Annotated in this window: 48 protein-coding genes and 5 pseudogenes (1 of these 53 cut by a window edge); 33 read left to right on the forward strand and 20 right to left on the reverse strand. The window is 61.8% G+C overall.

The window, feature by feature from the left end; translation table 11 throughout:
• A protein-coding gene (putA, locus tag AC07XZ_RS10520) for a trifunctional transcriptional regulator/proline dehydrogenase/L-glutamate gamma-semialdehyde dehydrogenase (RefSeq protein WP_102686824.1) crosses the window boundary here: on the forward strand, window positions 1-979 show its 3' end. Its footprint begins 2,975 nt before the window's first position; the window shows 979 of its 3,954 coding nt (coding positions 2,976-3,954); the start codon falls outside the window, past its left edge; the stop codon is at window positions 977-979.
• 165 nt (window positions 980-1,144) lie between these two features.
• Complete coding sequence (locus tag AC07XZ_RS10525; protein WP_102686825.1) at window positions 1,145-2,947, forward strand: acyl-CoA dehydrogenase; 1,803 nt, start codon at window positions 1,145-1,147, stop codon at window positions 2,945-2,947.
• A gap of 223 nt (window positions 2,948-3,170) precedes the next feature.
• Here the strand turns inward: AC07XZ_RS10525 and AC07XZ_RS10530 are convergent, their stop codons facing one another.
• The 4 genes and pseudogenes from AC07XZ_RS10530 to AC07XZ_RS10545 form a co-directional block, all read right to left on the reverse strand.
• Window positions 3,171-4,016, reverse strand: a complete 846-nt coding sequence (locus AC07XZ_RS10530) for a methyl-accepting chemotaxis protein (RefSeq protein WP_494990242.1) — start codon at window positions 4,014-4,016, stop codon at window positions 3,171-3,173.
• A 21-nt stretch (window positions 4,017-4,037) separates the two neighbouring features.
• A pseudogene (locus AC07XZ_RS10535) lies at window positions 4,038-5,108 on the reverse strand (cache domain-containing protein); the annotation flags it as partial.
• 100 nt (window positions 5,109-5,208) lie between these two features.
• Window positions 5,209-5,511, reverse strand: coding sequence for a cell division protein ZapA (locus AC07XZ_RS10540; RefSeq protein ID WP_007952314.1), 303 nt, complete (start codon window positions 5,509-5,511; stop codon window positions 5,209-5,211).
• Window positions 5,508-5,738: a hypothetical protein gene (locus AC07XZ_RS10545; RefSeq protein WP_007952320.1), complete on the reverse strand. Its 231-nt coding sequence runs from the start codon at window positions 5,736-5,738 to the stop codon at window positions 5,508-5,510. The genes AC07XZ_RS10540 and AC07XZ_RS10545 overlap by 4 nt, the downstream gene beginning before the upstream one ends.
• A 344-nt stretch (window positions 5,739-6,082) precedes the next feature.
• Between AC07XZ_RS10545 and AC07XZ_RS10550 the strand changes: the two are divergent.
• From AC07XZ_RS10550 to selO, 5 genes and pseudogenes are all read left to right on the forward strand, one after another.
• Window positions 6,083-6,739, forward strand: a pseudogene (locus AC07XZ_RS10550) (MCP four helix bundle domain-containing protein); the annotation flags it as partial.
• A 303-nt stretch (window positions 6,740-7,042) separates the two neighbouring features.
• Window positions 7,043-7,642: pseudogene (locus AC07XZ_RS10555) on the forward strand (methyl-accepting chemotaxis protein); the annotation flags it as partial.
• Between the two features lie 335 nt (window positions 7,643-7,977).
• The gene (locus AC07XZ_RS10560; RefSeq protein WP_085667701.1) at window positions 7,978-9,720 is read left to right on the forward strand and encodes a potassium/proton antiporter; all 1,743 of its coding nucleotides are present in this window, start codon (window positions 7,978-7,980) and stop codon (window positions 9,718-9,720) included.
• 34 nt (window positions 9,721-9,754) lie between these two features.
• Complete coding sequence (gene mscK / locus AC07XZ_RS10565; protein WP_085746445.1) at window positions 9,755-13,108, forward strand: mechanosensitive channel MscK; 3,354 nt, start codon at window positions 9,755-9,757, stop codon at window positions 13,106-13,108.
• A gap of 48 nt (window positions 13,109-13,156) precedes the next feature.
• Entirely contained in the window at window positions 13,157-14,620 is a 1,464-nt protein-coding gene (gene selO / locus AC07XZ_RS10570; protein ID WP_064382865.1) for a protein adenylyltransferase SelO, read from the forward strand.
• Window positions 14,621-14,752: 132 nt separating this feature from the next.
• On the opposite strand, the gene AC07XZ_RS10575 is transcribed toward selO, so the two are convergent.
• On the reverse strand, window positions 14,753-15,154 hold the full coding sequence (locus AC07XZ_RS10575; protein ID WP_039766491.1) for a helix-turn-helix domain-containing protein: 402 nt from the start codon (window positions 15,152-15,154) through the stop codon (window positions 14,753-14,755).
• Window positions 15,151-15,447, reverse strand: a pseudogene (locus AC07XZ_RS10580) (type II toxin-antitoxin system HigB family toxin). The gene AC07XZ_RS10575 and the pseudogene AC07XZ_RS10580 overlap by 4 nt, the downstream one beginning before the upstream one ends.
• A 194-nt stretch (window positions 15,448-15,641) precedes the next feature.
• On the opposite strand from AC07XZ_RS10580, the gene trxC reads away from it, so the two are divergent.
• The gene (gene trxC / locus AC07XZ_RS10585; protein ID WP_102686828.1) at window positions 15,642-16,076 is read left to right on the forward strand and encodes a thioredoxin TrxC; all 435 of its coding nucleotides are present in this window, start codon (window positions 15,642-15,644) and stop codon (window positions 16,074-16,076) included.
• 7 nt (window positions 16,077-16,083) lie between these two features.
• Here the strand turns inward: trxC and AC07XZ_RS10590 are convergent, their stop codons facing one another.
• Window positions 16,084-16,854, reverse strand: a complete 771-nt coding sequence (locus tag AC07XZ_RS10590; protein WP_007952339.1) for a ParA family protein — start codon at window positions 16,852-16,854, stop codon at window positions 16,084-16,086.
• Between the two features lie 369 nt (window positions 16,855-17,223).
• Between AC07XZ_RS10590 and AC07XZ_RS10595 the strand changes: the two genes are divergently transcribed.
• From AC07XZ_RS10595 to AC07XZ_RS10695, 21 genes are read left to right on the forward strand one after another with little or no spacing between them, the layout of a single operon-like run.
• Complete coding sequence (locus AC07XZ_RS10595; protein ID WP_085746442.1) at window positions 17,224-17,949, forward strand: beta-ketoacyl synthase chain length factor; 726 nt, start codon at window positions 17,224-17,226, stop codon at window positions 17,947-17,949.
• Window positions 17,925-18,734, forward strand: a complete 810-nt coding sequence (locus AC07XZ_RS10600) for a lysophospholipid acyltransferase family protein (RefSeq protein WP_085746441.1) — start codon at window positions 17,925-17,927, stop codon at window positions 18,732-18,734. The genes AC07XZ_RS10595 and AC07XZ_RS10600 overlap by 25 nt, the downstream gene beginning before the upstream one ends.
• Window positions 18,715-18,975 (forward strand): phosphopantetheine-binding protein, encoded by a 261-nt coding sequence (locus AC07XZ_RS10605; RefSeq protein WP_007952344.1) that lies wholly within the window; start codon window positions 18,715-18,717, stop codon window positions 18,973-18,975. Before AC07XZ_RS10600 ends, AC07XZ_RS10605 begins: the two co-directional genes overlap by 20 nt.
• Before the next feature lie 9 nt (window positions 18,976-18,984).
• The gene (locus tag AC07XZ_RS10610) at window positions 18,985-19,239 is read left to right on the forward strand and encodes an acyl carrier protein (protein WP_007947135.1); all 255 of its coding nucleotides are present in this window, start codon (window positions 18,985-18,987) and stop codon (window positions 19,237-19,239) included.
• Window positions 19,236-19,781, forward strand: coding sequence for a COG4648 family protein (locus AC07XZ_RS10615; protein ID WP_085746440.1), 546 nt, complete (start codon window positions 19,236-19,238; stop codon window positions 19,779-19,781). The genes AC07XZ_RS10610 and AC07XZ_RS10615 overlap by 4 nt, the downstream gene beginning before the upstream one ends.
• On the forward strand, window positions 19,778-21,457 hold the full coding sequence (locus tag AC07XZ_RS10620) for an acyl-CoA synthetase family protein (protein WP_102686829.1): 1,680 nt from the start codon (window positions 19,778-19,780) through the stop codon (window positions 21,455-21,457). The genes AC07XZ_RS10615 and AC07XZ_RS10620 overlap by 4 nt, the downstream gene beginning before the upstream one ends.
• Window positions 21,450-22,184 carry a glycosyltransferase family 2 protein gene (locus AC07XZ_RS10625; RefSeq protein ID WP_102686830.1) on the forward strand — a complete coding sequence of 245 codons (735 nt, stop codon included), beginning with the start codon at window positions 21,450-21,452 and terminating at the stop codon, window positions 22,182-22,184. The genes AC07XZ_RS10620 and AC07XZ_RS10625 overlap by 8 nt, the downstream gene beginning before the upstream one ends.
• A complete protein-coding gene (locus tag AC07XZ_RS10630) occupies window positions 22,181-23,128 on the forward strand; it encodes a lysophospholipid acyltransferase family protein (RefSeq protein WP_102686831.1) in 948 nt (315 codons plus the stop codon). Before AC07XZ_RS10625 ends, AC07XZ_RS10630 begins: the two co-directional genes overlap by 4 nt.
• Entirely contained in the window at window positions 23,109-24,653 is a 1,545-nt protein-coding gene (locus AC07XZ_RS10635; RefSeq protein ID WP_074689588.1) for an HAL/PAL/TAL family ammonia-lyase, read from the forward strand. The genes AC07XZ_RS10630 and AC07XZ_RS10635 overlap by 20 nt, the downstream gene beginning before the upstream one ends.
• A complete protein-coding gene (locus AC07XZ_RS10640) occupies window positions 24,646-25,071 on the forward strand; it encodes an acyl-CoA thioesterase (protein WP_085746436.1) in 426 nt (141 codons plus the stop codon). The genes AC07XZ_RS10635 and AC07XZ_RS10640 overlap by 8 nt, the downstream gene beginning before the upstream one ends.
• Window positions 25,068-25,670 carry an outer membrane lipoprotein carrier protein LolA gene (locus AC07XZ_RS10645; protein ID WP_102686832.1) on the forward strand — a complete coding sequence of 201 codons (603 nt, stop codon included), beginning with the start codon at window positions 25,068-25,070 and terminating at the stop codon, window positions 25,668-25,670. The genes AC07XZ_RS10640 and AC07XZ_RS10645 overlap by 4 nt, the downstream gene beginning before the upstream one ends.
• Complete coding sequence (locus tag AC07XZ_RS10650; protein ID WP_102686833.1) at window positions 25,654-27,993, forward strand: MMPL family transporter; 2,340 nt, start codon at window positions 25,654-25,656, stop codon at window positions 27,991-27,993. Before AC07XZ_RS10645 ends, AC07XZ_RS10650 begins: the two co-directional genes overlap by 17 nt.
• Entirely contained in the window at window positions 27,990-29,150 is a 1,161-nt protein-coding gene (locus AC07XZ_RS10655) for a cation:proton antiporter (RefSeq protein WP_102686834.1), read from the forward strand. Before AC07XZ_RS10650 ends, AC07XZ_RS10655 begins: the two co-directional genes overlap by 4 nt.
• On the forward strand, window positions 29,137-30,384 hold the full coding sequence (locus AC07XZ_RS10660) for an NAD(P)/FAD-dependent oxidoreductase (protein WP_102686835.1): 1,248 nt from the start codon (window positions 29,137-29,139) through the stop codon (window positions 30,382-30,384). The genes AC07XZ_RS10655 and AC07XZ_RS10660 overlap by 14 nt, the downstream gene beginning before the upstream one ends.
• Entirely contained in the window at window positions 30,381-31,106 is a 726-nt protein-coding gene (locus tag AC07XZ_RS10665; protein WP_102686836.1) for a class I SAM-dependent methyltransferase, read from the forward strand. Before AC07XZ_RS10660 ends, AC07XZ_RS10665 begins: the two co-directional genes overlap by 4 nt.
• A complete protein-coding gene (locus AC07XZ_RS10670) occupies window positions 31,106-31,588 on the forward strand; it encodes a hypothetical protein (protein ID WP_102686837.1) in 483 nt (160 codons plus the stop codon). The genes AC07XZ_RS10665 and AC07XZ_RS10670 overlap by 1 nt, the downstream gene beginning before the upstream one ends.
• On the forward strand, window positions 31,585-32,781 hold the full coding sequence (locus tag AC07XZ_RS10675; protein ID WP_102686838.1) for a beta-ketoacyl-[acyl-carrier-protein] synthase family protein: 1,197 nt from the start codon (window positions 31,585-31,587) through the stop codon (window positions 32,779-32,781). The genes AC07XZ_RS10670 and AC07XZ_RS10675 overlap by 4 nt, the downstream gene beginning before the upstream one ends.
• The gene (locus tag AC07XZ_RS10680) at window positions 32,778-33,242 is read left to right on the forward strand and encodes a hotdog family protein (RefSeq protein WP_085746429.1); all 465 of its coding nucleotides are present in this window, start codon (window positions 32,778-32,780) and stop codon (window positions 33,240-33,242) included. Before AC07XZ_RS10675 ends, AC07XZ_RS10680 begins: the two co-directional genes overlap by 4 nt.
• Window positions 33,235-33,963, forward strand: coding sequence for a 3-ketoacyl-ACP reductase FabG2 (locus AC07XZ_RS10685; RefSeq protein WP_085746428.1), 729 nt, complete (start codon window positions 33,235-33,237; stop codon window positions 33,961-33,963). The genes AC07XZ_RS10680 and AC07XZ_RS10685 overlap by 8 nt, the downstream gene beginning before the upstream one ends.
• Window positions 33,963-35,198: a beta-ketoacyl-ACP synthase gene (locus AC07XZ_RS10690; RefSeq protein WP_085611127.1), complete on the forward strand. Its 1,236-nt coding sequence runs from the start codon at window positions 33,963-33,965 to the stop codon at window positions 35,196-35,198. Before AC07XZ_RS10685 ends, AC07XZ_RS10690 begins: the two co-directional genes overlap by 1 nt.
• Before the next feature lie 20 nt (window positions 35,199-35,218).
• Complete coding sequence (locus tag AC07XZ_RS10695) at window positions 35,219-35,659, forward strand: excinuclease (RefSeq protein WP_102686839.1); 441 nt, start codon at window positions 35,219-35,221, stop codon at window positions 35,657-35,659.
• Window positions 35,660-35,868: 209 nt separating this feature from the next.
• Here the strand turns inward: AC07XZ_RS10695 and AC07XZ_RS10700 are convergent, their stop codons facing one another.
• The gene (locus tag AC07XZ_RS10700) at window positions 35,869-36,300 is read right to left on the reverse strand and encodes a type II toxin-antitoxin system PemK/MazF family toxin (RefSeq protein WP_256584382.1); all 432 of its coding nucleotides are present in this window, start codon (window positions 36,298-36,300) and stop codon (window positions 35,869-35,871) included.
• A gap of 165 nt (window positions 36,301-36,465) precedes the next feature.
• On the opposite strand from AC07XZ_RS10700, the gene AC07XZ_RS10705 reads away from it, so the two are divergent.
• On the forward strand, window positions 36,466-36,903 hold the full coding sequence (locus AC07XZ_RS10705) for an excinuclease (RefSeq protein ID WP_102686841.1): 438 nt from the start codon (window positions 36,466-36,468) through the stop codon (window positions 36,901-36,903).
• Here AC07XZ_RS10705 and AC07XZ_RS10710 read toward each other — a convergent pair whose 3' ends face one another.
• Window positions 36,904-37,800, reverse strand: coding sequence for a LysR family transcriptional regulator (locus tag AC07XZ_RS10710; RefSeq protein WP_085746425.1), 897 nt, complete (start codon window positions 37,798-37,800; stop codon window positions 36,904-36,906).
• A 118-nt stretch (window positions 37,801-37,918) separates the two neighbouring features.
• Between AC07XZ_RS10710 and AC07XZ_RS10715 the strand changes: the two genes are divergently transcribed.
• The 3 genes and pseudogenes from AC07XZ_RS10715 to AC07XZ_RS10725 all read left to right on the forward strand — a co-directional run bounded on the left by AC07XZ_RS10715 (window position 37,919) and on the right by AC07XZ_RS10725 (window position 41,182).
• The gene (locus AC07XZ_RS10715; RefSeq protein WP_102686842.1) at window positions 37,919-39,196 is read left to right on the forward strand and encodes an MFS transporter; all 1,278 of its coding nucleotides are present in this window, start codon (window positions 37,919-37,921) and stop codon (window positions 39,194-39,196) included.
• Between the two features lie 77 nt (window positions 39,197-39,273).
• A complete protein-coding gene (locus AC07XZ_RS10720; RefSeq protein WP_102686843.1) occupies window positions 39,274-40,542 on the forward strand; it encodes an AAA family ATPase in 1,269 nt (422 codons plus the stop codon).
• A pseudogene (locus AC07XZ_RS10725) lies at window positions 40,539-41,182 on the forward strand (retron system putative HNH endonuclease). Before AC07XZ_RS10720 ends, AC07XZ_RS10725 begins: the two are co-directional and overlap by 4 nt.
• Window positions 41,183-41,253: 71 nt before the next feature.
• Here AC07XZ_RS10725 and hemE read toward each other — a convergent pair.
• The 11 genes from hemE to AC07XZ_RS10780 all read right to left on the reverse strand — a co-directional run bounded on the left by hemE (window position 41,254) and on the right by AC07XZ_RS10780 (window position 57,079).
• On the reverse strand, window positions 41,254-42,321 hold the full coding sequence (hemE, locus tag AC07XZ_RS10730) for a uroporphyrinogen decarboxylase (protein WP_102686844.1): 1,068 nt from the start codon (window positions 42,319-42,321) through the stop codon (window positions 41,254-41,256).
• Window positions 42,322-42,574: 253 nt separating this feature from the next.
• Window positions 42,575-43,993, reverse strand: a complete 1,419-nt coding sequence (locus AC07XZ_RS10735) for an FAD-dependent oxidoreductase (RefSeq protein WP_007909438.1) — start codon at window positions 43,991-43,993, stop codon at window positions 42,575-42,577.
• A gap of 33 nt (window positions 43,994-44,026) precedes the next feature.
• Window positions 44,027-48,472: a glutamate synthase large subunit gene (gltB, locus tag AC07XZ_RS10740; RefSeq protein WP_102686846.1), complete on the reverse strand. Its 4,446-nt coding sequence runs from the start codon at window positions 48,470-48,472 to the stop codon at window positions 44,027-44,029.
• A gap of 350 nt (window positions 48,473-48,822) precedes the next feature.
• Entirely contained in the window at window positions 48,823-50,430 is a 1,608-nt protein-coding gene (locus AC07XZ_RS10745) for an AAA family ATPase (protein ID WP_102686847.1), read from the reverse strand.
• A 10-nt stretch (window positions 50,431-50,440) separates the two neighbouring features.
• Window positions 50,441-51,541 carry a 3-dehydroquinate synthase gene (gene aroB, locus AC07XZ_RS10750; protein WP_102686848.1) on the reverse strand — a complete coding sequence of 367 codons (1,101 nt, stop codon included), beginning with the start codon at window positions 51,539-51,541 and terminating at the stop codon, window positions 50,441-50,443.
• Window positions 51,542-51,691: 150 nt separating this feature from the next.
• The gene (gene aroK / locus AC07XZ_RS10755; RefSeq protein WP_045121685.1) at window positions 51,692-52,210 is read right to left on the reverse strand and encodes a shikimate kinase AroK; all 519 of its coding nucleotides are present in this window, start codon (window positions 52,208-52,210) and stop codon (window positions 51,692-51,694) included.
• A 4-nt stretch (window positions 52,211-52,214) separates the two neighbouring features.
• Window positions 52,215-54,293, reverse strand: coding sequence for a type IV pilus secretin PilQ (locus AC07XZ_RS10760; protein WP_102686849.1), 2,079 nt, complete (start codon window positions 54,291-54,293; stop codon window positions 52,215-52,217).
• A gap of 14 nt (window positions 54,294-54,307) precedes the next feature.
• A complete protein-coding gene (locus AC07XZ_RS10765; protein ID WP_007952383.1) occupies window positions 54,308-54,832 on the reverse strand; it encodes a pilus assembly protein PilP in 525 nt (174 codons plus the stop codon).
• Entirely contained in the window at window positions 54,829-55,452 is a 624-nt protein-coding gene (pilO, locus tag AC07XZ_RS10770) for a type 4a pilus biogenesis protein PilO (RefSeq protein ID WP_085746418.1), read from the reverse strand. Before pilO ends, AC07XZ_RS10765 begins: the two co-directional genes overlap by 4 nt.
• On the reverse strand, window positions 55,449-56,015 hold the full coding sequence (locus AC07XZ_RS10775; protein ID WP_007952387.1) for a PilN domain-containing protein: 567 nt from the start codon (window positions 56,013-56,015) through the stop codon (window positions 55,449-55,451). Before AC07XZ_RS10775 ends, pilO begins: the two co-directional genes overlap by 4 nt.
• On the reverse strand, window positions 56,015-57,079 hold the full coding sequence (locus AC07XZ_RS10780; protein ID WP_085746416.1) for a pilus assembly protein PilM: 1,065 nt from the start codon (window positions 57,077-57,079) through the stop codon (window positions 56,015-56,017). The genes AC07XZ_RS10775 and AC07XZ_RS10780 overlap by 1 nt, the downstream gene beginning before the upstream one ends.
• Window positions 57,080-57,193: the final 114 nt, after the last annotated feature.

The following is a 57,193-nucleotide window of genomic DNA, read 5'->3' on the forward strand; positions in this document are numbered from 1 at the left end:
ACGCGGCACTTTCGTCATGCCGACCCTGATCGAACTGGAAAGCTTCGATGAGCTGCAACGCGAGATCTTCGGTCCGGTGCTGCACGTGGTGCGCTACAAGCGTAAAGAGATCGACCAGTTGATCGCCCAGATCAACGCCTCCGGTTACGGCCTGACCCTCGGCGTGCACACCCGCATCGACGAGACCATCGCCAAGGTGATCGACAACGTCAACGCCGGTAACGTCTACGTCAACCGCAACATCGTCGGTGCCGTGGTCGGCGTCCAGCCGTTCGGTGGCGAAGGCCTGTCGGGTACCGGTCCGAAGGCCGGTGGCCCGCTGTACCTGTACCGTCTGCTGTCGACGCGTCCTACCGATGCCATCGAACAATCCTTCGCTCGCGGTGATGCTGCCGTGGCACCAGACGTTCGTCTGCGCGACGCCATGAGCAAACCGCTGACCGCCCTGAAAGGCTGGGCCGACAGCAACAAGTTCGCCGACCTGAGCACCCTGTGCGTGCAGTACGCGGCCCAGTCGCAAAGCGGTATCACCCGCGTACTGGCCGGCCCGACCGGCGAGAAGAACAGCTACGCGATCCTGCCGCGCGAGCACGTGCTGTGCCTGGCGGACATCGAAGGTGATCTGCTGACCCAACTCGCGGCGGTACTGGCGGTGGGCGGTTCGGCGGTCTGGCCGGAATCCGACACCAGCAAGGCATTGTTCGCACGCCTGCCGAAGGAAATTCAGGCGCGGATCAAACTGGTTTCCGACTGGAGCAAGGACGACTTGGTGTTCGATGCGGTTCTGCATCACGGCCATTCCGACCAGTTGCGTGCGGTCTGCCAGCAGATCGCCAAACGTGCTGGCGCCATTGTTGGAGTCCAGGGTCTGTCCCAGGGCGAGACCAACATTGCGCTGGAGCGTCTGGTGATCGAGCGCGCGTTGAGCGTCAACACCGCGGCAGCGGGCGGTAACGCCAGCCTGATGACCATCGGATAAAAGCAGCTGCAAGCTTCGAGCGACAAGCTGCAAGTAAAAGCAAACTGCTCTTACTTGCGGCTTGAAGCTTGTAACTTGTGCCGCCCCATCACCCTTATCTATCTTCCTTTCCCCTTTTTATAAGCCTCCCTAGACTGCGGCATACTTTATTTAAGGTAGGCCGCCATGTCCGAGACGCTGCTCAGTTCCCGCAATCTGGCTTTCGAGCTGTACGAAGTCCTCGATGCCGAGGGCCTGACCCGGCGCGAGCGGTTTGCCGAGCACAACCGCGAAACCTTCGATGCCGCCATCGGCACCGCGCGCAACATTGCCGAAAAGTACTTCGCACCGCACAACCGCAAGGGCGACGAAAACGAGCCACGCTACGAGAACGGTCAGGCGATTCTGATTCCCGAGGTGAAACCGGCGGTGGATGCCTTCCTCGAGGCTGGATTCCTCAACGCGGCGCGCAGTTTCGACGCTGGCGGCATGCAACTTCCTACACTGTTGTCCCAGGCCTGCTTTGCCCACTTCCAGTCGGCCAACGCGGCTTCTACTTCCTATCCGTTCCTGACCATGGGCGCGGCCAACCTGATCGAAAGCTTCGGCACCGAAGAACAGAAGCAACGTTTCCTGCAACCGATGATCGACGGCCGCTTCTTCGGCACCATGGCCCTGACCGAACCTCATGCCGGGTCGTCGCTGTCGGATATTCGTACACGTGCAGAGCCTGCGTCCGACGGCACCTATCGCCTCAAGGGCAACAAGATCTTCATTTCCGGCGGCGATCACCCACTCTCGGAAAACATCGTGCACATGGTGCTGGCCAAACTGCCGGACGCGCCGGCCGGCGTGAAGGGTATTTCGCTGTTCATCGTGCCCAAATTCCTGGTCAACGATGACGGCAGTCTCGGCAAACGCAACGACGTGTTGCTGGCCGGGCTGTTCCACAAGATGGGCTGGCGCGGCACGACGTCCACGGCGCTGAACTTCGGCGATAACGGCGAGTGTGTCGGTTATCTGGTAGGCAAGCCTCATCACGGCTTGAGCTACATGTTCCAGATGATGAACGAAGCGCGGATCGGCGTCGGCATGGGCGCGGTGATGCTTGGTTATGCCGGTTACCTGTACTCGCTGGAGTACGCCCGCGAACGCCCGCAGGGCCGGGTGCCGGACAGCAAGGATCCGACGACGGCGCCGGTGGCGATCATTCAGCACGCCGATGTCAGACGCATGCTGCTGATGCAGAAATCCTACGTTGAAGGTGCGTTCGATCTCGGCCTGTATGCGGCGCGACTGTTCGATGACACCACCACACTGGAAACCGAGGCCGAGCGCAAACAGGCTCATGAGCTACTGGATTTGCTGACACCGATCGTCAAATCCTGGCCGTCCGAGTTCTGCCTGAAAGCCAACGAACTGGCGATCCAGATTCTCGGCGGCCACGGTTACACCCGCGAATACCCGGTGGAGCAGTACTACCGCGACAACCGCCTGAACCCGATCCACGAAGGCACTCACGGCATTCAGTCGCTGGACTTGCTCGGGCGCAAACTGGCGCAGAACGGTGGTGCCGGGCTCAAGCAGCTGATTCGACTGATCGCCGACACCGCCGAGCGCGCAGTCGCGTACGAATCGTTGACCGCACTGCGTGAGCCGTTGGAGAAACTGGTCGCGCGCCTGCAGACGGTGACCATCGGTCTGCTGACCGACCTGGCTCAGGGCAAGGTCAACAGCAGTCTGGCGAATTCGGCGCTGTACCTGAAGGTATTCGGGCACGCGGTGATTGGCTGGCGCTGGCTGGAGCAGGCGATTCGGGCTGAGGAAGGGTTGTCCAAGGGGAATGCGGCGGATGTCGACTTCTATAAGGGCAAGTTGCAGGCGGCGCGTTATTTTCTGACGTGGGAAGTGCCGGGGTGCCAGCATGAATTGGCGTTGCTGGAGGCGCGGGATGATACGTGTCTGGAGATGCAGGATGCGTGGTTCTGATCATTGACCGAGTGAAACCCGGCCCTCACCCCAGCCCTCTCCCGGAGGGAGAGGGGGCCGAATGGGGGATGCTTAAGAAGTACATCGACCTGAAAGTGCTATGCCGAATCCATAATCGACTCGGTTTTTCAGGTCGATGTAGAGAGCAAGACAACTCGGTCAGTCCCCTCTCCCTCCGGGAGAGGGTTAGGGTGAGGGTGAGGGGCTCTTTGGCTCTTGGCACTCAAACCAACTTGAACCCACCCATCTGCCGCGCCAGATCATCCGCCAACCGCTGCAACATCTGACAATCCTCGCGACACGCCCGAACCTCCCCCGCCGTCGCCCGGGCCAGATCGGAAATCCCCTGCACGTTACGGTTGATCTCCTCAGTCACAGCCGACTGCTCCTCAGTCGCCGTCGCCACCTGATGGTTCATGTCGCTGATGCGCTCGACCTGCCCGGTAATCGCAGTCAAAGAAGCCCCGGTACGCTGGCTCGATTCAACCCCGGTGCCAGTCGCAGCCTGCCCGGTACGCATTGAAGACACAGCATTCTCCGCCCCCTGCTTGAGGCTGCCGATCATCTGCTGAATCTCGTCGGTAGACGCCTGAGTCCGACGCGCCAGCGTCCGCACCTCGTCTGCCACCACCGCAAAACCACGCCCCATATCGCCGGCTCGAGCAGCCTCGATGGCAGCGTTTAACGCCAGCAGGTTGGTCTGCTCGGACACCCCGCGAATCACCGCCAGCACCTGATCGATCGACGCCACCTGATGCGCCAGCTCACCCACCGCGCCCGCCGCGACGCCAATTTCATCGGACATACTTTCTATATGGCGAATCGAGCCGCCGACCACTTCCCGCGCCTGCATCGCTTCATCGCGGGCGGTTTGCGAGGCGAGCGCGGCGCTGCCGGCGTTCTGGGCGATCTCCTGCACGGTCAGGCCCATTTCGTGGACGGCGGTGGCGACCATGTCGGTCATTTCCTGCTGGCGGCCGGAGCGCTCGGCGGTGTTATCCACAACCCTGGCCACCTGGCCCACGGCAACGCGCAGACGCTCGCTGGTGGTCAGCACTTCGCCGATCATCCCGCGCTGACTGTCGAGGAAACGGTTGAAGCCCCGCGCAAGGTCGCCCAGCTCATCGGCGCGGCTGGAATCTAACCGGTGAGTCAAATCTCCACCACCGCTACCGATTGCTACCAATGCAGCTGTTACCTGACGAATCGGTCGCACCAACCCCTGGGCCAGCCAGATCACCAGCGCCAGGCAAACCAGCGCCACCACCAGGCCGATGCCGCTGCTCATCCACATCGCCCGGCGGGCTTCGGCGTAGATCTGCGACCGTGGCACTTCGGCCACCAGGGTCCAGCCGAGGTCGCGCAAAGGCAGGCTGAAGGCGAGGAAATCTTCGCCGTCGCGCTGAAAGCTGCTGTTGGCGGCGACTTTATGGCCCATGACCGCTTGTGCTGCCGAGACCCCGATCTGCTCGCTCAAGGTGCGCTTGCCGCTGAACTGTGCCTCGGGATGGACCTGGATAAGACCGTCGGAACGCACGAGATAGACCTTCCCGCGCTCGCCGAAGCTGAAGTTGTGAATCAGCTCCGACAGCTCTTTCATACTCAGACCAAGGCCCGCGACACCGACCACTTTGCCGGCCTCCTCCACCTTCAAATCGATGAACAGCGCCAGCTCTCCGGTGGCTCCGTCGTTGTCGATGTTCAGGGTTCGGGGCTGATTGCTGTCGAGGAAGGAGTAGAACCATGCATCGGCCGGTTTGTCGCGACTCAGGGTGCGATCCAGGCCTTTTTCGGTGATGTAGTGATTGGATTCGGTGCCGATGATCAGCGCGGTAAACGCCTTGTGTTCGGCGCGGATGCCTTCCAGATACTGCGCGAAGCCCGCCGTTTTGCCGGAGTCTTCACCGTTGGCCAGCCAGTCGCGGACCATGGTGTTGCTGGCGATGTCCTTGGCGGCGGTAAGGGGCTGAACGAGGATTCGTTCGATGTCGTTGCGCGTCGCTTCGATGCTCGACGGCAGCGCCTGTTCGACCAGATAGCTCTGGGCGAGGCGGTTGACCACCAGGGTATAAATGCCAACCACGATCAGAATGCTGACCAGCAGGGCGGTGCCCATACCGAGGATCAACTGCCATTGAATACTGCGACGCCAGAACTGCATGGAGCACCCCCAAAGAATAAGAGGCTGAAACACTGCAACAGCCGTGCCGATTGTATACAAACCAATCGACAATCTTATTCTTTGGTTGTGCGCAACCCCATCAACCCTGATTGATGGTCTTGGCGATGGTCTCGACCGTGGCGCTGACTTGCTCTTGGTAACGCTCGAGTTCTTCCTGATGCTGCTTCTTCATTTCAATCTGCTGCGAGCACAGATTCATCGCCGCCAATACCAGCAGGCGATCGCCGATCAGCGTCGGGTATTTGCGCTTGGTGTCGGCCAGTGCGGCCTTGAGCATCAATGCGGCGTCCAGCAGGGTCTGTTCTTCCCCGGCCGGTGCCTTGATCGAATAGTCCTCCCCCATGATGGAGATGACTTTTACCCCTGCTGTGCCGTGGTTCATGCGCTGACAGGACCTGCGTTGACGCGATCAACCAGGGCCTGGATGCGCGCGGCGGTGGCGCCGTGCTTTTCTTCCTGTTCCATCAGGCTCAGTTGCAGGCTTTCGTTTTCATCCTTGGCCTGGGCCAGTTCCGTGGACAGGGTCTGGTTGGTTTCCGACAGGGTCTGGTTCTGTTGCACCAGGTCGCTGACGAGCTGTTCCAATTGGCTGAGGGATGCTTCCAACATTTTGATCTTCCAGGGCTTTTTCAAAGGGCGCGTACGATAAAGAAAAGTCGTCGTTGACGCCAGGGTTAAACCGGCGCAAGGCCTTGATTTTCCTGGCGGCTCGACCGTTCTTGCGAGTCTTAGAGACTGTCATCTGCCAATCTGGTTCCTGCACTTCGTCGCTTGCGTGCGGATGCGACAAATACGCGCACCGACTCAAGACTTTAGTCGTATGACCGATAAGTCACCCAACAGCAGTCTCAGCCCGCATGGATGCGGCCCTTCCTGGTATACGCCCCATGTCCCTTCGCAATATGAATATCGCCCCCCGGGCGTTCACCGGCTTCGCCCTGATCGGCGGCCTGATGCTGATTCTCGGTGTGTTCGCCCTGAACCAGATGAGCAAGATCCGCGGCGCCGCCGAGGACATTTCCTCCAGCAGCGTGCCGAGCATCAAGAACCTCGACGAATTCACTCAGCTGACCCTGCGCCTGCGGGTGCTGTCGTACCGATTGCTGGTGAACCGCGAGCCGGACGTCCAGCAGAAAACCATGGATCTGCTCGATATGCGCAACCAGCAGATCCGCAAGGCCCAGACCGATTACGAGCCGTTGATCGGCAGCCCCGAAGAGCGTGCGGCCTACGATCAGTACGTGCAGTTGCTGGGTCAGTACCGCCAGATCGAAGACCGGATGAAAACCCTGTCGCGCAACAACCAGGTGGATGAGCTGCGCAACCTGCTGAACACCCAGTTGCTCGACAACTCCGAAGCGATGAACACCGTGCTCAACCGCCTGATGCAGATCAACGGTGAGCAGATCAGCGAAACCAACCAGCAGGCCGCCGACCAGTATTCCTCGGCCTTCAATCTGGTGGTGACGCTGCTGGTGATCGCCACTGGCCTGACTTTCCTGTTCGCCTGGTTGCTGACCGTCAGCATCACCAAACCGATCGCCAAGGCACTCGATGCGGCGGAAACCATCGCCGAAGGCAACCTGACCCAGCCGATCCACGTTGACGGCACCGACGAAGCCGGTCGCCTGCTGGCAGCCATGGCCAAGATGCAATCGAAGCTGCGCGACACCCTGCAGCGGATTTCCGGTTCGGCCACCCAACTGGCCTCCGCCGCCGAAGAGCTGAACAGCGTCACCGACGAAAGCGCCCGTGGCCTGACCCAACAGAACAATGAAATCGAACAGGCCGCCACCGCAGTCAACGAGATGACCAGCGCCGTGGAAGAAGTTGCACGCAACGCGGTCAGCACTTCGGAAGCCTCGAAGAACGCCACCACTTCTGCCGGCGACGGCCGCGATCTGGTGCAGGAAACCGTCAGCGCCATCGAACGCATGAGCGCCGATGTGCAGAGCACCGCGACCCTGATCGGCGACCTGGCCAACGAATCCCGCGACATCGGCAAGGTGCTGGACGTGATCCGTGGCCTGGCTGACCAGACCAACCTGCTCGCGCTCAACGCCGCCATCGAAGCCGCCCGTGCCGGTGAAGCCGGTCGTGGTTTTGCCGTGGTGGCTGACGAAGTCCGTGCCCTGGCGCACCGCACCCAGCAGTCGACCAGCGAAATCGAGCGCATGATCGGCAGCATCCAGAGCGGCACCGAACACGCCGTGGATTCGATGCGCAACAGCACCGAGCGCGCCGAGTCGACCCTGAACATCGCCCGTGGCGCCGGTCTGTCGCTGGACACCATCAACACGGCCATCGTCGAAATCAACGAGCGCAACCTGGTGATCGCCAGCGCCGCCGAAGAGCAGGCGCAAGTGGCGCGGGAAGTGGATCGCAACCTGGTGAACATCCGCGATCTGTCGGTGCAATCGGCGACCGGCGCGAATCAGACCAGTGCGGCGAGTAATGAGCTGTCGCGATTGGCGCTGGATCTGAACAATATGGTTGGGCGGTTTAGCCTTTGATTTGTTAGATCAAGGTCAAGATCAAAAGCTACCCCCTCTCCCCAACCCTCTCCCCCTAAAGGGGGCGAGGGGGAGGGAGCAGATCTTCGTGCGTTTCAAGACCTGAGTTCGACTCGCTATTTCAGGTCGATGTAACTCGAGAGAGCCACTCGGTCAGTCCCCTCTCCCTCCGGGAGAGGGCTAGGGTGAGGGCAGCAATCGCAAGCCGAACCCAAATCCCGAATCCCCCGCTGAAAAACCTTTTTGACAGCATCACATTTCAACAGGTTAGAATCGCTGGCACGCAGACTGCATGGTCAGTTTGTGCCCGTCTTTCCGCTTCTGGAGTACTGCCTTTGAATGCGACGACCATCAACAGCCTGTTCTTGATCGGCGCGTTGCTGGTAGGCGCAAGCATTCTTGTCAGCTCCCTTTCTTCCCGTCTCGGCATCCCGATTCTGGTGATCATCCTCGCGGTCGGCATGACTGCCGGGGTCGATGGCGGCGGCATCATTTTCGATAACTACCCGACGGCCTATCTGGTCGGCAACCTCGCGCTGGCGGTGATCCTGCTCGACGGCGGCTTGCGCACCCGGGTGTCCAGTTTCCGCGTGGCCCTATGGCCGGCTTTGTCGCTGGCGACGGTCGGGGTACTCATCACCACCGGCCTCACCGGCATGGCCGCCGCGTGGTTGTTCGATCTCAACCTGATTCAAGGCCTGCTGATCGGCGCCATCGTCGGTTCCACGGATGCCGCGGCGGTGTTCTCGCTGCTCGGCGGCAAAGGCCTGAACGAACGGGTGACCGCCAGCCTGGAAATCGAATCCGGCAGCAACGACCCGATGGCGGTGTTCCTCACCGTGACCCTGATCGACATGCTCGCCAGCGGCCAGACCGGCCTGCACTGGAGCCTGCTGACCCACCTGATCCGCGAGTTCGGCATCGGTGGTGTGATCGGTCTGGGCGGTGGCTGGCTGATGCTGCAACTGGTCAACCGGATCAATCTGGCCGCCGGCCTGTATCCGATTCTGGTGATCGCCGGCGGTCTGGTGGTGTTCGCCCTGACCAACGCCCTGCACGGCAGCGGCTTCCTCGCCGTGTACCTGTGCGGCCTGGTGATCGGCAACCGCCCGGTGCGCAGTCGTCACGGCATTCTGCACATGCTCGACGGCATGGCGTGGCTGGCGCAGATCGGCATGTTCCTGGTGCTGGGGCTGCTGGTCACTCCGCATGATCTGCTGCCGATCGCCTTGCCGGCGCTGGGTCTGGCGCTGTGGATGATTCTGTTCGCTCGGCCGCTGTCGGTGCTGGTCGGGTTGCTGCCGTTCAAGGCCTTCCACGGTCGCGAGAAAGCCTTCATTTCCTGGGTCGGCCTGCGTGGCGCGGTACCGATCATTCTGGCGGTATTCCCGCTGATGGCCGGGCTGCCGAATGCGCAGCTGTACTTCAACCTCGCGTTCTTCATCGTGCTGGTGTCGCTCCTGGTGCAGGGCACGAGCCTGCCGTGGGTGGCCAAGCTGCTCAAGGTGACGGTACCGCCGGAGCCGGCGCCGATTTCCCGCGCCGCCCTCGAAGTGCACGTCACCAGCGAGTGGGAACTGTTCGTTTACAAGCTCGGCGCGGAAAAATGGTGCATCGGTTCGCCCCTGCGCGAACTGAAAATGCCCGAAGGCACCCGTATCGCCGCCCTGTTTCGTGGTCAGCAACTGCTCCATCCGTCGGGTAGTACGGTGCTGGAAGTCGATGATTTGCTGTGTGTTATCGGCCATGAACACAACCTTCCGGCCCTCGGAAAACTGTTCAGCCAGGCGCCGCAACGCGGCCTCGATCTGCGCTTCTTCGGCGACTTCGTGCTCGAAGGAGATGCCCAGCTCAAAGCGGTTGCCGCCCTGTACGGCCTGCCCGCCGAAGGCATCGATCCGGACATGACCCTGGGCCACTTCATTGCCCAGAAAGTCGGCGGTGCACCGATCGTTGGCGACCAGGTGGAATGGAACAACACCCACTGGACGGTTGCGGTCATGGACGGGAACAAGATCGCCAAAGTGGGCGTCAGATTCCCCGAAGGAAGTCGCCCGGGCCCCGGGCTCTTCCTCTAAACTGCGTCCACTCTCACTTGCTTGACCGGTCTCTATGCCTACCCTGCGCTCCTTTTTCCTCGCGGCCCTGCTGGGCCTGAGTCTTACTGTCGGCCCGCTGCAGGCCGCAGAACCGCCGTCCAGCGACGCCGTGCAGGCCAGCCTGGACAAGCTCACCGACAGCAAACTGCCCGAGGCCGACAAGAAGGCCCTGCAGACGGTCCTGCAAAACACGCTGAACCAGCTCAATAACCGGCGTGACTACGAACAGAAGCTGATTGACCTCAAGCAGCAACTGGCCACTGCGCCGAAGCAGACCATCGAGAATTCGCGCGAACTGACCCGCCTCAAGGCCAGCGCCGTAGTGCCGGTGGCGCAGCGCTTCCCGAAGGAAAACATCCAGCAGCTGGAGCAGATGCTCACCGAGCGCTCGACCCAGCAAAGCGATCTGCAAAAGGCCCTGGCCGACGCCAACAGCCTGATCATCACCGCCCAGACCCGCCCCGAGCGTGCCCAGGCCGAGATTTCCAGCAGCCAGACGCGCATCCAGCAGATCAATAACATCCTCAAGACCGGCAAGGACGCCGGCAAAACCGTCAGCGCCGAGCAGCGCGACCTGCTCAACGCCGAGCTGGCCGCCCTGAACGCGCTGATCCCGCTGCGCCGTCAGGAACTGGCCGGCAACAACCAATTGCAGGATCTGGGCAACAGCCAGCATGACCTGCTTTCGGAAAAGTCCGACCGTCTGGACCGCGAGATCCAGGAACTGCAAACCCTGATCAACCAGAAACGTCTGACCCTGTCGCAGGAAACCGTGACGCAGCAGTCGATCGAGGCCCAGAAGTCCGGCAGCAGCGCCCTGCTCGCCACGGAAAGCGCGGCCAACCTCAAGCTCTCCGACTACCTGCTCAAAAGCACCGACCGCCTCAACGAACTGACCCAACAGAACCTGCAGACCAAGCAGCAGCTGGACAGCGTGACCCAGAGCGATTCGGCCCTCGACGAGCAGATCAACGTGCTCAAGGGCAGCCTTCTGCTGTCGAAGATTCTCTATAAACAGAAACAGGCGCTGCCGCGCCTCAAGGTCGACCGCGATCTGGCGGACCAGATCGCCGACATTCGCCTGTACCAGTTCGAAATCAACCAACAGCGCGAACAGCTGAGCAATCCGGCGACCTACGTCGACAACCTGCTGTCCACCCAGCCGCCGGAACAAGTCACGCCACAACTGCGCAAGAGCCTGCTCGAGCTGGCCAACACTCGCGTCGATCTGCTGGAACGGCTGAGTCGCGAACTGAGCGCGATGCTCAACGAATCGATCACCCTGCAACTGAACCAGAAACAACTGCTGAGCACCGCGCAAAGCCTGCGCGCGACCCTCGACGAGCAGATGTTCTGGATTCCGAGCAACAAGCCGCTGGACACCGAATGGATGCGCGGCGTGCCGGAGCGCCTCAAGCGTCAGATCGACACTTTGCCGCTGGCCTCGAGCTTCAGCGAACTGACCGACGGCCTGACCCAGCGACCGCTGTTGTTCCTGCCGCTGGCGCTGCTGATCGGCGCGCTGCTGTGGCGCCGCAAGCAGTTGTACTCGCGCTTGAACAAGGTTCATCAGGACATCGGTCACTTCAAGCGTGACAGCCAGTGGCATACGCCACAGGCGATCCTGATCAATATTCTGCTGGCGATGCCGGTGGCGCTGGGCCTGGCCCTCTGCGGGCTGGCGTTGCAGATCGACGCCCGCGGGCAGAACGCCAACATGGGCGCGGCGCTGCTGCAAATGGCCCAGGCGTGGCTGGTGTTCTACACCGCTTACCGGATCCTCGCGCCGGGCGGCGTGGCGGAACTGCACTTCCGCTGGGAAAAGCCGCAGGTCGAATTCCTGCAAGGCTGGGTGCGTCGCCTCGGACTGGTGGTCATGGCGCTGGTGGCGGTGGTGGCGGTCGCCGAGCTGCAACCGGCGGCGCTGGCCGACGATGTGCTGGGCATGCCGGTTGTGCTGACCTGCTACGCCCTGATGGCGTGGCTGCTCAGCCGTCTGCTGATCAGCAGCCCGACCCACGAAAACGCCTCGCTGTTCCGCAAGGCTGTGGGCGTGATGTTCACTCTGCTGCCTATCGCGCTGTTCGTCGCCGTGTGCTTCGGCTACTACTACACCGCGCTGAAGCTCAGCGACCGCTTGATCAACACGTTGTACCTGCTGATGTTCTGGCTGGTGATCGAAGCCACGTTCGTCCGTGGCCTCGCGGTTGCGGCACGCCGTCTGGCCTACCAGCGCGCCCTGGCCAAACGTCAGGCCGCGAAAGAAGCCGGCGACGGCGAAGCGGTGATCGAAGAGCCGACCCTGGACATCGAAAAGGTCAACGAACAGTCTCTGCGCCTGATCCGTCTGGCACTGCTCGGCGGTTTCATCGCCGCGCTGTACTGGGTCTGGGCCGACCTGATCACGGTGTTCTCGTACCTCGACAACATCACCCTCTACGAATACACCAGCGGCACCGGCGCCAACATGAGCATGGTGCCGATCAGCATCGGCGACATGCTCGGCGCGCTGATCATCATCGGCATCACCTTCGCGCTCGCCCGCAACTTGCCGGGCCTGCTTGAAGTGTTCGTTTTGTCGAAACTCAATCTGGCTCAAGGCAGTGCGTACGCGACCACGACGCTGCTGTCGTACGTGATCGCCGGGGTCGGTTTCGTCTCGACCCTGTCGACCCTCGGCGTCAGCTGGGACAAGTTGCAATGGCTGGTGGCGGCGCTGTCGGTCGGCCTCGGTTTCGGCATGCAGGAGATCTTCGCGAACTTCATCTCCGGCATCATGATCCTGTTCGAACGCCCGGTGCGGATCGGCGACACCATTACCATCGGCAACCTCTCGGGTACGGTGAGCAAGATCCGCATCCGCGCCACGACCATCACCGACTTCGACCGCAAGGACATCATTGTCCCGAACAAGACGTTCATCACCGGGCAACTGATCAACTGGTCGCTGACCGACACCATCACCCGGGTGACCCTGAAACTGGGCGTCGATTACGGTTCGGATCTGGATCTGGTCAAGGAACTGCTGCTCAAGGCCGCCCGGGAAAACCCGCGTGTGCTCAAGGAACCCGAGCCGCACGTGTACTTCCTCAACTTCGGCGAAAGCACTCTCGACCACGAATTGCGCATGCATGTGCGCGATCTCGGCGACCGCAACCCGGTACTCGATGAGGTCAACCGCTTCATCAACCGCGAGTTCAAGAAGCAGCACATCAACATTTCGTTCCGCCAGATGGAGGTTTACCTGAAGAACCTCCACGGTCAGGAATACAAGATGGTGCCGATCGAGCCGGAAACCAAAACCATCGTGCCGGTCAGCGATGACCAGAAACCCTTGCAGGAACCGCCGCCGGCCAAACTCGACTAACCCGGCTAATCCCAGCAGAATGCTCGGACATTCTGCTGGAGCCGGCCCTTGAAAGCCCTCGACGAACTGACCTTCGACAACCGCTTCGCCCGCCTGGGCGATGCGTTCTCGGCCCACGTGCTGCCCGAACCGATCGACAATCCGCGACTGGTCGTGGCCAGCCCTGCGGCCCTGGCGCTGCTGGATCTGGACCCGGCAGTGGCCGACACCCAGGAATTTGCCGAGCTGTTCGGCGGCCACAAGTTGTGGGCCGATGCCGAGCCACGGGCGATGGTCTATTCCGGACATCAGTTCGGCGGCTACACCCCGCAATTGGGCGATGGGCGCGGATTGTTGCTGGGCGAGGTCTACAACGCCGCCGGTGAGCACTGGGACCTGCATCTGAAGGGCGCCGGGCAGACGCCGTTCTCGCGCATGGGCGACGGCCGCGCGGTGCTGCGCTCGTCGATCCGCGAGTTTCTCGCTTCCGAAGCGCTGCACGCGCTGAACATCCCGTCTTCACGCGCCGCCTGCGTGATCGGCTCCGACACCCCGGTCTGGCGTGAGAAACAGGAACGCGCCGCGATGGTGCTGCGCCTGGCGCCGAGCCACATCCGTTTCGGCCATTTCGAATATTTCTATTACACCAAACGTCCCGAGCAGCAGAAGCTGCTCGGCGAACACGTGTTGGCGATGCACTACCCCGAATGCCTGGAACAGCCGGAGCCGTATCTGGCGATGTTCCGCGAGATCGTCGAGCGCAACGCCGAACTGATCGCCAAATGGCAGGCCTACGGTTTCTGCCACGGCGTGATGAACACCGACAACATGTCGATCCTCGGCATCACCTTCGACTTCGGCCCGTTCGCCTTCCTCGACGATTTCGATGCGAACTTCATCTGCAACCACTCCGACGACCAGGGCCGCTACTCCTTCAGCAATCAGGTGCCGGTCGGCCAGTGGAATCTCAGCGCCCTGGCCCAGGCCCTGACGCCGTTCATCAGCGTTGAAGCCCTGCGCGAAACCCTCGGTTTGTACCTGCCGCTGTTCCAGGCGCACTACCTCGACCTGATGCGCCGCCGCTTCGGCTTCACCACCGCCGAGGACGACGACCAGCAACTGCTGGAACAACTGCTGCAACTGATGCAGAACAGCGGCGTCGATTACACGCTGTTCTTCCGCCGCCTGGGCGAAGAGTCAGCCGAACAGGCCGTCGCTCGCCTGCGCGATGACTTCGTCGATATCAAGGGTTTCGATGCCTGGGGCGAGCGCTATGTCGCACGCGTCGCACGCGATGGCGCGACCGATCAGGAACAGCGCCGTGCGCGCATGCATGCGGTGAATCCGCTGTACATCCTGCGCAACTATCTGGCGCAGAAGGCGATTGATGCTGCCGAGCAGGGTGACTATTCCGAAGTGCGCCGATTGCACGCGGTGTTGAGCAATCCATTCGAGGAACAACCTGGAATGGAGAGTTACGCGGAACGGCCGCCGGAGTGGGGCAAGCATTTGGAGATCAGTTGTTCCTCATGAAGCGCACGGTCTCCTGTCTTGGAGCCGTGCACCCTCCCGTCAGGCAACCTGCTAGATGACAGCGCCGGCTGAAAAAGCCGCGCGACATGCTCAGAGTGCAAAGGCCACGACTCTGAACACACTGGTTTCCTTTCAGATAAACACGTCCACAGGTAGCTTGAAGTGCTCGGCCAGCCAGCGGACCTGCCGCAGATTCAACTGGCGCTTTCCACTGAGGATTTCCGAAACAACAGACTGAGTCCCCACACCCGGCAAATCGCTCTGGGTCAAACCATGCTCACGCATCAAATACCCCAGTACTTCAAAACCGGGCGGTTTAGGCGTCGGGTGATGCACGCGATCCCATTCTTCAATCCAGTCACCGATGATATCCACCAGACTCATTAAAGGATGAGACTCATCATCACCCGTCATTTCGAGCAGCTCGTCAAGGGCTTGAACGAGCCTGTCGTAGTCGTCTTCGCTTTTCGGCTTGCGCAGCAAGGGCGAAACGAACTCCCAGTGCTCAGCGGCTTTTTTGATCAGAACACTCATGCCTTAGCCTCCTTCCATTTACCGCGGTCATATTCGCGATGATCCAACACATGTCTGATGTACAACTTTTGAGGTCGAAATCTGACATAGGCGATCAACCTGAGCTTGTTACCGCCAATATCGAAAACATGAAAATCACCCACTTTGTCGACAGCTGGAAACAAGGCCTTCAGCGCCGCAAAATCTGGCGATTTGCTCCCTTTCGCCACTTCCAGCCAGTGGTCCAGTGCTGTAGCTGCGTTAGGCTATTTGGCCTTCGCTTCTCGTATTCGTTTTCCGGTGATGACATGCATGCAACATCCTTATCGCATTCTGCTATGGGGAGTTAATCACAGATCAAAATTATCGCAAGTTGCGATACGGCCGAGCAGACCAACGGACTAAGCCGGTTCATTTCAGCCTAGGCTCACAGCCAAACACTGCACGATTGAAAATATGAGCAAACGTCTCCAACTAGTAGTTATCAGCTCTCCACCGGATTCCGATCATGACCGACCCACTCCTCATCCCCTGCCCCTCCTGCAACGGCCTCAACCGCATTCCCGCCGAGCGCCTCAACGATCACCCGAAGTGCGGGCGCTGCAAGTCCGAGGTGCTGTTGAACAAGCCGTTCGAGCTCAAGCAAGGCGATTACGCCAGTCAGATCAAGGGTGATCTGCCGTTGCTGGTGGACGTGTGGGCGGAGTGGTGCGGGCCGTGCAAGTCGTTTGCGCCGGTGTTCGAGCAGGCGGCTGCGCAGCTGGCGGGCAAATGCCGGCTGGCCAAGCTGGACAGCGAGGCCAATCAGCAGTTGTCGGCGCAGCTGGGGATTCGTTCGATTCCGAGCCTGATTCTGTTCCGCAACGGCCGGGAAGTCGCCCGTCAGAGCGGGGCTTTCCCGTTGCCGCAGTTGATGGCCTGGCTGCGCAGCCAGGGCATCTGACAAGGCTTCAGGCGTCTTCGAGCAGGTTATGCAGTTCGACGAACTGTTGCGTCAGCTTGTGCCGTGGGTCGAGGTGGATCAGCGGCGTGTTGGCTTGATGCGATTCGCGCATGCGCACTGAACTGGCGAGGTAGACCGGCAGCACCGGCAGGCCCTCGGCGATCAGTTCGTCGAGGATCTGCTGCGGCAGGCTGGCCCGGGCCTGGAACTGGTTGACCACAATACCTTCGACTTCCAGGCCTTCGTTGTGGTCTTCCTTCAACTCGTCGATCTCGGCGATCAGACCGTACAGGGCCTGACGCGAGAAGCTGTCGCAGTCAAAGGGAATCAAAACCCGATCGGCGGCAATCAGTGCCGAGACCGCGTAGAAATTCAGCGCCGGTGGCGTATCCAGATAGATCCGGTCGTAATCTTCCGACAACTCGTCGAGCAGCTTTCGCAGCTTGTTGATCTTGTGCTTGGCCTCAAGCTTGGGCTGCAGGTCAGCCAGTTCGGCAGTGGCGGTGATGATGTGCAGGTTGTCGAAGGGCGTTTCGTAGATATCCGCCTGATTCTTTTTCGAGAACGGCCCGGAAGACAGGGTCTGCTTGAAGAAATCGGCAATGCCCATCGGAATGTCATCACCCGTGAGCCCGGTCAGATACTGAGTGGAATTGGCCTGGGCATCGAGGTCGACCAACAGCGTGCGATAACCCTCGCTGGCGCTTACCGCCGCCAGATTGCAGGCAATGCTGGATTTGCCCACGCCACCTTTCTGATTGAACACCACGCGCCGCATGACAAAACCTCCGTGTATCAAAGAATGACCGAGTGTAGTGGTGCCCGGTGCCGGTTCGCTACCTCGATGGGCACGGACTACAGAGTCGGGCGCCAATATCCCAATGAATACGGCGCAAAAACACCCGATGATCGCCGATTCGCCTGACAGACAGACACCCGACAATCTGGATAATGGCCAAGTGATAGCTCTTGCCGCGTACCATTCGGTTCATTTCGTCGTTCAAAATGTAACCAGCATTTGCTACACACTCGTCGCACCGGGATAATGCGCGCCACCCGGCGCCACGCGCCATGCCATTTCAGGCTAAATCAGCTCAGCGGCGACGTTGGCGAAACCGCGTCAACTCAGCCCGCAGGGGCGGGATAAATGTCCGTGATCAACTTCAACATCGCCCAATGGCGCGCCTGGGCTCCCGGGCTCGACAGTGTGGAAGCCTGGCAAGCCTGGAGCCGACAACCGGTCGTGCTCGAAAGCAGCGATGCCGCACCCGATGTTTCGTTTCTGCCGGCCATGCAGCGCCGTCGTCTCAGCCGTCTGGCGCGGATGGCGTTCAGTGTCGGCTGGCCGCTGGCCGACGGTCGGGAAAACCTGCCGCTGGTGTTCGTCTCCCGGCACGGCGAAACCCCGCGCACCTTTGAAATCCTCAGCGATCTGGCCAACGAACAGCCGCTGTCGCCGACCCAGTTCAGCCTGTCGGTGCACAACGCGATCATCGGCCTGTGGTCGATCATGCGCGGCGAAACCAGCGAAATGACCGCGCTCGCCGCGGCCGGCGACGGCCTCGAACACGGCATGCTCGAAGCGGCGACGTTGTTGAACGAAGGGGCCCCCGCCGTGCTGCTGGTGATCACCGAGGAACAACCGCCCGAAGCCTATTCGACGTGGATCGACGACGTACCGTTTCCCTACGCGGTCGGGCTGTTGCTCACCCCCGGTACCGACTGGCGGCTGACCCTGAACAGCGCCCCCGAAGCACGGTCAAAAACGCAGTGGCCCCACGCACTGAATCTGCTGCGAACCCTGCTCGGTCAGCAACCCCATTGCCAACATGCCTGGAAGACTCGTCTATGGACCTGGCAACGCAACCCGTGATCGGAAAAAACCGCGACGCCTATTACTGGCGTCTGCTGGCCACTGCCACCAGCTTCGCCCTGTTCGGGCTCGGTGGTCTGTGCCTGCGCCTGCTGGTATTTCCATTGCTCGGTTGTCTGCCGGGCGATGCCATTACGCATCGCGAACGGGCACGCCAGACCGTCAGCCGGCTGTTCTGGTTTTTTGTCCGGTTCATGGCCCGTACCGGCGTGCTGACCTACGACATTCAGGGCGCCGAACGCCTCGGCCGTCCGGGGCAGATGATCATCGCCAACCACCCTTCACTGATCGACGTAGTGTTTCTCATCGGTCTGGTGCGCGGTGCCAACTGCGTGGTGAAGAAAAGCCTGTGGGAAAACCCCTTCACTCGCGGCCCGCTGCGCAGCACCGAATACATCAGCAACGACGGCAGCATGGACATGCTCGACGCCGCCGCCGGTGCCTTGCAGAGCGGGCAGACCCTGATCATTTTTCCCGAAGGCACCCGCACCCAGCCAGGTCAGGCGCCAGCCTTTCATCGGGGCGCGGCGGCCATCGCGCTGCGCGGTGCGAAAATCCTCACCCCGGTGGTCATCAAGGTCAGTCCGACCACCCTGACCAAGGCCGAGCCCTGGTATCGCATTCCCAGTCGCCGCGTGCACTTCAGTTTTCACGTCGGGGCCGATATAGACCCACAGACTTTCGCCGCGCAGGGGCCAGCGCCCCAGGCTTCGCGCAAGCTCAACGACTATTTGCACCAATTCTTTATCAAGGAGCTCGCCGAAGATGAGCGATCTAAACCGTGACATCAAAGAGCTGATCATCGACGCCCTGGGCCTCGAAGACATCAGCGCAGAGGACATCGGCGACGACCAGACGCTGTTCGGCGAAGGCCTGGGCCTGGATTCCGTCGACGCCCTGGAGCTCGGCCTGGCGATCCAGAAAAAGTACGGCATCAAGATCGACGCCGACGCCAAGGACACCCGCAACCATTTCTCCAACGTGGCGAGCCTTGCGGCGTTCGTCACGGCAAAACAGGCAGCTTGAGACCGGACCATGCAAACTCGTGACGACATCTTCAACACCCTGCGCGATGCCCTGGTCGAGCTGTTCGAACTGGACCCGGCTCGCGTGAGCCTGGAATCCAACCTGTATCAGGATCTGGAAATCGACAGCATCGACGCCGTCGACCTGATCGATCACATCAAACGCCAGACCGGCAAGAAAATCGCCGCCGAGGAATTCAAGTCGGTGCGCACCGTCAGCGACGTGGTCGAGGCGGTCTACCGTCTGGTTCAACCGGCCGCATGAGCCGACTGATCGGCCTCGGCCTGCTGCTGGCAGGCTTGCTGTATCCCTTTGCGGTGTATTTCGGCATGGAGCATTTCGCGCCATGGCAGTTCGGCCTGCTGCTGGGCGGCCTGTGGCTGGCCCGGGCGCTGACCGGCGAACGCAAGCCCGGCAGTTTGTGGATGGCCGGCGTGGCGATCGTGTTCTGCCTGCTGCTGGCGGTGTTCGACAGCCCTTTGCTGTTGCGCTGGTACCCGGTGCTGATCAGCGGCTTCATGCTGGTGCTGTTCAGCCTGAGCCTGAAATACGGCCCGCCGATGGTCGAGCGTCTGGCTCGCCTGCGTGAACCGCAACTGCCGCCCAAGGCGATTCGTTACACCCGCCAGGTCACCGTGGCCTGGAGCGTGTTTTTCTTTTGCAACGGTTTGTGCGCCGCCCTGCTGACACTGTGGGCGCCGCTGAACTGGTGGATGTTGTACACCGGCCTGATCTCCTACGGATTGATCGGCCTGATGTTTGCCATTGAATGGCTGATACGACAACGGGTAAGAGGTCGCCCATGAACTGGATAAAACTTGAGCAGCTGTTGCTCAAGGCCCTGCCGGCGCGCACGGTAACGAGCGCACCGGCATTCGATCATGCACAACTGTGCGAACAGGCCCTGAGCCTGGCGGCAGGTCTGCAAGCGCGCGGCGTGCAACGTCTGGCGGTACATCTGGAAGATGCCGCCGACCTGGCCGTCGCCCTGCTCGGCGCCTGGCGTGCCGGCGTCAGCGTGTTGCTGCCGTCTGATCTGCAAGCGCAGACCCGCCAGCGCTGGTCGAACGACGTCGATCTGTGGCTGACCGATCAGGCCGGTGACGCTCGTCTGAGCGATTTGCTGCAACCTCCCCTGCCCGCTGCCGAACTGGATCTCGACCAGTGCCGCCTGAGCCTGTGCACCTCCGGCTCCAGCGGCGAGCCCAAGCGCATCGACAAATCCCTGCGCCAACTGGCCAACGAAGTCGAAGCCCTTGAGCAACTATGGGGCGCGGACCTGGGTGAAGCCTGCATCCTCGGCAGCGTCGCCACCCAGCACATCTACGGCTTGCTGTTTCGTGTGCTGTGGCCGCTGTGCGCCGGGCGTCCGTTCCTGCGCAAGCAACTGGCCTTCCCGGAAGACCTGCAACGCGCCAGCCGCGAGCACCCGGCCTTCGTCTGGGTCGCCAGTCCGGCGCTGCTCAAACGCATGGGCGACAACCTCGATTGGCCAGCCCTGAGCGTCGTGCGCCGGGTGTTTTCGTCCGGTGGCGCACTGCCGGCTGACGCCGCACAAAGCCTGCATCAACGCTTGGGACAGTGGCCGACGGAAATCCTCGGCAGCTCGGAAACCGGCGGCATTGCCTGGCGTCAGGGCGAACCGTTGTGGCAGCCGTTTGCCGGCGTCGAGTTGAGCCAGGACAGCGACGGCGCCTTGCTGATCGCTTCGCCCTACCTGCCCGCCGGGCATGTCGAACACACCGCCGATGCGGCGCGTATTCAGGCCGATGGCCGCTTTGAATTGCTCGGGCGGCTCGACCGGATCGTCAAACTCGAAGAAAAACGTATTTCCCTGCCGATGCTTGAACAGGCGCTGGTAGCCCACGACTGGGTCGCCGAAGCGCGTCTGGGCGTGGTGCAGGAAAACCGCGCGTCCCTCGGCGCCCTGCTGGTGCTCAGCGAATCCGGCCTGTTTGCCTTGCGCGAACATGGTCGACGCAGCCTGACCGAAACCTTGCGCCGTCATCTCGGCGACCATTGCGAAGCCCTGGCCCTGCCCCGCCGCTGGCGTCTGCTACGACAACTGCCGCTGACCTCACAGGGCAAATTGCCTCAAGCCGACGTCGAAGCCTTGCTGTTGGCGCCACGGCCAAAAACACCGGAAATCCTGGAGCAGGCCGAAACCGAGGGCGAATGGAACCTGCAATTGAGCGTTCCGCCGGATCTGGCCTACTTCAGCGGCCACTTCCCCAAGGCCCCGGTACTGCCGGGCGTGGTGCAGGTCGAATGGGCGCTGAACCTGGGTCGGCAACTGCTGAACCTGCCCGGCGCGTTCGCCGGCATGGAAGTCCTGAAATTCCAGCAACTGGTGCGCCCCGGCGATGAAATCCAGTTGCACCTGCGCTTCGACCCGGAGCGCGGCAAGTTGTATTTCGCCTATCGCAACGACACCGCCACCTGCTCCAGCGGGCGGATTCTGCTGGGGACTGGCGATGCATAATCCTTGCGCAGTGATCCCGGTCTACAACCACGAAACCGCCATCGGCACGGTGGTCGACGCCCTGCTCGCCGAGGATCTGCCGTGCATTCTGGTGGACGACGCCAGCAGCAAATCCTGCGCGGCGGTGCTGGACGCGCTGGCCGAGCGCGAGCGGGTTCATCTGGTGCGCCTCACTGCCAATCAGGGCAAGGGCGGCGCGGTGATGACCGGTCTGCGTGAAGCCGCGCGGCTCGGCTTCAGCCATGCCTTGCAGGTCGACGCCGACGGTCAGCATGACTTGCAGGATGTCGCGCGTTTCATCGAAGAATCCCGCGCTCACCCCAAGTCGCTGATCTGCGGTTATCCGCTGTACGACGCCAGCGTGCCCAAGGGCCGTTTGTATGCGCGCTACCTGACCCACGTGATGGTGTGGATCAACACCCTGTCGCTGCAGATTCGCGACTCGATGTGCGGCTTCCGCGTGTATCCGCTGGAACCGACGCTGGGCGTGATCGACTCGGCGCGGATCGGCAAGCGCATGGATTTCGACTCGGACATTCTGGTGCGCCTGGCGTGGCGCAATCAGCCGATGCGCTGGTTGCAGACCAGCGTGCATTACCCGCTGGACGGCGTGTCGCACTTTCGCCTGTTCTACGACAACGTGCTGATCTCGAGCATGCACACGCGCCTGTTCTTCGGCATGTTGCTGCGCTTGCCCGTGATCCTCTGGCGACGGTGGCGCGCATGACCGTCGAGACCGACAAGAAGCACTGGGCCGACCGCGAAGAGCGCGGCAGTTTCCTGCTGATGAAATTCACCGCGTTCGCCGCCAAGGTCCTTGGTCGACGCCTGCTGAGTCCGTTGCTGTACGGCATCGTCCTGTACTTTTTCCTGTTCGGCCGCACTGCGCGGCGCAGTGCCTGGCAGTATCAGCAGCGCCTCGCCGACTGGAGCGGTCGCCACGAACTGCGCCCGACCCGGTGGCGAGTATTCCGCCAGTTCATGGCATTCGCCGATTCGCTGCTCGACAAGCTCGACGTGTGGAACGGCAAGCTGAAGATCGAGCAGATCGAAATCATCGACCCGGCGCTGTTGCGCAATCAGTTGCGCGGCAGTCGCGGGCAAATGCTGGTGGGCGCGCATCTGGGCAACCTCGAAGTGTGCCGGGCGCTGGCGGAGCTGGGCGAAAAGGTCACGATGAACGTGCTGGTGCACACCAAGCACGCCGAGCAATTCAATCGTCTGCTGGGCGAGGCCGGGGCGACCAACCTGCGACTGATCCAGGTCAGCGAGCTGGACCCGGTGATCATGCTGCAACTGCACGAACGGCTGGAGCGCGGCGAGTGGCTGGCGATTGCCGGCGACCGCGTGCCGCTGCCTGGCGGGCGCAGCGTGACCGTGGACTTTCTCGGCCACCCGGCGCCATTTCCGCAAGGGCCGTGGCTGCTGGCCGGCCTGCTGAAATGTCCGGTCAACCTGCTGATGTGCCTCAAGCAACCAGACGGACACTACCGCCTGACTCTCGAGCCGTTCGCCGACGCCGTGGTGTGGTCACGCCGCGAGCGCGAACAGGTCATTCATCAGTGGGCCACCCGCTATGCGCAACGCCTGAGTCACTATTGCCTCGAAGCACCGTGCCAATGGTTCAACTTTTACCCATTCTGGAAAACCGATGACAACGCCAACTCCTGAGCCGGTCACCTTCGGCGAACGCCCTTTGCGCATCGAAGACGTGCTGGCCCTGGCCAACCGTCAGGCGCCCGTGCAGTTGCAGAGCGACGCGCCTTATCGCGAACGCATCGCCAAGGGCGCGCGGTTCCTCGATTCGCTGCTGGACAAGGAAGGCGTGATCTACGGCGTGACCACCGGTTACGGCGACTCCTGCGTGGTCGCGGTGCCGTTGCATCACGTCGAGGCGCTGCCGCGTCATCTCTACACGTTCCACGGTTGCGGACTGGGCAAACTGCTCGACGCCCAGGCCACCCGTGCGGTGCTGGCGGCGCGGTTGCAGTCGCTGTGCCACGGCGTGTCCGGGGTGCGCATCGAGTTGCTGGAGCGCCTGCATGCGTTTCTTGAACACGACATTTTACCGCTGATTCCTGAAGAGGGTTCGGTGGGCGCCAGCGGCGACCTGACGCCGCTGTCCTACGTCGCCGCGACCCTGTCCGGCGAGCGTGAAGTGATGTTCCGTGGCGAACGCCGCCAGGCTGCCGATGTGCACCGCGAACTGGGCTGGACACCGTTGGTGCTGCGCCCGAAAGAAGCGCTGGCATTGATGAACGGCACCGCCGTGATGACCGGTCTGGCCTGCCTGGCTTACGCCCGCGCCGATTACCTGCTGCAACTGGCCACCCGCATCACCGCGCTGAACGTGGTGGCGCTGCAAGGCAATCCTGAACACTTCGACGAGCGCCTGTTCGCCGCCAAGCCGCATCCGGGGCAGATGCAGGTCGCCGCGTGGCTGCGCAAGGATCTGGCGATCGACGCACCGACCGCTCCGCTGCACCGTTTGCAGGATCGTTACTCACTGCGCTGTGCACCGCATGTGTTGGGCGTGTTGGCTGACAGCCTGAACTGGCTGCGTTCGTTCATCGAGACCGAACTCAACAGCGCCAACGACAACCCGATCATCGACGCCGAAGCCGAGCGCGTGCTACACGGCGGGCACTTCTACGGCGGACATATCGCGTTCGCCATGGACAGCCTGAAAAACCTCGTGGCCAACGTCGCCGACCTGCTCGACCGACAACTCGCGCTGCTGGTGGACGAGCGTTACAACCACGGTTTGCCGAGCAACCTGTCCGGCGCCAGCGCCGACCGCGCGATGCTCAACCACGGCTTCAAGGCCGTGCAGATCGGCGCCAGTGCCTGGACCGCCGAAGCGTTGAAAAACACCATGCCGGCCAGCGTATTCTCGCGCTCCACCGAGTGCCACAACCAGGACAAGGTGAGCATGGGCACCATCGCCGCCCGCGACGCCATTCGTGTGCTGGAGCTGACCGAACAGGTCGCCGCCGCCACGTTGCTGGCGGCCAATCAAGGCGTATGGCTGCGCGGCCGCGATGAAGATGCACGACCACTGCCGCCATCGCTGGCCGCCATGCACGAGCAACTGGCCCGGGACTTCCCGCCGGTGATCGAAGACCGTGCCCTGGAAGGTGAATTGCGCCTGTGCCTGCAACGCATCGCCGAGCAACACTGGAGGCTGCATGCGTAGTGCCGGAGTGCTTCACGCCGATACGGAAATCCTCGTGCCGTTCTTTGACGTCGACACCATGCACGTCGTCTGGCACGGCCATTACGTGAAATACCTGGAAGTGGCGCGCTGTGCACTGCTCGACAAGATCGGCCACAACTACAACCAGATGGTCGACTCGGGCTATGCCTGGCCGGTGATCGACCTGCAACTGCGCTACGTGCGCGGCGCGGTGTTCGGTCAGCGGCTGAACGTGCGCGCCAGTCTGGTGGAGTGGGAAAACCGTCTGAAGATTCACTACCTGATCACCGATGCCGAGACCGGCGAACGCCTGACCCGCGCCAGCTCGGTGCAGGTCGCCGTCGAGATGAGCAGTCGCGAGATGCAACTGGCCTCGCCGAAAGTCTTCACCGATGCCGTGGAAAGGATGCTGCGATGAATGTGTTGTTGAAATCCATCGGAGCCATGACGCTGCTGACGTTGTCGTCGCTGGCCAACGCCTTCGACCTGCAACAGTTGAGCGAGCAACTGGCGAAACCGGACGTGATCCACGGCCAGTTCATCCAGGAAAAACACCTGCGCGCCCTGCCCCAGCCGCTGATCAGCAAAGGCAGTTTTGTCCTCGCCAAAAACCACGGCCTGCTGTGGCTGCTGAAATCCCCGCTGCAACAGGATTACCGCATCAGCGCCAAGGGCATCGCCCGGCGTGACGCCACCGGCTGGCAACTGCTGCCGAACAAGAGCGCCGGGGCCGAGCAGAACCGCTTGTTCCTGGCGGTGCTGCAAGGCGACAGCAGCGGTCTGCAACGGGATTTCGAACTGGCCCTGAGCGGCGATGCGCAGAAATGGCAACTGACCCTGACCCCGCGCTCGGTGCTGCTCAAGCAGGTCTTCAATCAGATCAACATCAGCGGCGGCGCGTTGGTGAACACCATCGAACTGCTGGAAACCCAGGGCGACAGCACCGTGCTGCGCATGCAGGACAGCACCGCCGGCCAACCTCTGAGCGACGCGGAGCAACATGACTTTGCCGAGTGAACGCAGGCTGCCCTGGCTGTTCCTGATCCTGCTGCTGGCGGTTGTCGCACTGGGCGCCTGGCAGTGGCGCGACGGTGCGCCGCTGTCGGCCAACCTGATGGAACTGGTACCCGGCACCCACCCGGACGCCCTCGAACTGCGCGCCGAACAACGCATGCAGGAGCCGCTCAACCGCGACATGCTGGTGCTGGTCGGTCACGCCGATCGCCAGCAAGCGGTCGCCATGGCCCAGACCCTGGGCGAGCAATGGCAGGCCAGCGGGCTGTTCGAAAAGGTCCAGTGGAACCTGCAAGCCGACCTGCCGGCCCTGCGCACGCAGTTGCTGCAAGGGCGGCTGGCGATGCTCTCGGCGGATGACCGACAACTGCTGATAGAACATCCCGACGCCTTTATCCAGCAACGGGTACAGGCACTGTTCGACCCGTTCACCGGGTTCAGTCTGGTGCCGAGTCAGGACGACTGGCTGGGCCTGACCGGGCGCATCCAGAACAGCCAGCCGCAACATGGCGCGGTGCAACTGGACATCGGCAGCGGCGCGTTGATCGCCGACGCCGACGGCAAGAGCTGGGTGCTGCTGCGCGCACGCACCACCGGCAGCGCCTTCGACATGAATCAACCGCTGCAAGTCGCCGCCCTGCTGCAACACAGCCGTGAGCAAGCGGCGAGTGCCGACGTGCAATTGCTGGCCGCCAGCGGCCTGCTGTACGCCGCCAACGGTCAGCAGCAGGCGACCCGGGAAATGACCTGGGTCGGCGGCGGCGCCACCATCGGCATTCTGCTGCTGTTGCTGCTCGCCTTCCGCCGCTGGCGGGTGCTGCTGGCGTTCATTCCGGTGCTGGTCGGCATGCTGTTCGGTGCGGTGGCCTGCGTGGCGCTGTTCGGGCACATGCACGTGATGACGCTGGTGCTCGGTTCCAGTCTGATCGGCGTGGCGGTGGATTACCCGCTGCACTACCTGTCCAAGAGCTGGAGTCTCAAACCTTGGCACAGCTGGCCGGCGTTGCGCCTGACCCTGTCCGGGCTGACGTTGAGCCTGATCACCAGCGCCATCGGTTACCTGGCGCTGGCCTGGACGCCTTTCCCGGCGCTGACCCAGATCGCGGTGTTCTCCGCCGCCGGTTTGCTCGGCGCCTACCTGTCGGCGGTGTGCCTGCTGCCGGCGCTGCTGAAAAACGTCGAACTGCGCCCGGCGCAATGGCCGCTGCAACTGGCCGAGCGTCTGGTGCGACTGCGGGAAACCCTGCTCGATCACGTCAGGACGCCGGTGTTGCTGGCCCTGCTGATCGCCTTCTGCGTCGGTGGCCTGCTGCAACTGGAGAGCAGGAACGACATTCGCCAGTGGGTCGGCGCGCCGCAACGTCTGACTGATGAGGCGCAGACTATTGCGCGGATTACCGGCTACCAGCCGACCAGCCAGTTCTTCCTGGTGCGCGCCGCCGATCAGCAGCAATTGCTGGAACGGCAAGCGGCCCTGAGCGAGCGGCTGGATCAACTGGTCAACCTCGACAAGTTGCAGGGTTATCTGGCGCTCAATCAACTGGTCAGCCCGCCGGCTCAGCAACAACAAGTGCGTGAAGCGCTGAGCAAGTTGCCGCAGTTCTGGCAGCCGTTGCTGGAAGTCGGCGTGCCGCTGGCGGCGCTGCAAACTGAACTGCAACAGTTGCAGGCCCTGCCCGCCGAGGACATCGATGCAGCACTGGCCGGCCCCCTCGGCGAGCCGTACCGCACGCTGTGGCTGGGGCCGACCGAGGACGGCGTGGCAGCGATGGTCAGCCTGCAAGGCCTGAACAATCCGTCGCTGCTGCGGGTGCAGGCGCTGGACCTGCCCGGCGTGATGCTGGTGGACCGGCTCGGCGATCTGAACAAGGTGTTCGCCCAGACCCAGATCAGCGCCGCTGAGCTGAAACTCGCGTCCTGCGTGTTGATCGTGCTGGTGCTGATGCTGCCGTTCGGTCTTGGTGGCGCCCTGCGAATCGTCGCCCTGCCGCTGCTCGCTGCGCTGTGCAGCCTCGCCAGCCTGGGCTGGCTCGGTCAGCCGCTGACCCTGTTCAGCCTGTTCGGCCTGCTGCTGGTAACGGCGATCAGCGTCGACTACGCGATCCTCATGCGCGAACAGGTCGGCGGCGCGGCCGTCAGCTTGCTCGGCACTTTGCTCGCGGCCGCCACAACCTGGCTGTCGTTCGGCCTGCTGGCGGTGTCGAGCACCCCGGCGGTGAGCAACTTCGGCCTGTCGGTGAGCCTCGGTCTGGCGTTCAGCTTCATGCTCGCGCCGTGGGCCGGGCGTCAGGCCCACGCAGTTGCCGTCACGGAGCCTTCAGCATGATGGTGGTGACTTTCTGGCTGATGGCCCTGGCGCTGTTTTTCGTCGCCACCCGGGTCGGCCGGCATTTCGGGCTGATCCCGATCGTCAGTCAATTGCTGCTGGCCAGCTTCGGCCTGCCGCTGCTGATGTACTTCTGGATCGAACCGGGCTGGCAACTCAACGGCGCCGAACTGATCGCGCCGGGCTGGCTGAAAAACCTCTACAGCCTGAGCTTCGCCCTCTTGCTGGGGCACATCCTCAGCGACGTGATCGACCTGCGCCTGGACCGTCAGAGCGTGAAGATCGCCCTGCCGAGTTTCGCCGTGCCGTTCACCTGCGGCCTGGCGACGGCGTACTGGCTGTTGCCGACGCAGCCGTGGATCAACTCGCTGGCGATCGGTCTGGTGTTCGCCATCACCGCGATCCCGGTGTTGTACCTGTACCTGCGCCACATCGACTACCCGCCCGCCGCCACCCGGCGTCTGGTGCAGACCGCGATCCTGATCGACCTGACCTGCTGGACCCTGTTCGGCCTCGCCCAGGGCAGCCTGCACCTGAGCAGTCTGCTGATACCGCTGGGGATGGCCTGCGTGCCGGTGCTGCTGCGGGTATTCGGCATACGCCGGCCATTGACCTACAGCCTCGGTTTTTTTGCGCTGCTGGTGCTGGCCGAACACTACAAACTCAACGCGCTGATTTTCGGCATCGGCTATCTGCTGTGCATGGCCGCGCTCAAGGTGCCACTGGTATTGCCGATCCCGGCGCACTGGATGAACCGCTTGCAGACGTGGGTCGCGATTCCGCTGATCCTGACTTTCGGCATCGTCCAGATCGACGTGCACAGCGCCCTCGCCAGCCTCGGCGCCGGGCAATGGGCAGCGCTGCTGCTGTTGCCGGTCGCCAGCAAAATCGTGGGCAACTGGCTCGGCCTCGGCTGGGCCGGCGCGTCGTTCGCAGGCGCCAGTCGCTGGCGCGAAAGCGTGCTGCTGAACATTCGCGGATTGAGCGAAATCGTCTTTCTCAACCTGCTGTTGCAACAACAACTCATCAGCCCGGCGTTGTACTTTGCGCTGATGCTGATGGGTCTGATCGCGACGCTGTTGCCGGCCTTCATCGGCCTGCACCGGGCGTCACTGAACCCTATTGCCGTACCCAGGAGCTCGCGTGCCAATCGTTGAAATGGAATCCCGTCAGGTCGTGATCATCGGCGCCGGCCCCTCCGGCGCCATCGCCGCCGCATTGCTCAAGCGCAAGGGGCACGACGTGCTGGTGATCGAGCGCCAGCATTTCCCGAGGTTCTCCATCGGTGAAAGCCTGCTCTGCCATTGCCTGGATTTCGTCGAAGAAGCCGGCATGCTCGAGGCGGTGAATGCCGCCGGGTTCCAGCGCAAGAACGGCGCGGCATTCGCCTGGGGCGAGCGCTACAGCGCCTTCGATTTTGGTGACACCTTCACCGCCGGCAAGCCCACGACGCTGCAGGTGCAACGCGCCGACTTCGACAAATTGCTGGCCGATCAGGCGGCATTGCAGGGCGCGGAAATCCGCTACGGCGACGCGATTGTCAGCGTCGATTTCGAACGCCCGCGACCGCAGCTGAATGTGCGCCGCGAAGACGCCAGCGAGTACCGCGTCGAAGCCGACTTTGTCCTCGATGCCAGCGGTTACGGCCGCGTGTTGTCACGTTTGCTCGACCTGGAAGCACCATCGAATTTCCCGGTTCGCCAGGCCGTCTTCACTCACGTTGAAGACCACATTGATCATCCCGGTTTCGACCGCGAGAAGATCCTTATCACCACCCACCCGCAGCACCGCGATATCTGGTTCTGGTCGATCCCGTTCAGCAACGGTCGCTGCTCGGTGGGCGTGGTGGCTGCCGCTGAACATTTCGCAGGTCGCGACACCGACCTCGACGCCTGCCTGCGCGGTTTCATCGCCGAAACCCCGAGCCTGGCCAAGGTGCTGAAAAACGCCGTGTGGGATACCCCGGCGCGCACTCTCGGCGGCTATGCGGCCAACGTCAAAACCCTGCACGGCCCAGGCTTTGCGCTGTTGGGTAACGCGGCCGAATTTCTCGACCCGGTGTTCTCCTCGGGCGTGACCATTGCCATGCGTTCGGCGAGCATGGCCGCCGCTGTGCTGCACCGACAGTTGCAGGGCGAAACCGTGGACTGGCAACGGGAGTTTGCCGAGCCGCTGAAACGCGGGGTCGACACTTTCCGCTGCTACGTCGAAGGCTGGTACGCCGGCACTTTCCAGGACGTGATTTTCCACGAGCAAGGCTCGCCGGAAATTCGCCGCATGATCTGCTCGATCCTCGCCGGCTACGCTTGGGACGAACGCAACCCGTTCGTCAGTGAAGCGCGCCGTCGGCTGAAGACGATCTCCGAACTCTGTGCAAGGGACGACACATGAATTACCTGAGCGACAACTACGTCGAGGAAACCCGCTTCGGCTTCTGGTTCCTGCGCAGCCACACCTGGCAACACCATGTGCTGCGCGTGGCGATCAACGATCTGCGCGGACTGTTCAGCGAATCGTTGCCGGCCAGTCCGGTGCTACTGGATGCCGGTTGCGGTCAGGGCAAGTCGTTCGGCCACCTGCGCCAGACGTTCGCGCCACAGCGCCTGATCGGCGTCGATGCCGATCCGCACAGCCTGGAATTGAGCGCCGCCGAGGCCGCGCGTCAGGGCTTCGACGTTGAGCTGATCGGCAGCGACTGCGCGACTTTGAATGTCCCGGATTCAAGCGTCGACCTGCTGTTCTGTCACCAGACCTTCCATCATCTGGTGGAGCAGGAAAAGGCCCTGGCCGAGTTCTATCGGGTGCTCAAGCCGGGCGGTTATCTGCTGTTCGCCGAGTCCACCGAGGCTTACATTGATACGTGGGTGATTCGCTGGCTGTTCCGCCATCCGATGCACGTGCAAAAGAGCGCGGCGCAGTACCTGGAGATGATTCGCCAGCAGGGTTTCGAGTTCGGCGAACAGAACGTTTCGTACCCGTATCTGTGGTGGAGCCGGTCGAAGGATTTCGGTCTGCTCGAACGTTTTGGATTGCACAAACCAAAACCATTCGGCCAGCGGGAAGAAACCCTGGTCAACGTGGTGGCCCGCAAACCCTTGAACGAGGCTGTCTGATGTTGCGTGTTCTGCTGCTCGCCTGCGCTTTGCTGCTCGGTGCCTGTGCCAGTCAGGCGCCGCTGCCGGCCGGCAACCCGAGCCTCCCGCTGCCGATGCAGCTGCATATCGAGCGCCACCTGGCCGGGCAACAGCAAGACTGGTTGCTGGTGATCCAGCGCGAAGGGCCCGGCATCCGCTGGTCGATGATGGATCCGCTGGGCATTCCCCAGGCGCGTCAGCAGTTGATCGACGGGCACTGGCAAGCCGACGGCCTGCTGCCGCCCAACCCGGAAGCCCGGGAGTTGTTCGCCGCGCTGCTGTTCGCCCTGACCCCCGCGGGCGAGCTGTCGCGCAACTACCCCGGCGCGCAGCAACAGGGCGGCCAACGTTCCCTGCCGGCGCGCTGGGACATCCGTTACACCCAACCCTTGAGCTTCGAATTGAACCTGCCACAAGGCCCACACTATCGCGTAACGCCACTCGGTGAACCGACGTCATGACCGCCTACCTCAATGCCCTCGGCGTGATCTGCGCCCTGGGGCGCGACAAGCAAGCCGTGGCACGCAACCTGTTTGCCGGCGACTGCTCGGGCATGCGCCGCGAGTCCGGCTGGGTGCCGGAGCGCGAGCTGCCGGTGGCCGCCGTGCACGGCGATCTGGCGCCGATTCCCGAAGCGCTGGCCGACCAGCGCAGCCGCAACAATCAACTGTTGCTGGAAGCCGCGTTGCAGATTCGCGATGACATCGAGCACGCGATCCAGACTTACGGCCGCGAGCGCATCGGCGTGGTGCTCGGCACCAGCACTTCGGGCATCGACGAGGCCAGCCGTGGCCTGGCGCACTACATTCGCGACCAGCAGTTCCCGGCCGATTACGACTACCGGCAACAGGAACTCGGCGCCCCGGCGAATTTCCTCGCCGACTGGCTGCAACTGAGCGGCCCGACCTATGTCATTTCCACCGCCTGCACTTCCAGCGCACGCGCGCTGATGAGCGCCCGACGCCTGCTCGATCTGGGCCTGTGCGACGCGGTGCTGTGCGGCGGTGTCGACAGCCTGTGCAAACTGACCCTCAACGGTTTCAGTGCGCTGGAAGCGGTCTCGGACGAGCGCTGCAATCCGTTTTCCGCCAACCGCAACGGCATCAACATCGGCGAAGCGGCGGTGCTGTTCGTGATGAGCAAAGAGCGCGGTGCAGGGCCGGGCATTGCCCTGCTCGGCGCGGGCGCCAGCTCCGACGCGCACCACATTTCCGCACCGGAGCCGACCGGCCGTGGCGCGCTGCAATCGATGCAAAAAGCCCTCGATCAAGCCCACTTGCAGGCCGGTGACATCAGCTACCTGAACCTGCACGGCACCGCGACCCAGCACAACGACGCCATGGAAAGCCTGGCCGTCGACGCGCTGTTTGCCGAAGGCGTGCCGTGTTCCTCGACCAAACCGATGACCGGCCACACCCTCGGTGCCGCCGGCGCACTGGAAGCGGCGTTCTGCTGGTTGAGCCTGAGTGCCGACAACCCCGACCACGCCTTGCCGCCGCACATCTGGGACGGCCAGGCCGACCCGGCATTGCCAGCGCTGAAGTGGGTGACCGCAAGCGAGCGCCTGGCGTCCATTGCACCGCGCTACCTGATGAGCAACTCGTTTGCCTTCGGTGGCAATAACGTCAGCCTGATTATCGGAGACGCCCCATGAGCCACTGGCCGCTCGCCGAACTGCTGCCCCACGCTGGCGACATGATCCTGATCGACCGGATCCTGAGCTTTGACGACGAACAGATCCACACCACCCTCACCGTCCGGCCCGGCGGCCTGTTCAGCCTGCCCGACGGCAGCCTGCCGGCCTGGGTCGGCGTCGAGTTGATGGCACAAAGCGTCGCCGCGTTCGCCGGCTGCCATGCGCGGCAGAAAGGCAACCCGGTGGAGCTGGGCTTTCTGCTCGGCACACGCAAGTTCGAATGCAATGTCGCAGCCTTTCCGGTTGGCAGCGAACTGACCATCCATGGCCTGCGCTCGCTGGAAGACGACAACGGCATGGGCGTATTTGAATGCCATATCAACGCGCCCGGCATCGAGGCCAGCGCCCGGCTGAACGTGTTCCGCCCGCCCCAGGCAGCGGACTATCTAGAGCAATCCAAGGAGTCGAACGATGACTGAATCAATACTGGTCACCGGCTCCAGCCGTGGCATCGGCCGCGCCATTGCCCTGCGCCTGGCCAGTGCCGGCCACGATATCGTCCTGCATTGCCGCAGCGGCGTAGCGGAAGCGCAAGCAGTGAAAGCCGAAGTCGAAGCGCTCGGCCGCACCGCGCGCATCCTGCAATTCGACGTGGCGGATCGCGAAACCTGCAAAGCCATCCTCGAAGCCGACGTTGAAGCCCACGGCGCCTACTACGGCGTGGTGCTCAATGCCGGCCTGACCCGCGACGGCGCCTTTCCGGCACTGAGCGACGACGACTGGGACGTGGTGCTGCGCACCAACCTCGACGGTTTCTACAACGTCCTGCACCCGGTGATGATGCCGATGATCCGCCGCCGCGCCGCGGGTCGCATCGTTTGCATCACCTCAGTCTCGGGGCTGATCGGCAACCGTGGCCAGGTCAATTACAGCGCGTCGAAAGCGGGCGTGATCGGCGCCGCGAAAGCCTTGGCGATCGAACTGGCCAAGCGCAAGATCACGGTGAATTGCGTTGCGCCGGGCCTGATCGACACGGCGATGCTGGATGAAAACGTGCCGGTGGAAGAACTGATGAAAATGATCCCCGCACAACGCATGGGCACGCCTGAAGAGGTGGCCGGTGCGGTGAATTTCCTGATGTCGGCGGAAGCGTCGTACATCACCCGCCAGGTGCTGGCGGTCAACGGAGGCTTGTGCTGATGAAGCGCGTTGTCGTCACCGGCATGGCCGGCATTACCTCGCTGGGCAGCGACTGGGACACCATCGCCGGCAATTTCGCCGCCAACCGCAGCGGCATTCGCCGGATGGACGAGTGGGATCGCTTCAGCGAACTCAACACACGCCTGGCCGGGCCCATCGATGATTTCCAGGTGCCGGCGCACTGGACCCGCAAACAGCTGCGCAGCATGGGCCGTGTTTCGCGGCTGGCCGTCGGCGCGGCGGAAAAAGCGCTGGCCGATGCCGGCCTGCTCGGCGACGAGTCGATCAAGGACGGGCGCATGGGCGTGGCCTGCGGTTCGTCCACCGGCAGCACCGACGAGATCAAGGCGTTCGGCAACATGCTGCTCAACTCGGTGGCCGAGGGCCTCAACGCCAACTCCTACGTGCGGATGATGCCGCACACCACGGCAGCGAACATCAGCATCTTCTTCGGCCTCACTGGCCGCTTGATCCCGACCTCCAGCGCCTGCACCAGCGGCAGCCAGGGCATCGGTTATGCCTACGAGGCGATCAAGTTCGGACGCCTGCCGCTGATGCTCGCCGGTGGCGCCGAAGAACTGTGCCCGACCGAAGCCATGGTGTTCGACGCGCTGTACGCCACCAGCCTGAAAAACGACGCGCCGCACACCTCGCCACGCCCGTACGACAAGGGCCGCGACGGTCTGGTGATCGGCGAGGGCGGCGGCATGCTGGTGCTTGAAGAACTGGAACACGCCCTGGCACGCGGGGCGCACATTCACGCCGAAATCGTCGGTTTCGGCAGCAACGCCGACGGCCAGCACACCACCCGCCCCGAACAAGTCACCATGCGCCGGGCAATGGAACTGGCGCTGGAAGATGCAGGCCTGGCGCCGGACGTCATCGGCTACGTCAACGGCCACGGCACCGCCACCGAACAGGGCGATGTCGCCGAAACTCTGGCCACCAGTGCGCTGTTCGGCGAACGCATGCCGATCAGTTCGCAAAAGAGCTTCCTGGGCCACACCCTCGGCGCCTGCGGGGCGCTGGAGTCGTGGTTCAGCATCGAGATGCTCAACCGCGACCTGTACGTGCACACGCTCAACCTCGACGAAGTCGATCCGCACTGCGGCAAGCTCGACTACCTGCGCGGCGAATTCCGGCAGATGAGCCACGAATACGTGATGAACAACAATTTCGCTTTCGGCGGGGTCAACACCTCGCTGATTTTCCGTCGCTGGCCCCAACCGAATTAATCCAGGTCAAGGAGACCTCCATGCACTTCAAGAAACTCGCTGCCACCCTGATCATCTGCGCCATGCCGGCCGTCAGCCAGGCCCGTGACACGGCGGTGTACCTGCCGTTCGACAAGGCCGTCGCCGAAGCGACCCGCACCGGCAAGATCGACGGCAGCGTGAAGTTCTATCTGGCGGGCAACGCCCCGGCCGGCAAGGTCACTGTCGTCAGCCCCGGCGCCGTGACCAACAAGAAGACCAACGCCTTCAACAAGACCGACCAGGAAGCCTGCGAGTGGGTCGTGCAATCGGCGATCATCAGCCTGCACCAGGCCGCAAAAAACGCCGGCGCCAACGCCGTGACCAACATCGTCAGCTTCTACAAGAGCAACGAGCGCAAGGATGCGAAAACCTACGAATGCCACGCGGGCGCCATCATGGCGGGCGTAGCGTTGAAGGGCGATCTGGCGACGGTTCAGTAACGGCCGGAAACGACAAAGGGCGCCTTTCGGCGCCCTTTCACAAACAGGTTGGCTTGTCATCGCCTCTCACCTGTCTGGCTCTGCGATGGCTGGTTGCCCAGGATCCTCAGAGTCTCACAAGCCCCTTTCGGGAACGCCGGCAGTATTGCCTGAAACCTCATGCCGAGCAACGGCTGGCATTTGGCTTCGATGCGCCACTTCCGTTGCCATCACAGTCCCAACGCCCGTCTGACCGCAGTTTTAATGGCGTGAAACTCGTCTGTTGCAAGATGTGAGATCAGGTAAATGCGCTTGCCTTGCCGATCCCGGCTTTTGATCCGATCAAGCCGCGAGAGACTGACCGTGGCAATCATGTCGCACTTTGCCCAACAGGTCGGGCTGGCTCCCTGAAGGTGACTTGCAAGTTCGAGATGGTGCCCGAGCATGCAATCAGAGGCGGTAGTACTTAGCGGCACCACTGTTACCAACAGGCTGTTGGTTCTATGTTTACGTATCACAACAACAGGTCTGACTTTGACCATCTCGGGGATTTCATAACCCCTGAAATCGCAAATCAAAACGCTGCCCTCCTTAGGCTGATATCGAAGTGGCATCCGTGACACTCGTTTGAAAAAGAACTGATTTTGCGCAACAACGGCCATATTCCCTACGACAGTTCCGTTACTCGAAATGTACGGAGTCGAGCCAACCAAACCTGTTCACCACAACTACACTCGCTCAAACAGGCCAATACACAGTGCCTGCCGGAACGGCGAGCCCGGTCGGTCAAGTACTCGCGGTTCTCTTTCACCGTCAAGGAGACGACCATGCAAGCGAAAGCCCTGATCACCGCCGCCCTTCTCGGCCTGCTCCCCAGTGCCAGCCACGCCACCAATCTGATGTACATGCCGTTCGAAACAGTCGTGTCGGATGCAATGCGCGCCGGGCGGCTGGATGGCAGTGTGAAGTTTTATCTGGTCGGCAACGGGCCTCAGGGGACTCAGCGGTTGTTGCAGCGCGGGGTGGTCAGTGACTTGAAGACCAACGGTTTCAACAAGAGCGATCACGACTCGTGCGAGTGGGTGTTGCAGTCGAACCTGATTGCGCTGCAAGCCGAGGCCAAGCGTGTCGGGGCGAATGCGGTGACCAACATCGTCAGCTACTACGACCAGCATGTGCGCAAGGATCTGAACACTTACGAATGTCGGGCCGGGGTGTTTGTGACGCGAGTGGCGTTGAAGGGTGATCTGGTGCGGCTGCCCTGATCAACCGGCTTCAAGCTTGCGCGTGAGCAGTTCGACAAACGCCTTGGCCATCGGTGATTTCTGGTCTTTGCGCTGCACGAGCCACACCGCCGTCACGGCTTCGGGATCGAGCAGCGGTCGGTAGACCACGCCGTCGATGCGCATCCGCTGATACGACGCCGGCATGACCGACACGCCCAGACCCGCTGCCACCAGACCGATGATGGTCATGGCTTCGCCGGCCTCCTGGGCGAAGTGCGGGCTGAACCCGGCATCGCGGGCCAGACTGATCAACTGTGAATACAGACCACTGCCGTAGCTGCGCGGGAAGAACACAAACGGCTCCAGAGCCAGCGCCGAGAGGAACAGCCCCTCTTCAGAGCCCTGCGCCAACGGATGTTTGGAGCTGAGCACGGCCACCAGCGGCTCGCGCATCAGTTCGACCACGCTGAGCGAATCCGGCAGGCCCAGCGGGCGCATGATGCCGACCTCGATCGATTCGTCCACCAACGCATCGGCCACCATGGTGCTGCTCATCTCGCGCAGGTTCAGGTGCACAGCCGGGAAACGCTGACGGAAGGAAAATATCGCCTGGGGAATGGTCGAGTTGAACGGCGCCGACGAGGTGAAGCCGATCTTCAGTTCACCCAGTTCGCCGAGTTGCGCGCGACGGGCCACGTCGGCCGCTTTATCGACTTGCGCGAGCACCAGCCGCGCTTCCTCCAGAAACAACCGCCCGGCCTCGCTGAGCTCGACCCGACGATTGGTACGCTCGAACAGTCGCGCGCCGACTTCCTGTTCCAGTGCCTGGATCTGCTGGCTCAGCGGTGGCTGGGAGATGCCCAGCACCTGTGCGGCGCGGCCGAAGTGCAGTTCTTCGGCGACGGCGATGAAGTAGCGCAGATGACGCAATTCCATGAACACCCCATTAGGTCGTGAAAGCTATCAAACAGGTCGAACAATATATTGGATAGAAACATTAGCCAGCTATATGATTTTTTCATTGCCTGCCTGCCCGCGCCCTCCGAGGTCTGATGTGAAAACCGCCGTCGCTCCACTGGCCCATGAAGTCCCGCCCGCTGCGGCGGACGATGTGCTGACCGAACTGCAAGAGATCTACATCGAGAAAGGCACGCCCGCGTTCATGCGCACGGTGCTAGCGCTGTTCAGCGGCGGCTTCGCCACCTTTGCCCTGCTGTACTGCGTGCAACCGATGATGCCGCTGCTGTCCCACGAATATTCGATCAACGCGGCCCAGAGCAGCCTGATCCTGTCGGTGGCCACCGGCATGCTGGCGTTCGGTCTGCTGATCACCGGCCCGATTTCCGATCGGGTCGGGCGCAAACCGGTGATGGTTGCCGCGCTGTTTGCCGCGGCCCTGTGCACCATCGCCAGTTCGATGATGCCGAGCTGGCACGGCGTATTGATCATGCGCGCGCTGATCGGATTGTCATTGAGCGGTCTGGCGGCGGTGGCAATGACCTATCTCAGCGAGGAAATCCATCCGCAGCACATCGGTCTGGCGATGGGTCTGTACATCGGCGGCAACGCGATTGGCGGCATGAGCGGGCGGTTGATCACCGGTGTGCTGATCGACTTCGTCAGCTGGCACACGGCGATGATGGTGATCGGTGGGCTGGCGCTGATTGCGGCGGCGGTGTTCTGGAAGATCCTGCCGGAGTCGCGCAACTTCCGCTCCCGCTCGCTGCACCCGCGCAGCCTGCTCGACGGCTTCACCATGCACTTTCGCGATGCCGGTCTGCCGCTGCTGTTCCTTGAGGCGTTTGTGCTGATGGGCGCGTTCGTTACGTTGTTCAACTACATCGGTTATCGCCTGCTGGCCGAGCCGTACCACATGGATCAAGTGTTCGTGGGACTGTTGTCGGTGGTGTACCTGTCGGGTATCTACAGCTCGGCGAAAATCGGTTCGCTGGCCGACAAACTGGGTCGCCGCAAAGTGCTGTGGGCGACCATCGCGCTGATGTTCGCCGGCCTCGCCCTGACCATGTTCACACCGCTGCCGCTGGTGATCATCGGCATGCTGATCTTCACCTTCGGCTTCTTCGCCGCGCACTCGGTCGCCAGCAGCTGGATCGGCCGCCGGGCGCTCAAGGCCAAGGGCCAGGCGTCGTCGTTGTACCTGTTCAGCTATTACGCCGGGTCGAGCATCGCCGGGACGGCCGGCGGAGTGTTCTGGCACATGGCGGGATGGAACGGGATCGGCCTGTTCATCGGCGCGCTGTTGCTGGTGGCGCTGTTGGTGGCGTTGAAGCTGGCGAAGCTGCCGCCGCTGGGTGGTGGCGAAAAGGTTTAGCGACAACTGCGCCCTAGCGGTAATCACGGGCCAAGGTACACTGACGGCATTCGCCTGCTTTGGTAAAGGAAGCCAGAATGCGCCTGGACCGTCTCCACATTCAGAATTTTCGTTGCTACGAAGATGCCACGTTCGACTTTCAGCCAGGGTTTAATCTGGTGGTGGGGGTTAATGGGAGCGGGAAGAGTTCGTTGTTGCAGGCGGTTGCCGTTTCGTTCATCGAACTCGGCAATGCCATGAAGCCAAGTCAGACCTCTATAAAAAATGAAGACATTCGCTTTGTCATAGATCGTTTTGAAAACAGAAGCCGCTTTGAGCGCAAGTTCCCATTACTGGTACATGGCATAGGCAGTTTCTTCGGAACTACAGACTGGGTCCTGAAACGAGATGCAGAAGACTTGCCCCATCTTGTAGATTCAGTATTCGACGCCGAGATAGACAAACTAAAACAGAAAATCAACCTGGCCATTCCAGTCGATTTGCCTGTGCTTGCTTTCTATCGCTCCAATCGCCGCTGGCAAGGGGTAGGAGTATCTGCTGAGTTCGCCGCGAAACAACGCGTCTCGCGCTTCGATGCCTACGTTAACTGGTTCGATGCAGTTGCGGATCTCAGAGAATTTGAAAGTTGGTTAATCGGTAGAACGCTCGAACGGATGCAGAACCTCCTTGATTCCAACACCCAGTCACTTGAGTTCGACGACGAACTTTACTGGGTAAACACTGCGATCGAGCGCGCTATTCCCCACGCACAAAATTTTCGCTATGACCTCCGGCTGCAAAGCTTGTTGATCGACCTGGATGGAAAGACCACTCCTTTCAATGAGCTTAGCGATGGTCAGCGCGGGATGGTTGCGTTGTTCGCCGATATCGCCCGCCGCATGTGCATCCTCAACCCCCACATGGGTAAGGACGTTCTGAAAAACACCTCCGGCGTGGTGATCATCGACGAACTGGATATCCATATGCATCCGGCCTGGCAACGCAGCATCGCCCCGGCATTGAGACAGGCATTCCCCAAAGTCCAGTTCATCGCCGCAAGCCATTCCCCACAAATCATCGGCAGCCTGAAGCCTGAGGAAGTCATCGTGTTGCACAACGGGGATCCTACTCATCCGCGGGTCACCTACGGTCTGGATTCCAGTAGCGTGCTTGAAGAGGTAATGGGCGTTACGCAGCGCGAACCAGAAATCGAAGATCTGCTGTCCGAGCTTTTTTCCACGTTGGAAGACAACGACCTCGAAAAAGCAAAATCAAAGCTTGAGGCGCTGAAAAAGAAAGCCCCCGACCTACCGGAATTCGCCGGCGCCGAAGCACTGATCAGGCGCAAGGAGATTCTCGGCAAATGAAGCGAGTGCTCAAAGGAACTGAACCAGCTTCATTTACAGATTGGAAAACTCGGCGAACGACGAGTGGAGCCCAACTTACCCAACGCTACAAAACCCGCAAAAACGCGATTTGCATAATGCCCTGCTTAAGGAGCAAGGCTTTTTCTGCTGTTATTGCGGCCGGGAAATAGATGCCTCGACCAGCCATATCGAGCACTTCAGACCTCAAGAGCATTTCGAAGAGCTGGCGTTGAAGTTTCACAACCTTCATGCCTCCTGCCTGCGAGAAACCAAGCCCGGCAATCCGTTGCACTGCGGCCATAAGAAGGGCAACTGGTTCGACGAAAACCAACACATTTCTCCCACTGACGAGAACTGTGAACAGCGCTTCCGATATCTGCGAACCGGCGAAATCCAGCCAAAGGACTCTGACGACCTTCCCGCCACAAAGATGATCGAGGTATTGGCGCTACACATCCCCTACCTCAAAAATCGACGGCAGGACACAATCCGCCGCCTCTTCGATGATGAGTTCGTCATGCAAATCAGCGAGGAAGAGCTTGAGCGGTTGGTGACGGCGATCAGAAATACCGCGATTCCCAATCAAAAACCCTTCGACCACATCATCGCCCGCTACGCCGAACAACTCCTCGGACGCTAAACCCATCGCAAACAAAAACGCCCGGCATAAGCCGGGCGTTTTTGTTTTCTACCTTTAGCGCTGAGCGCCGATTACTCGTGATACTGCGCCGACAACTCATGCACCGCACGCAGGAACGCGCCGGCGTGTTCCGGGTCGACTTCCGGGGTGATGCCGTGGCCGAGGTTGAACACGTGGCCGCTGCCTTTACCGTAGCTGGCGAGGATGCGCCCGACTTCGGTGCGGATCGCTTCCGGCTTGGCGTAAAGCACGGTCGGGTCCATGTTGCCTTGCAGCGCGACCTTGTCGCCGACGCGGGCGCGGGCGTTGCCGATGTCGCAGGTCCAGTCCAGACCCAGTGCGTCGGCGCCGGCGTCGGCGATGCTTTCCAGCCACAGCCCGCCGTTCTTGGTGAAGAGGATCACCGGCACCTTGCGACCGTCGTGCTCGCGGATCAGGCCGCTGACGATTTTCTTCATGTAGCCCAGGGAGAATTCCTGATACGCCGCCGCCGACAGGTTGCCGCCCCAGGTATCGAAGATCTGCACCGCTTGCGCGCCGGCCTGGATCTGGCCGTTCAAGTAAGAAGTCACCGACTGCGCCAGCTTGTCCAGCAGCAGGTGCATGGCTTGCGGGTTGTCGTAGAGCATCGCCTTGGTCTTGCGGAAGTCTTTCGACGAGCCGCCTTCGACCATGTACGTGGCGAGGGTCCACGGGCTCCCGGAGAAACCGATCAGCGGTACACGGCCGTTCAGCTCGCGGCGGATGGTGCTGACCGCGTCCATCACATAACCGAGATCTTTGTGCGGATCCGGGATCGGCAGGGCTTCGATGTCGGCCAGGGTGCTGACGACTTTCTTGAAGCGCGGACCTTCACCGGTCTCGAAGTACAGGCCCTGGCCCATGGCATCGGGAATGGTGAGGATGTCGGAGAACAGGATCGCCGCGTCCAGTTGCGGATAGCGGTCCAGCGGTTGCAGCGTGACTTCGCAGGCGAATTCCGGATTCATGCACAGGCTCATGAAATCACCGGCCTGGGCGCGGCTGGCGCGGTATTCCGGCAGGTAGCGGCCGGCCTGGCGCATCATCCACACAGGGGTGACGTCTACGGGTTGCTTGAGCAGGGCGCGGAGGAAACGGTCGTTCTTCAGGGCAGTCATGTCGGCATCCGGAAAAAAAGTGCGGGCATTTTCTCAGAGCGCGACGCAAAAGGCACGGATGCAGGTCAGCCTTTTGTCTATCGGGTCAATTTGTCGCAATAAATACGGGGCATCAGCAACAGCGAGAAACAACTGTGGGAGCGAGCCTGCTCGCGATAGCGGATTGTCAGCCAATACGTCTGGTGACTGATTCACCGCCATCGCGAGCAGGCTCGCTCCCACAGGGTTATTGCTTTTGGCTCAGGATCCGGGTTTAGACGCCCAGGTAATCCAGAATCCCTTCAGCTGCATTGCGGCCTTCGAAGATCGCCGTCACCACCAGGTCGGAACCGCGCACCATGTCGCCACCGGCGAAGATTTTCGGGTTGCTGGTCTGGTGCTTGTACTGACCTTGCTCGGGCGCAACGACGCGGCCCTGGCTGTCGGTCTGGATCTCGAACTGCTCGAACCACGGCGCCGGGCTCGGACGGAAACCGAAAGCGATGACCACGGCGTCGGCCGGGATGATCTCTTCGGAGCCCGGGATCGGCTCGGGACTGCGACGGCCACGGGCGTCCGGTTCGCCGAGACGGGTCTCGACCACTTTCACGCCTTCGACCTTGTCTTCCCCGACGATGGCGATCGGCTGGCGGTTGTAGAGGAATTTCACGCCTTCTTCCTTGGCGTTCTTCACCTCTTTGCGCGAGCCGGGCATGTTCGCTTCGTCACGACGATAAGCGCAGGTCACCGACTTGGCGCCCTGGCGGATCGACGTGCGGTTGCAATCCATCGCCGTGTCGCCGCCGCCCAGCACCACGACCTTCTTGCCTTTCATGTCGACGAAATCTTCCGGCGACTTTTCAAAGCCCAGGTTGCGGTTGACGTTGGCGATCAGGAAGTCCAGCGCGTCATAAACACCCGGCAGATCTTCACCGGCGAAACCACCCTTCATGTAGGTGTAGGTGCCCATGCCCATGAACACGGCATCGTATTCGGCGAGCAGTTGCTCCATGGTCACGTCCTTGCCGACCTCGGTGTTGAGGCGGAATTCGATGCCCATGCCGGTGAAGACTTCGCGGCGATTGCTCAGCACGGTCTTCTCGAGCTTGAACTCGGGGATGCCGAAGGTCAGCAGACCGCCGATTTCCGGGTTCTTGTCGAACACCACCGGGGTCACGCCGCCGCGCACCAGCACGTCGGCACAACCGAGGCCCGCCGGGCCCGCGCCGATGATCGCGACACGCTTGCCGGTCGGCTTGACCTTGGACATGTCCGGGCGCCAGCCCATGGCGAATGCGGTGTCGGTGATGTACTTCTCGACCGAACCGATGGTCACCGCACCGAATCCGTCGTTGAGGGTGCAGGCACCCTCGCACAGACGGTCCTGCGGACACACCCGGCCGCAGACTTCCGGCAGGGTGTTGGTCTGGTGCGACAGCTCGGCGGCCTGGAGGATGTTGCCCTCGGCCACCAGCTTCAGCCAGTTCGGAATGAAGTTGTGCACCGGGCACTTCCATTCGCAATACGGGTTGCCGCAACCCAGGCAGCGGTGGGCCTGGTCGGCCGACTGCTGGGGTTTGAACGGTTCGTAGATTTCCACGAACTCTTTCTTGCGTTGACGCAACAGTTTCTTCTTCGGATCCTTGCGCCCGACATCGATGAACTGGAAGTCGTTATTCAGACGTTCAGCCATTGTTAAAACCTCATCAAACTCTTCAGGCGCATATCACTGCGGGTTGGCACGGGTGCTGGAAAGCAACGACTTCAGGTTGGCAGCCTTAGGCTTGACCAGCCAGAAACGACGCAGGTAGTCATCGAGGTTCTCGGCGAGTTCACGACCCCACTCGCTGTCGGTTTCCGCGACGTACTCGTTCAGCACGTTCTGCAGGTGGCTGCGATAGGCTTCCATCGCCTCGCCGCTGATCCGCTGGATTTCCACCAGTTCGTGGTTGACCCGGTCAACGAAGGTGTTGTCCTGATCGAGCACGTAGGCGAAACCGCCGGTCATGCCAGAGCCGAAGTTGTAACCGGTCTTGCCCAGAACGCAGACAAAACCACCGGTCATGTACTCACAGCAGTGATCGCCAGTGCCTTCCACGACCGTGTGGGCACCGGAGTTGCGCACAGCGAAACGCTCGCCTGCGGTGCCGGCGGCGAACAGCTTGCCGCCCGTGGCGCCGTACAGGCAGGTGTTGCCGATGATGGCGCTTTCCTGAGTCTTATAAACGCTGCCCTTCGGCGGCACGATGGTCAGCTTGCCACCGGTCATGCCTTTGCCGACGTAGTCGTTGGCGTCGCCTTCCAGGTACATGTTCAGACCGCCGGCGTTCCACACGCCGAAGCTCTGACCGGCAGTGCCCTTGAAGCGGAAGGTGATCGGCGCTTTCGCCATGCCCTGGTTGCCGTGCTTGCGCGCGATTTCGCCGGAGATCCGTGCGCCGATCGAACGGTCGCAGTTGCAGATATCCAGATCGAATTCGGCGCCGCTGAGATCGTTGATCGCCGACGTCGCCATCTCGACCATTTTCTCGGCCAGCAGGCCCTGGTCGAAGGGCGGGTTGCGCTCGACGCCGCAGAACTGAGGCTTGTCCGCCGGGATGTGGTCGCTGCCCAGCAGCGGAGTCAGATCCAGGTGATGCTGCTTGGCGGTCTGGCCTTCGAGGATTTCCAGCAGATCGGTACGGCCGATCAGCTCTTCGAGGGAACGCACGCCCAGCTTGGCCAGCCACTCACGGGTTTCTTCGGCGACGTAGGTGAAGAAGTTCACCACCATGTCGACGGTGCCGATGTAGTGATCCTTGCGCAACTTCTCGTTCTGGGTCGCGACGCCGGTGGCGCAGTTGTTCAGGTGGCAGATGCGCAGGTATTTGCAGCCCAGCGCGATCATCGGCGCGGTGCCGAAGCCGAAGCTTTCGGCGCCGAGGATGGCTGCCTTGATCACGTCGAGGCCGGTTTTCAGGCCGCCGTCGGTCTGGACCCGAACCTTGCCGCGCAGGTCGTTGCCGCGCAGGGTCTGGTGGGTTTCGGCCAGGCCAAGTTCCCACGGAGCGCCCGCGTATTTGATCGAGGTCAGCGGCGAAGCACCGGTGCCACCGTCATAGCCGGAAATGGTGATCAAGTCCGCATAGGCCTTGGCCACACCGGCAGCGATGGTGCCGACGCCTGCTTCAGCCACGAGTTTCACCGAAACCAGCGCCTTCGGGTTGACCTGTTTCAGGTCGAAGATCAGCTGCGACAAGTCTTCGATCGAATAGATGTCGTGGTGCGGCGGTGGCGAAATCAGGGTCACGCCAGGCACTGCGTAACGCAGTTTGGCGATCAGCCCGTTCACTTTACCGCCCGGCAGTTGCCCGCCCTCGCCCGGCTTGGCGCCCTGGGCGACCTTGATCTGCAGCACTTCGGCGTTGACCAGGTATTCCGGGGTTACACCGAAACGGCCGGTCGCGACCTGTTTGATTTTCGAGCTCCTGATGGTGCCGTAACGCGCCGGGTCTTCGCCGCCTTCGCCGGAGTTGGAACGCGCACCGAGGCGGTTCATGGCTTCGGCCAGGGCTTCGTGAGCTTCCGGCGACAAAGCGCCCAAAGAGATACCGGCGGAGTCGAAGCGCTTGAGCACCGATTCCAGCGGTTCGATTTCACTGATGTCCAGCGGCGTGTCGAGGGTCTTGACCTTGAACAGGTCGCGGATCATCGACACCGGACGGTTGTCCACCAGCGAGGTGTATTCCTTGAATTTGGCGTAGTCGCCCTGCTGCACGGCGGCTTGCAGGGTGTTGACCACGTCCGGGTTGTACGCGTGATATTCGCCACCGTGGACGAACTTCAGCAGACCGCCCTGCTGGATCGGCTTGCGCGGACTCCAGGCTTCGGTGGCCAGTGCTTTCTGCTCGGCTTCGATGTCGATGAAACGCGCACCTTTGATGCGGCTCGGCACGCCACGGAAGCTCAGGTCGCAGACTTCTTCGGACAGACCGATGGCTTCGAACAGCTGAGCACCGCGATAGGACGCGATGGTCGAGATGCCCATCTTCGACAGGATCTTCAACAGACCTTTGGTGATGCCTTTGCGGTAGTTTTTGAACACCTCGTAGAGGTCGCCCAGTACTTCACCGGTACGGATCAGGTCGCCCAGCACTTCGTAGGCCAGGAACGGATAGACCGCCGAGGCGCCGAAACCGATCAGCACCGCGAAGTGGTGCGGATCGCGTGCGGTGGCGGTTTCAACCAGGATGTTGGAGTCGCAGCGCAGGCCTTTTTCGGTCAGGCGGTGGTGCACCGCGCCGGTGGCCAGCGAAGCGTGAATCGGCAGCTTGCCCGGGGCGATATGGCGGTCGCTCAGGACGATCTGGGTACGACCGGCACGCACGGCTTCCTCAGCCTGATCGGCGACGTTGCGAATTGCCGCTTCGAGGCCGACGCTTTCGTCGTAGTTGAGGTCGATGATCTGCCGCTCGAAACCCGGGCGGTCGAGGTTCATCAGCGAACGCCACTTGGCCGGGGAAATGACCGGCGAGCTGAGGATCACGCGCGAAGCGTGCTCCGGCGATTCCTGGAAGATGTTGCGCTCGGCACCGAGGCAGATTTCCAGCGACATCACGATCGCTTCACGCAGCGGGTCGATCGGCGGGTTGGTCACCTGCGCGAACTGCTGACGGAAATAGTCGTACGGCGTGCGCACGCGCTGGGACAGCACGGCCATCGGCGTGTCGTCGCCCATCGAGCCCACGGCCTCATAGCCTTGCTCGCCGAGCGGACGCAGTACCTGATCGCGCTCTTCGAACGTGACCTGATACATCTTCATGTATTGCTTGAGCTGATCGACGTCGTAGAAAGCCGAACCGTGATCGTTGTCTTCCATGGTCGCCTGGATGCGCAGGGCATTCTTGCGCAGCCATTGCTTGTATGGATGACGGGATTTCAGACGGTTGTCGATCGCGTCGGTGTCGAGGATCTGCCCGGTTTCGGTGTCCACGGCGAAGATCTGGCCCGGGCCGACACGGCCTTTGGCAATAACGTCTTCAGGCTTGTAGTCCCACACGCCGATTTCCGACGCGAGGGTGATGAAACCGTTGGTGGTAGTGACCCAGCGCGCCGGACGCAGACCGTTACGGTCGAGCAGGCACACCGCGTAGCGACCGTCGGTCAATACCACGCCAGCCGGGCCGTCCCACGGCTCCATGTGCATCGAGTTGTACTCGTAGAACGCACGCAGATCCGGGTCCATGGTTTCGACGTTCTGCCACGCTGGCGGAATGATCATCCGCACGCCACGGAACAGGTCGATGCCGCCGGTCACCATCAGCTCAAGCATGTTGTCCATGCTCGAGGAGTCGGAACCGACACGGTTGACCAGCGGGCCGAGTTCTTCCAGATCCATCAGATCGTTGGTGAACTTGGTGCGACGGGCCTGGGCCCAGTTGCGGTTGCCGGTGATGGTGTTGATCTCGCCGTTGTGGGCGAGGAAGCGGAATGGCTGGGCCAGCGGCCATTTCGGCAGGGTGTTGGTGGAGAAGCGCTGGTGGAACACGCAGATTGCGGTTTGCAGGCGCTCGTCACTCAGGTCCGGATAGAACGCGGCCAGGTCGGCCGGCATCATCAGGCCTTTATAGATGATGGTCTTGTGGGAAAAGCTGCAGATGTAGTGGTCGGTGTCGGCGGCGTTGGCCACCGACGAACGACGACGGGCGCTGAACAGCTTGACCGCCATGTCCTGATCGCTCAGGCCTTCACCGCCGATGTACACCTGCTCGATCTGTGGCAGGCGCTCAAGGGCCAGGCGGCCGAGGACGCTGGTGTCGATCGGCACTTTGCGCCAGCCGATCAGTTGCAGGCCTTCGGCCAGGATCTCGCGGTTCATGTTCTCGCGAGCGGCTTCGGCCTTGGCCGGATCCTGATTGAAGAAGACCATGCCCACGGCATATTGCTTGGACAGCTCGACGCTGAAGGTTTCCTGGGCAATGGCACGCAGGAACGCGTCGGGCTTTTGAATCAGCAGACCGCAACCGTCACCGGTCTTGCCGTCGGCATTAATCCCACCGCGGTGGGTCATGCAGGTCAGGGCCTCGATGGCCGTTTGCAAAAGGGTATGACTGGGTTCGCCCTGCATATGGGCTATCAGGCCGAAACCGCAGTTATCCTTGAATTCATCTGGTTGGTACAGACCTGCTTTCATAGACACTTTCTCACCAGGCTGCCTCTTTTCGAGGCAAATTTCTTTTCAATTCAACCACTTGCATCTCGCGCCGAACGTACGCCGGCTTAGCGGGGGCAAAAGGGTGGTCATTGTACACAGCGACACAGAGGCTCACAAATTTGACGACGAAATGTCGCAAATTCATGTCGCATTTGTGAAAGGTTTAAAGCGATCTGCTGTGCTAGTCAAAACTTTTTTAATTTTGACCGCAACGACTCAAAGACTACTGTGACGCAGACACCACAAGGCACGCGGTCTGTAGAGACGGCGCGCACTTGTAGAGATTTTGAGGTGCTTGGAGAGGCGGCCTGGGTAAGGCCGCCGAATCTTCAGCGAGTTGTTGCCAGTTCCTGTTGGACGCTGGCGACAGTGCGAGGCCAAGGTTTACCAGCCTGAACCTTCGCTGGCAAGGCCTTGATGGCAGAAACGGCTGCATCACGATTGGCGAAGTTGCCGTAGGTGATCACGTAGAGAGGCTTGCCGTTGAGGACTTTCTTGAAATAACGGTACTCGCCGCCCTGTTCCTTGACGAAGTTTTGCGCGGTCGCTTCGGAGCTGGTACCAAGGATCTGCACCACGTAGTTGCTGGTCGGCTGACCGGCGTACCAGCTGTCACCGGCGACCTTGGCGACGGTGACCGGCTTCTCGGCCGGTTTGGCGGCGGCAACAGGCTTGGCAGGCGCCGGAGCCGGTTTGGCCGCTGGAGCTGCCGGAGCAGGCACAGGCTTGGCGGTAGCGACCTGGGTCGGCGCCGGGGTCGGCTTGGCTGACGGGACTGGAACCGGAACTGGCGTAGGAGCCGGACCGGCCTGAACGCCCGCGGGTGGCGCGGTGGTGGTCACGGTCGGTGGCGTGTTGCTGGAACCTTCGACCGGCACGCCGTCGTCGCCTTCAGTGATGCCCCCAGCGGCTTCAGCCAGCGGACCGCGCATTACCGGCTGCGAGTTGCCGACCAATGGCAGCGGCATCGGCTGGGTATTGCCGTTGAATTCGACGGACGGTGCGCCACCCGCTTGCGGCGTACCCTGGCCCAAGGGCAGTTGCGCCTGCTCGTTGGCCGGCGCACCGGTGGTCGGTGCCTTGTTGCGACCCGGCATCAGCCAGGCGGCAGCGACCGCGACCACAACGACGGCGGAAATCGCCAATACGTGTTTCTTCGGCATGTTGAACCCCATACTTGGACGCTTGACCGCAGAGCGGCTGGCAATCATGACTTCGATCAGAGCATCGCGAGCAACCTGGTTGATGTTGCCCGGCCAACCCTCGGAGCTTTCGTGAATATCAGAGATCTGATCCGCGGTGAAAAGTTCGACACCCCGGCCGGCGCCTTCAAGCCGCTGGTCGAGATACTCGCGGGTTTCTTCTTCGGTGTACGGCTGCAATTCGATGACGTGGAAGCGCTCTTCCTCAAGGTGCAAAGCCTCGAGCTGGGCGATCAGCGACGACTCACCGAACAGGAACACATGCGGACGGCCTTCCGGCGCGCCGGCGCCCAGCGCCATCAGCGCTTCAAGCGCGGACTCGTCGAGCTGCTCGGCATCGTCCACCAGCAGATAGACTTCCTGACCGGTCAGCGCCAGCTGCACGACCTGATCGAGGATCGCCCCGACTTCGGCCTGGGCCACGTCCAGCGCCTGGGCGATCTGGCGCAGCACACCAGCTGCATCGCCGGCGCCACGGGCGGAAACGACGACGCTCTGCACCGATTGCTTGTTGGTGCTGGCAACCAGCGCCTGACGCAGCAGGGTCTTGCCGCTGCCCTGCGGGCCGGTGACCACCAGCAGCAACTGGCTGTAACGCGCTAGATGATGCAACTGACCCAGCACCGGCTTGCGCTGGGCCGGGAAGAATTTGAAGCCCGGCACCCGCGGCGCGAAAGGGTCGTGACTTAACTGGAAATGGCCGAGGAACGCCTCGTCGGCATGCAAACTAGTCATCGGAATCTTATTAACCTTTAAGCTGAGCCAGAGCGCGGTAATCCGCTCCCAGCGTGGCCTGTAGAACCTCTTTCGGATAATCGTCGGTCACCACCGCTTCGCCCATCCGGCGCAGCAGCACCAGGCGCAAGCGACCGTCGATCACTTTTTTGTCAATTGCCATGTGTTCAAGAAAATCGGCTTCGGTCATCTCTTCCGGCGGAACCACCGGCAGACCGGCACGCTGGAACAGGCGAATGCCGCGATCGCGCTCCTGCTCACTGATCCAGCCCAGGCGCGCGGACATTTCCAGCGCCATCACGGTGCCAGCGGCGACCGCTTCGCCATGCAACCAGACACCATAGCCCATGTGGGTTTCGATGGCGTGGCCAAAGGTGTGGCCGAGATTGAGCGTGGCCCGTACGCCGGTTTCCTTCTCGTCGGCGCCGACCACTGCAGCCTTGGCGGCGCAGGAGCGCTCGATGGCATAGGTCAGGGCCGTTTGATCCAGCGCACGCAGGGCGTCGACGTTGTCTTCGAGCCAGGTCAGGAACGGCTCGTCGCAGATCAGACCGTACTTGATGACTTCCGCCAGACCGGCCGACAGCTCGCGCGCTGGCAGGGTTTTCAGGGACGCGGTATCGATCAGCACCACGTTCGGCTGATAGAACGCGCCGACCATGTTCTTGCCCAGCGGATGGTTGATCCCGGTCTTGCCGCCCACCGACGAATCGACCTGGGACAGCAGCGTGGTAGGAATCTGGATGAAATCGACGCCGCGCTGGTAGCAGGCGGCCGCGAAACCGGCCATGTCGCCGATCACACCGCCGCCGAGGGCGATCACCGTGGTGCGACGGTCATGACGGGCGGTCAGCAGGCCGTCGAAGATCAGTTGCAGGGTTTCCCAGTTCTTGAAGGCTTCGCCGTCGGGCAGCACCACGGAAACCACCGAGAACTGCGCCAGGCTGCGGGTCAGACGTTCGAGATAGAGCGGCGCAACGGTCTCGTTGGAGATGATTGCCACTTGCCGCCCGTGGATATGCGGGGCCAGCAGTTCAGGCTGGTCCAGTAATCCTTCGCCAATGTGAATCGGGTAGCTGCGCTCGCCTAGGTCGACCTTGAGTGTCTGCATGTGTCCCCACGATGAAGATGAAGCAGGCGTCCTGCCTGGAATTATCGAATGTTCACGGCATGTGCTGGTGTGACGCCACTAGCACGCCATCCGCCACAACCCTTGGCGGCCATTACAGGTCGCCGAGGATAGCGCATTTCGTGCGGCGCTTTAACGGGGCGGAAGTTGCTGCAGGCGGTCGAGAATATCGAGCACGACCATGCGCGGTGGCCGCTCGTCGGTTTCCACCACCAGATCGGCGATTTCCCGATAGAGCGGATCACGGATCGCCAGCAGGTCGCGCAGGGTTTTCTCCGGATTGGCGGTGCGCAGCAACGGCCGGTTGCGGTCGCGAGAGGTGCGGCCGACCTGCTGCTCGACGGAGGCGTGCAGATACACGACGCGCCCGCCCTCGTGCAGGGCCTTGCGGTTGGCATCGCGCATCACGGCGCCGCCACCGGTCGCCAGCACCACGCCGTCGAACGCGCACAGCTCTGCGATCATCGCCTGCTCACGGTCACGAAAGCCGGGCTCGCCTTCCTTGTCGAAGATCCACGGGATATTGGCGCCCGTACGCAGTTCAATTTCCTTGTCGGAATCCTTGAACGGCAGGCGCAGCTCTTTGGCCAGTAATCGGCCGATGGTGCTTTTTCCAGCCCCCATCGGTCCTACAAGAATCAAATTTCGCACAGAATCAACGACTCACAGCAATCGCCTGGTTATTCATGATACGCGGAGTGAGAAATACCAGCAGCTCGGATTTTTTCTCCGAAACCACATCACGCCGGAAAAGGCGGCCAAGATACGGCACATCGCCAAGAAATGGCACCTTATCTACAACCTTGCTCTGAGTATTTGAGAAAACGCCCCCGATCACGATGGTCTCGCCGTCGTTCACCAGCACCTTGGCGTTGACCTCGTTTTTCTTGATCGGCGGTACATCCTGCACTTTGTTCAGGTAGTCCGGTTCGTCCTTGGTGACCTTGACCTCCATGATGATGCGGTTGTCCGGGGTGATCTGCGGCGTCACTTCCAGCGACAGCGACGCCTCCTTGAAGGACACCGACGTAGCGCCGCTGGAGCTGGCTTCCTGATACGGAATCTCGGTGCCCTTGAGGATCTTTGCGGTTTCCTTGTCGGAGGTGACCACTTTGGGCTGCGAGACGATTTCGCCGTTGCCGGTCTTCTCCATCGCGGTCAGCTCAAGGTCGAGCAAGACGTTGTCGGTGATGAAGGCGATGCCGATCCCGGACGTGTTGTTGACCGTGCCCATGTCGACGAACGGCGAGTTGGTGCTGGTGCTGCCCGGCGTGCCGATGGTGGTCGAGGAACCGTTGCTGACCCCGGACGTGTTCCAGTTGCCCTTGTTCTGGATCGAGCCGCCCCAGCGCACGCCCAGGCTCTTGTCGTAATCGACGTTGGCCTCGACGATCCGCGCCTCGATCATCACCTGACGCACCGGGATATCCAGCTGCGCCACGATCCGCCGCAGCTCGTCGAGGCGATCCTGGGTCTGGTAGGCAATGATGTTGTTGGTCCGTTCATCGACGGTGATCGAACCCCGTTCGTCGACCTTGGCCTCGGCACTGGTGACCGACTGGAACAGCTTGGCGATGTCCGCAGCCTTGGCGTAGTTCACTTGCAGCAGTTCGCGGCGCAGCGGCGCCAGTTCGGCGATCTGTTTCTGCGATTCCAGTTCCTGCCGTTCGCGGGCGGCGATTTCATCTGCCGGCGCCACCAGCAGCACATTGCCGACCTTGCGCTTGTCCAGGCCTTTGGTCTTGAGCACCAGATCCAGCGCCTGATCCCACGGCACGTTCTGCAGGCGCAAGGTAATGCCGCCCTGCACCGTATCGCTGGCCACCAGATTGAGGTTGGTGAAGTCGGCGATCAGTTGCAGCACCGAACGCACATCGATGTCCTGAAAGTTGAGAGAGAGCTTTTCGCCGTTATAGCTGTTGCGGTCGGCGTTGCGCTTTTGCAGGTCATCGACGGTCAACGGCCGGATGCTGACAGTCAGCTTGTTGTCGGTCTGGTAAGTGGAATAGTCGAAAGTACCGCTGGGTTCGACGGTGATCGTCGCCCGATCACCGCTGACACCGGCATTGACGAACTGCACCGGGGTGGCGAAATCCTTGACGTCGAGGCGCACCCGCAGCGGCTCGGGCAATTGGGTACGCGCGAAATTGAGGATGATCTTGCCGTCGTGTTCCTGAATGTCCGGGGCAATGGCCGGGTCGGACAGATCAATGACCACATTGCCCTCACCTGCCGTACCACGCTGGAAATCGACGCCGCGAATGGCCCTGGCGGTCGGCGCAAACGTGCGGACCGGCGCTGCCGCAGGTGCTGCGCGCGGCGCACGAGCCGCCGTACGCTGGGCAACGGCTTTGCTGCCTTGCCCGACCACCACGAACACCGTATTGCCTTCGACCCGGGTGTCGTACGGCGCCAGTTGCGTCAGGCTGATGATCAGCCGCGTCCGGTTATTGGCCTCGACCACCGTGGCCGTGCGGGCATTGCCACTGCCCAGATCGCGAGTCTTGCTCGCCAGTTGACTGGCAACACCCGGCAGATCGAGGGCAATCCGTGCCGGCGAGTCGGTGGTGTAGCCCTTGGGCTGCGGAGGCGGGCCGTCGAATGACAGCTTCAGCTCGACCCGGTCGCCCGGCAGTGCCGCGACGTCCAGCGCCTTCAGATTGGCTGCCTGTACCATCGGTGAAAGCAGCGCCATCCATAGCGAAAAACCGAGGGTGGAAAAAATCCTGTTCATTATTCGACTTCCACTTATGAGTGCTCTTTCAAAGGAATGGTGCGCGGCCGCTCAAGCCAGGCGCCCTGGCCATCCGGAACGATTTCCACCACCTCGACCTGTGAAGCGCTGATCGCAACGATCCGCCCGTCGTTGCGCCCCAGGTAATCGCCGACCTTTAGCCGATGAACCCCGCCCGCCCCCCGCAGCAAAGCGAAGGAACCGGAGGCGTTGGCAATCGTGCCGACCATTTCGAACTGCTCGATGTTGAAACCTTCGAGGTATTGCTTGACCCGGTTGGGATCAGGTTTCACGTCGCGCGAGCCGTGTTTCTGCCCGGCCAGATCGACCCGTAGCTGACGCGAAAACGGACTGCGCAGGTTGGCGGCGCTGTAGGTGAATGTCGGGTAGGAGCGGAAGGTCGGGGTCGGCTCGATCTTGCCCGGCGGACGCAGGCGCACTTCATTCATGTAGGCGTCGAGGTCACTGAAGTCATCGCCGCCACAGCCACCGAGCATCAATAACAATGCCGACAAGGCGATAAAACGGATCGGGCTCATTTCTGCAGCCCCTTGTCGTTATAGCGGTAGGTCTTGGCGAGGATGCTCATGCGCAGCTTCGGCCCACCTTCAGGATTGGCTGGCGCCAGCTCGAAATCGTGCAGGGTGACGATGCGGGGCAGCCCGGCCACGCCGCTGACGAAGGTGGCAAGGTCGTGATAGGCCCCGGTCACGGTTATCTGGATGGGCAGCTCGATGTAGAACTGCTGGGTGACCTCCGGCAGCAGTTTGATCTCTTCGAATTCAAGACCGCTACCCAACCCGGTACGTGTGATGTCTTCCAGCAACCCTGGCACCTCGGTGTCACTGGGCAGTTGTCGCAACAGCACGCCGAACGAGTTTTCCATCTCTTTCATCTGCTGGGTGTACAGCTCCAGATTGGCCGCCATGCGCGCCTTGCTCGCGAATTGCTCCTTGAGGGTGACCTCCTCCTCACGCTTGAGCTCGAGCTGGTTCTCCAGGTCACTGATGAAAAAGTTATAGCCAAGCGCCAGGACCAGCACCATCAACAGCCCGCCGGCCAGGGTTTTGACCACTGGCGGCCACGAGCCGATGTTGCTGGTGTCCAGGTCGTTGAAATCGACATTGCGCAGGCTGTCCAGCCACTCGGACGGCTTCATTGGTCGTCCTCCTCGATCCGGGGTCGAGTCTGGCGAACGGTCAGCTGGAAGACGTTGGCCTGATCCACCTGGCCAGCGGTGGTGGCTTTCACTTCATTGAGGTTGGGCGCATCGAACCAGTCGGAGGCATCAAGGTTGCGCATCAGGTCGGACACCCGATTGTTCGACTCCGCCGCGCCGCTGATCGACAGGGTCTTGCCGACCATTTTCACGTCGGTGAAATACACCCCGTCGGGCAAGGTGCGCGCCAGCTGATCGAAGATCCGCCCGCTGATCTGCCGGTTGCCCTGCAAGTCCTGGATGATGCGCATGCGCTCTACCAGTTGCTGACGATGGGCCTTGAGCTCGCTGATCTGCTTGATCCGTTCGTCGACCACGGCGATCTGCTTGCCGATGTAGTCATTGCGCGCAACCTGCCGCGCGATGGCGGCGCTGATGATCTGGTCGGCAATGAGCACCGCCCCCACCGAGCCGACCACCACGCCGGTCAAGGCCAGCAGGAAGCGTTTGCGCCGTTCTTCGCGGCGCTCCTCGCGCCAGGGTAAAAGGTTGATCCGCGCCATCAGTCGAAACTCCTGAGCGCGAGCCCGCAGGCAATCATCAGGGCCGGCGCATCGCTCGCCAGGGCCCCGGCGTTGACCTTGCTGCTCAAGGCCATGTCGGAAAACGGGTTGGCGACCTGGGTCGGGGTGTTCAGACGCTCTTCGATCAGCCGATCGAGCCCGGGCACCGACGCCGTGCCGCCGGCCAGCAGAATATGGTCGACGGCGTTGTACTGGCCGGAGGCGAAAAAGAACTGCAGGGAGCGCGACACCTGCTGCACCAGCGCCTCGCGAAACGGTTGCAGCACCTCGCTGACGTAATCGTCCGGCAGGCCGCCCTGCTTTTTGGCGAGTCCCGCCTGTTCAAGGGTCAGGCCATAACGGCGCTGAATTTCCTCGGTCAGCTGTCGACCGCCGAACAGCTGTTCGCGGGTATAGATGATCCGGCCGTTGTGCAGGACGCTGAGGGTGGTCATGGTGGCGCCGATGTCGACCACGGCCACCGTCAGCCGATCCTGTGACGCGGCCAGTTGCGTGGCCAGCAGGCCGAACGAGCGCTCCAGCGCATAAGCCTCGACATCCACCACCCGCGCCGTCAGCCCGGCCAGTGCAAGCGCCGCTTCGCGGACTTCGACGTTTTCCTTGCGACAGGCGGCCAGCAGCACGTTGACCCGCTCGGGGTTGCGCGGCGAAACGCCCTGGACTTCGAAGTCGATGGCGACCTCGTCCAGCGGATAGGGAATGTATTGATCGGCCTCGATCTTGAGCTGGTTTTCCAGTTCGTCGTCGGACAGCCCGGCGTCCATTTCGATGACCTTGGTGATCACCGCAGATCCAGCCACCGCCACCGCCACGGTTTTCAACCCGGTACGCGCCTTGACCAGCACCCGGGACAGGGCCTGGCCGACGCCCTCGAGCTCGGCGATGTTCTTTTCGACCACGGCGTTGGCCGGCAACGGCTCCACCGCGTACGCCTCGACCCGGTAGCGCTCCCCCTGACGGCTCAGCTCCAGTAGCTTCACCGACGTGGAGCTGATATCGATCCCCAGTAACGTATTGGCCTTTTTATTGAAGAGTCCTAGCACTACCAATTCCCTATGACTTTCCGTGAGTTACGGACTCTGTAATGCGCATTGCGTTCCCTCGCCCCGTCTTGACAGAAGCGCAAATGACGCCCCCAGCGGAAAAGTGCTTATAAT

It is taken from the genome of Pseudomonas sp. GW458-11-26-14-LB4 (assembly GCF_059423925.1).

Excerpts from the sequence above, each read along its gene's own strand:
- AC07XZ_RS10525 (WP_102686825.1), top strand. The coding sequence starts at position 1,145 with ATGTCCGAGACGCTGCTCAGTTCCCGCAATCTGGCTTTCGAGCTGTAC.
- AC07XZ_RS10530 (WP_494990242.1), bottom strand. The coding sequence starts at position 4,016 with ATGATCGGCGAAGTGCTGACCACCAGCGAGCGTCTGCGCGTTGCCGTG.
- AC07XZ_RS10540 (WP_007952314.1), bottom strand. The coding sequence starts at position 5,511 with ATGAACCACGGCACAGCAGGGGTAAAAGTCATCTCCATCATGGGGGAG.
- AC07XZ_RS10545 (WP_007952320.1), bottom strand. The coding sequence starts at position 5,738 with ATGTTGGAAGCATCCCTCAGCCAATTGGAACAGCTCGTCAGCGACCTG.
- mscK (WP_085746445.1), top strand. The coding sequence starts at position 9,755 with ATGCCTACCCTGCGCTCCTTTTTCCTCGCGGCCCTGCTGGGCCTGAGT.
- AC07XZ_RS10575 (WP_039766491.1), bottom strand. The coding sequence starts at position 15,154 with ATGAGTGTTCTGATCAAAAAAGCCGCTGAGCACTGGGAGTTCGTTTCG.
- trxC (WP_102686828.1), top strand. The coding sequence starts at position 15,642 with ATGACCGACCCACTCCTCATCCCCTGCCCCTCCTGCAACGGCCTCAAC.
- AC07XZ_RS10590 (WP_007952339.1), bottom strand. The coding sequence starts at position 16,854 with ATGCGGCGCGTGGTGTTCAATCAGAAAGGTGGCGTGGGCAAATCCAGC.
- AC07XZ_RS10595 (WP_085746442.1), top strand. The coding sequence starts at position 17,224 with ATGTCCGTGATCAACTTCAACATCGCCCAATGGCGCGCCTGGGCTCCC.
- AC07XZ_RS10600 (WP_085746441.1), top strand. The coding sequence starts at position 17,925 with ATGGACCTGGCAACGCAACCCGTGATCGGAAAAAACCGCGACGCCTAT.
- AC07XZ_RS10605 (WP_007952344.1), top strand. The coding sequence starts at position 18,715 with ATGAGCGATCTAAACCGTGACATCAAAGAGCTGATCATCGACGCCCTG.
- AC07XZ_RS10610 (WP_007947135.1), top strand. The coding sequence starts at position 18,985 with ATGCAAACTCGTGACGACATCTTCAACACCCTGCGCGATGCCCTGGTC.
- AC07XZ_RS10615 (WP_085746440.1), top strand. The coding sequence starts at position 19,236 with ATGAGCCGACTGATCGGCCTCGGCCTGCTGCTGGCAGGCTTGCTGTAT.
- AC07XZ_RS10620 (WP_102686829.1), top strand. The coding sequence starts at position 19,778 with ATGAACTGGATAAAACTTGAGCAGCTGTTGCTCAAGGCCCTGCCGGCG.
- AC07XZ_RS10625 (WP_102686830.1), top strand. The coding sequence starts at position 21,450 with ATGCATAATCCTTGCGCAGTGATCCCGGTCTACAACCACGAAACCGCC.
- AC07XZ_RS10630 (WP_102686831.1), top strand. The coding sequence starts at position 22,181 with ATGACCGTCGAGACCGACAAGAAGCACTGGGCCGACCGCGAAGAGCGC.
- AC07XZ_RS10635 (WP_074689588.1), top strand. The coding sequence starts at position 23,109 with ATGACAACGCCAACTCCTGAGCCGGTCACCTTCGGCGAACGCCCTTTG.
- AC07XZ_RS10640 (WP_085746436.1), top strand. The coding sequence starts at position 24,646 with ATGCGTAGTGCCGGAGTGCTTCACGCCGATACGGAAATCCTCGTGCCG.
- AC07XZ_RS10645 (WP_102686832.1), top strand. The coding sequence starts at position 25,068 with ATGAATGTGTTGTTGAAATCCATCGGAGCCATGACGCTGCTGACGTTG.
- AC07XZ_RS10650 (WP_102686833.1), top strand. The coding sequence starts at position 25,654 with ATGACTTTGCCGAGTGAACGCAGGCTGCCCTGGCTGTTCCTGATCCTG.
- AC07XZ_RS10655 (WP_102686834.1), top strand. The coding sequence starts at position 27,990 with ATGATGGTGGTGACTTTCTGGCTGATGGCCCTGGCGCTGTTTTTCGTC.
- AC07XZ_RS10665 (WP_102686836.1), top strand. The coding sequence starts at position 30,381 with ATGAATTACCTGAGCGACAACTACGTCGAGGAAACCCGCTTCGGCTTC.
- AC07XZ_RS10670 (WP_102686837.1), top strand. The coding sequence starts at position 31,106 with ATGTTGCGTGTTCTGCTGCTCGCCTGCGCTTTGCTGCTCGGTGCCTGT.
- AC07XZ_RS10675 (WP_102686838.1), top strand. The coding sequence starts at position 31,585 with ATGACCGCCTACCTCAATGCCCTCGGCGTGATCTGCGCCCTGGGGCGC.
- AC07XZ_RS10680 (WP_085746429.1), top strand. The coding sequence starts at position 32,778 with ATGAGCCACTGGCCGCTCGCCGAACTGCTGCCCCACGCTGGCGACATG.
- AC07XZ_RS10685 (WP_085746428.1), top strand. The coding sequence starts at position 33,235 with ATGACTGAATCAATACTGGTCACCGGCTCCAGCCGTGGCATCGGCCGC.
- AC07XZ_RS10690 (WP_085611127.1), top strand. The coding sequence starts at position 33,963 with ATGAAGCGCGTTGTCGTCACCGGCATGGCCGGCATTACCTCGCTGGGC.
- AC07XZ_RS10695 (WP_102686839.1), top strand. The coding sequence starts at position 35,219 with ATGCACTTCAAGAAACTCGCTGCCACCCTGATCATCTGCGCCATGCCG.
- AC07XZ_RS10700 (WP_256584382.1), bottom strand. The coding sequence starts at position 36,300 with ATGGCCGTTGTTGCGCAAAATCAGTTCTTTTTCAAACGAGTGTCACGG.
- AC07XZ_RS10705 (WP_102686841.1), top strand. The coding sequence starts at position 36,466 with ATGCAAGCGAAAGCCCTGATCACCGCCGCCCTTCTCGGCCTGCTCCCC.
- AC07XZ_RS10710 (WP_085746425.1), bottom strand. The coding sequence starts at position 37,800 with ATGGAATTGCGTCATCTGCGCTACTTCATCGCCGTCGCCGAAGAACTG.
- AC07XZ_RS10720 (WP_102686843.1), top strand. The coding sequence starts at position 39,274 with ATGCGCCTGGACCGTCTCCACATTCAGAATTTTCGTTGCTACGAAGAT.
- hemE (WP_102686844.1), bottom strand. The coding sequence starts at position 42,321 with ATGACTGCCCTGAAGAACGACCGTTTCCTCCGCGCCCTGCTCAAGCAA.
- AC07XZ_RS10735 (WP_007909438.1), bottom strand. The coding sequence starts at position 43,993 with ATGGCTGAACGTCTGAATAACGACTTCCAGTTCATCGATGTCGGGCGC.
- gltB (WP_102686846.1), bottom strand. The coding sequence starts at position 48,472 with ATGAAAGCAGGTCTGTACCAACCAGATGAATTCAAGGATAACTGCGGT.
- AC07XZ_RS10745 (WP_102686847.1), bottom strand. The coding sequence starts at position 50,430 with ATGACTAGTTTGCATGCCGACGAGGCGTTCCTCGGCCATTTCCAGTTA.
- aroB (WP_102686848.1), bottom strand. The coding sequence starts at position 51,541 with ATGCAGACACTCAAGGTCGACCTAGGCGAGCGCAGCTACCCGATTCAC.
- AC07XZ_RS10760 (WP_102686849.1), bottom strand. The coding sequence starts at position 54,293 with ATGAACAGGATTTTTTCCACCCTCGGTTTTTCGCTATGGATGGCGCTG.
- AC07XZ_RS10765 (WP_007952383.1), bottom strand. The coding sequence starts at position 54,832 with ATGAGCCCGATCCGTTTTATCGCCTTGTCGGCATTGTTATTGATGCTC.
- pilO (WP_085746418.1), bottom strand. The coding sequence starts at position 55,452 with ATGAAGCCGTCCGAGTGGCTGGACAGCCTGCGCAATGTCGATTTCAAC.
- AC07XZ_RS10775 (WP_007952387.1), bottom strand. The coding sequence starts at position 56,015 with ATGGCGCGGATCAACCTTTTACCCTGGCGCGAGGAGCGCCGCGAAGAA.